This window comes from Undibacterium sp. WLHG33 (genome assembly GCF_049544815.1).
Taxonomy (GTDB): Bacteria; Pseudomonadota; Gammaproteobacteria; order Burkholderiales; family Burkholderiaceae_D; genus Undibacterium.
Window position 1 is genome coordinate 173,015 of sequence record NZ_CP186697.1, and the last position, 57,671, is coordinate 230,685.

Genomic DNA, 57,671 nt, shown 5'->3' on the forward strand with positions numbered 1-57,671 from the left:
AGTGCCTCGTCTTGGGTAAGCTTCTGGATATAGGACATATCAAACTGTATCTTCAAACCTTCCAGTTCTCGACGTTTATCGTCGATTTTTTTCTGCGCATCCGACTCTTTAGCTCGCCATTGCGCCAACTGGGCGGTAACGACTTGTTCAAAAGCCACAATTCCAGCCTTGATGTTTGTTTCAGCATTCGTCAGCGTCGCCTCAAGAACAGCCGCACCTGAGGAAATGGCTTTGAACTCGGCGCTGCCCACCGATAGATTCGCTGGATCTGCAAGCTCACGGATTTCACTGATATTCTCGTGCGAGGAAAGTGTAGTTGACGAACCCCGTTTAGCCTGAGTCAGCAGAGTTGTGATTTGCGTGCGGACTTGCTTTTCCTGAGCAAGCTTGCGCTGGAGTTCGATTAATTCTTTGACGTCAGGTTTTTGGAGAGCCTGTAATTGTTGCTTAGTGACGGCTAGAACTCGTTCCGCTCCTGGGATTTGCTCTACTTTCTGTTCGGCTCCCTCAATTTCGGTTTGCAAATCTAACAGTTGCTGTCGCGCCGCTTCTTCATCCGCTCTGGCCACGGAAATGTCAATAAATCGGTCGAGGTATTCCAATAAAGCGAGCGGATTGGACTGTGCCTGCTGGCTGATACGTTGGGCTTCTCCTTGACCGAAGCAGTCGATTTCAAACGCACATGGTCCCATGTTGGGATCGTCCAGATTTTCTATTCCGCCATCCTTGTGGCGAGCTAGATTATGCAACTGGCCCGACTTGTCGCGCCAAATGAGATAAATTGCGTCTGGCCAGACTTCGGAGTCAACCACTTTACTTGCTGTATCGGTGTCACCAACCAGGCAGCGAACCGCCTCAAAAGTTGTGGATTTACCAGTACCGCGGCCTCCGACGATACAGTTGAGATTCCGACTGAATTGGATCGTCTGACCTGCAAGGAAGCCTCCTTCTGCGTAAAGACCAACCACATGAGGGATGGACGTTGGAACCAGGTCTTCAATACGTACGCGAGAGTCTGCATCCTGCAATGCTACCCGCAGCGCCTGAAAACTCGGCGTATCCATCTTGTATCTGGTGAGCTTACGGGATTGTTCCGCATTGCGTCCAAGTGCCTCAAGCTTGTGTGCATCGGAGTTCAGCACGCGCGCTAAGTATTGTCGAGAGCCCAGCTGTAACGTTTTGATGCGCAGCTCGCCCAGCTGGCTGCGATTTTGGTTCGGATCCGTCAACGAATAGGAAATGTCGGATGCTGCACTCTTGAGCTCGATCCCGAGCAGAGCAGGGTGATTCAGGACATCTGCTTTGTGCGGAGAGGCCCCAGGAACCTCCGTCTCGAAGCCAGAGGGGCCGTCAACGTGTGCCAATATACAAAAACCGCCCTGTTCCTGAGCGAGATTTAGGCATTCAATCATCGCCTGCTGCACGCGAGAATTAGGCAGGCCGCTGTCCATCACTGTCAGTCGGCCATGGAAACGCTTAAGCGCGTCCGACGTTTCAAAATAGCACAGGAGGTGTCCTTGTGGCGTGGAGAGCTCAACTGCAGGTATCACAATTACCGGTTGATCGGCTGCCGCTGCAATGGCTCTATCTACACTGCCAATTTCGTTATGATCAGCAATTGCTATGATGGCAAGATGCTCCCTCGCTGCTGTTGCAACAACAGCTTCCGGTGTCATCGTTATATCCGAAACATCGTGGGAAACCCCATGACAGTGCAGGTGCAAGTCGGCCCGAAAAAATGTTGCTCCGATGGGCTGTGCAGAAATTCTTTGCTGATGGTCCATTCGTCTCCCATATTATTGAGTGGTGTATGTGGCCTAGAACAACAGCTATCATTCTAACAATACATTAATGTCTTGGAAGACATTAATTCGCTGTCGGCTTAACGGGAATAGGATTTCTGAAGTCCTCGATAACTGCTAACAGCTTTATGGATTGATACGTTTTTGTATCAGCGTGGTTGAGAGAGATTGGAGGCCAACACTCAGCTGGCACTTCTTCCAAGTTCACCAACACGAGGTGTTCACTGCCAGTTATACTTGTATTCCAATTAATTTTTTTTAGGATGTGAAGTGCGAGGACGACGCTTCAAAAGCCAAGCTGATATTGACCGTTATATCGCACAAGGATTTGGTCAAGGAGAGGGTGAAAATTATAAGCCTTGGCTCCGCGTACAAGACGTCCCGTCACAGGGCAGGTCACGAAAAGTGTTGGGAATTAAAACCGGCAGGCAACATCACCTTTTATCCGATCTGGAATTCGGATATCTTTTGGTGCTTGAGTTTTCTGAACAAGTGGTTGATATCCGAGAGGGATTCCCCATTTTTCCATCGGAACAAGCCAGAGAGATCAGCGCACAGCTCGGCATTCGATATCCCCGATTCCCCGGTACAAACTTGCTCTATGTGATGAGCACAGATTTTCTTGTAACTCTGCAAGCGCCTGATGGATCACGGAGATTGGCTGCTCGGACCGTCAAATATGAAAGCGCATTTCAGCATTCGAGCGATCTTAAGGGAACTGTAGAGAAACTGGAATTGGAAAAGGCCATCCATTCTGCGCAAGGCATAGAAGACTGGAAGCTAGTGACAGAGGCCACCATTGGATCAATCTTGATGACCAATCTGATTTGGCTCAGAAAAGGAAAATCGGTAGAGCGTCATCTATTGCATCCTACCGTCCAACTACATTTTCTAGACGCTGTGGAATACCACACAAGTTCAGGACGTGCACTGCAGTCAGTCATCCGTGCAGCGGCAAGCTCAACCCATATTCCTTTTGCAGATGGGACCATGCTATTCAAGTATTTGGTTCTTCAGAAGGTAATTAGGTTCGATATCACGGGCCAAGAGCTTTCGCTATCTGGTCCTAGCCCCGCATTTACCTTCGACCGTTCTCTCATTTCAGTGGTTGCATCGCTAAAGGCAGCCTGATATGACTTTCTCCATTTCGGTCCAGGATGTCTTTGAATCCATTCATCAGGTAGCACCGTTTGAGATTCCTGCCAGGGTGCTGTGGATAGACAAACTCCATAACGAAGCCACTTTAATATCCATCCAGTCTGAGCCGCAACGGCCATGGACGATAGCACTCGACGAGCTGCAATCCTTACTTCAAGACCAGGCCATCCGCCGCATCAGCATCAAGGTACCAGCTTTTATGCTCATGCTGGAAGAAGAGCTAAAACCAAGGTCTAAAGAAATTCGTACGACGAGTTGGCAGCGTATCCGCCCTTTGGTGGAAACTAGGATTCCTGGCGAAATATTTCAACCTGACGCATTGGGCCAATTAGTCGCATCGCATGCCGCTGCTATAGGGGTCGAGCGCAAGACCCTATACCGTCTTCTGTATCGATATTGGTTATTCGGCTCTATAGAAAATGCGCTGCTCCCAAACTATTCAGACTCCGGAGGAACCGGGAAGCCGAAAACTTTCACAAACGGAAAAATCAATGGTCGGCCGCCCAAATTTCAAGGCATCGTACTGGATACAAAAGCAAAGATCTTGTCAGACGAAGATAAAGCCATCATAAAAATCGGGTATGCACTCTACAAGAACAATGAAGTGCAGTGCATCACGGATGCGCACGTCAGGACATTAAACAAGTTCTACCGCGCTGAGCAGTCGGTACCAGGCTATGCACGTGATGAGATCATCTTGAAACCGGCACACGAGTTGCCCACATTGACCCAATTCCGGTACTGGGGCAAAAAAGCTTTCGATGAAATAACCGTGCTGCGTGGCAGAAAAGGTCGCCGCAAATGGGAAAAAGATCATCGAGCCCTTGTCGGCAGAGCCAATCAAGGTTTATTCGGGCCGTGCCACCGATTTGAAATCGACGCAACTATCGCCGACGTCTACCTTGTCAGCCGCTTCAATCGCAATTGGATCATCGGCCGCCCCGTCGTCTACGTCGTGGTCGATACCTTTTCTAGAATGATCGTTGGACTATACGTTGGACTTGAGGGGCCAAGCTGGAACGGCGCCCGCGCAGCCCTGTGGAACGCATTCTCGGACAAAGTTGAATACTGCCGGCAATTTGGCATCGACATTAGCAGCGCCGATTGGCCTTGCCATCATTTGCCACAAGAAATATGTGGGGATCGTGGCGAAATGCTGGGAGCCGCAGCTGAAAATCTGGTGACCGGCCTGGGCATCGACCTAGCTATCTTGCCGCCATATCGCCCGGATTGGAAAGCGATCGTGGAAAGCCGTTTTCGAATCCTTAATCGCCTCACTCAAATACAGTGGTCACCTGGAGGAGTTGCAGAACGTGTCAAGGAGAGGGGTGAAAGAGACTATCGTCTGGATGCAACGTTAGATCTGCATGAATTTACCAAGATCATGGTGGCGAGCACTTTGCATTATAACCACCACAATCGCCAGCCGGACTGGCTCAATCAAGACATGATCGCCCAAGACATTGCGCCCACACCGATTAGTATGTGGAACTGGGGCATCGATCATGGTTTTGGAACACCGAATATTCAAGCGCCCGAGCTAGTTTATCTACATCTTCTCCCTAAAGCCAAAGCTAGCATCCAATCCGGCGGCATCTATTTTTCTGGCATGTACTACACTTCCACCGACGACCAGGATTGGAAAAAATTCGCACGCGCGCGCGCCAAAGGTCGTGAATCTATTGATGTGTGGCATGACTCAACCAAACCTGAGCATATTTGGATACGTGGGGAGGGTAATTCATTCGTCCAATATAATTTGCGGGCGTCTGAAAATCGATACCGGGGGCATCGCCTTGAAGAAATTCAAGATATGTTGCAAATCATCAAGAATCCCGCCCCAGAAACCAAATATGCAGAACTTACAAGTAAGGTAAAGCTGGACGATCAAATCCAAAGCGTCATTGACCAGGCTGCCAAGGAGAAAAAGCAAGAGCGTGAAAACCTTTCAGCTGCAGAGCAAGTCGCGAATATTCGAGCCAATCGAGCAATCGAAAAGGCAGCTGAACGAGTTATCGCACAAAATCCCTTTGTTTTGCAAAAAAATGGAGTAGCACTCCCTGCGCCGATGCCGGCGCAGCCATCGATTGGCTCTGAATCCTACGGTCAACGTGGCCGGGAAATCATTGACCTACTGAGCCGCCAGCGCAGAAAAAACAAAAATCCTTCATGAGTACCAGAGCACCAATTTACGCCACGTATAGTCCATCCCCAGTTGCGGAGTACAGCGGCAACCCTTTGATCGAAGCGCTTCCACCTATTCTGTCTGAAGAGGAGGCTGCCAGCGCAATCGCTCATCTTCCTGATGTCTGCGAAGACGAACGTAATCTGCCAAAAGAAGTTCGTTTACACTGTATTGATCGCCTACGCAGCGTAGTGCAACCACTCCCAATCCATTTGGAATTGGAGAGTAGTGTTTCGTCGCTTTTGCGCAGTGGCTATATCAGCCGCAATCCGATGTTGGCAGCGACCTGGCGCCATTTGCACACGCTTTCGGCTGACCGCCAGTCTATGGGCCACTTCCAGTCATCCGCATCTACCTTTAGTCTTGTCGGTTTAAGTGGCATTGGCAAAACCACTTCCCTGAATTCGATTTTGCGCCTATACCCCCAGACCATTGTTCACAAACGCTACAAGGATCGCGAATTCGTTCATACACAAATTGTCTGGCTCAAAATCGAATGTCCTTTCGACGGTTCTCTATCTGGGCTGTGTCACGCCTTTTTCCGAGCGGTTGATCAAGCTTTGGGACAAGAAAAATATGCCAAGCGCTACAAGTCCAAAGGTGGCATTCTTGAAATGATCCAACGTATGGAGCAAATCGCCAGCACCTATTTTATTGGCGCAATCTTTATTGACGAACTGCAGCACTTAAACGCCGCCAAGACAGGAGGCAAAGATAATATGCTGAATTTCTTTGTCAATCTTATCAATGCCATAGGGATTCCTGTTGTTTTTATCGGCAATACGTCAATGATTGAGCTGTTCTCCAATGTTCTTCGGAATGCTCGTCGTGCATGTGGGTTGGGAATCTATGATTTTAAACAGCCAGAAAAAGACGATGAATCCTGGGACTTGCTGTTAGAGACCATTTGGGAATATCAATGGGTCGGCATTCCTACCCCGCTTACTGATGTGCTACGCAGCACTCTCTATGACCTGACCCAAGGCGTTACAGATTTTTTGGTTAAGTTGATGATACTGGGTCAGCGCTATGCCATTCAGTCAAATATCGAAACGCTTACTGAGGATGTGTTCCAGCACGTTGCTGACACAAAAATGAAACTACTCAAGCCTGCGCTGGCGGTTCTCCGTAGCAGAGACCCCTTGAAAATGCGCAAGTTTGAAGATTTGATGCCCACAGATGAGCAAATCGACGACATGATGATTGACGCTGGGGTTATGTCCGCTGAAAGCAGGATATCCTTGTTGCGAAAAGCCAAATCGAAGAAAGATTCCGCTGCAGATTTCGATGCTGCCAACAGCGCTCCCGTCAATCTGGAAATTAAGCCGTTAGCAAAAAAATCTTCACCGACTCCAGTGACGACAATCTCGTCCACCATTGTTGACCAAGCCAATCCGTTGTCCGCCTTGCGAGACGCAAATTGGCTGCAGACTGAGCCGCTGGAGTTTTCTGACAGCTACCGCAAGAGCGCCTAAGCAATGAGAATGCAAAGCCGGTTGACGTTCTTCCCTACTGGTTTTGCAGATGAAACGCTTTTCAGTTTGATTGCGCGATATCACCGGCTGTCAGGCAATATTGATGATAGAGACTCTCTCCATGAGTTGTTTGGCAAACATACTCATGTGGTTACTTCGCACCTTCCCACTCATTTGGATGCACTAGCGTCAGTTTTACCCCAGGGCTTGGATATCACTGTCAATGACTTGATTGAGCGCCATACAGTTTTTCCTTACTTTCGACCATTTTTGACGGAGAGGCAGGTTGTTTTTGGTCTTGCCGCCATGAGGGGAAATTCTGGAGCAGGTCTTAAAACCATGATGGGCATGGTAGCTAGCCAAGTTGGAGGGCACAACAGCTACCGTTACTGTTTATCTTGCGCGGATGCCGATGTCGAAAACGGCGGACAAGCCTATTGGCATCGTAACCATCAGTTACCCGCTGTATTGGTTTGTCCCATCCACGGCACCGTTCTGAAAAGCTTAGAAGCAAGCTGGGTAGCTCAGCATCGCCATCGTTTGTTTCTTCCCTCTGACTCGGAGGTTGTAAAGAATTCGAAGCAAGGTGTATTTTCAGACAAAGAAACATTAAGCTTGCTTTCACTATCCAGATTAAGTCAAAAACTCCTTGAATCAGAGCTTACTCCGATTTCAGCGACACAAATCCAGCAGGTTTATCGTGATTTGGCGGCAAATTTTGGTGCAATAAGCGCAAACGGAAGATTGCGCATTTCCGAATTTTCAGCGCGGATTCTTCAAGAGCTAGAAAATATCCCAAAACGAGAGGAGCTTATTCCTCTTCTAGACTTGCCCGAGACTCCTCCTGCTTGGACGCTGAAATTAATGCGCAAAAGACGATGCTCCATTCATCCGCTCAAGCATTTGCTTCTTTTGCAGGCTCTCAACGGAAAATTCGAGCACCTAGCGAACTGGTCGTCAAGGCCATTTCAATGCATTGAGAAAGTGGATGAGCAATCGGTATCTATTGTGTCTTTGGAGTCGAAACTCAGTCAATCTCTCCACATTATGCTGATACAAAAAAATTATTCTTTGAGGCATTGCGCTCAACACCTTGGCTTATCAGTCACTACGTTGCGCGTCGAGGCAGAAAGGCTAGGTTTTTCTGTTGACAAGCGGCCACAGAAATTAAATGACGCAACAGTTGCAGTGCTGCTCATTGCATTAGAGTCAACATCATTGCTAGAAGACATAGCAAAGAAATATGAGTGCTCAACGGTGAGTTTGTATCGGTTATTGAGGATGCATCCTGACGTCGCCATAAAAAGGCGGTATCTGATATTCGATTACGAGCGCAACGTTAGACGAAATCGATTTTCGGTCGGACACACTCGAGCTCATGCGCGAGATCTACCAGATTATATTTGGCTATATAGGCATGATCGGTTATGGTTATTGCAAGCGATAGGGAATCCACCTCAAAAATCCAATGTTCGCAATTCTAGGATCAACTGGGCGGAACGCGACGCTGTTCTTGCCGAAGCTGTATCTAGACACAGCCAAATGCTCTATGCTCTGGAAAAACCGGTACGAATCACCAAATCATCCATCGGCCGCTCAATTGGCAATCTCGCTGCAATGGAAAAGCATCTGGCCAAGCTACCCTTTACCGCTGCTACGCTCAATTCGCAAATTGAAACAATAGAACAATTCCAATGTCGGCGGTTGCAATGGGCTAAACTGCAACTATCAGCCCGACAAGAGTATGTTCGGCGCTGGCAGTTGATACGTCTGGCAGGACTTAAGCCACCTTTTTCCAAAGTAGTAGCGTGGCTTTTGGACTCTATAGCGAATTAGTTCGTTGCTATTAGGTCGGTGATTGTGACCGTATTGAGAAAAATGGAGATTTAACACTGATACCTGCTGCAAATATAAGACCATATTAGCAATTCTGAACATGGGCGGCATGTTGACCATTTCTTCGCGAAGCGTTTGCGTAGGGTGACACTCACTACTTCGATCTGTTCGTCGGGATCAGGCCAGCTTGCGCAGTCATTTTGATTTTTACATTGGCTGAAACTGGGTGTAATGCGCTCTGCTCGTTAAACCTGCCAGTGCTTCTCGAGACAGGGATCATTGAACCCGATACCTTGAGGTCGGTTATAAACAGTAGAGTCCAACGGTTTAGGCGGCGATCTCCTCTAGGTCGAGTTTTCGGTGTCTAGCCTAGTGGAGTTGCCAGATGCGTCGCCACTTGTGTGCACGAGCTTTCGCTATGCTGTGCTCTAAGCCGAGATTTCAAGAAATTGCATCTTGATTAACTTCACGCCGAGAACACTATCACAATCGAAAATAGAGAGATGCTGAGATGAGTAATTAACAATAAAAATCCAATAGGCACTATTGAATTTGGTACAGAAACCCTCACGTTGTTACTCTGGTGTGAAAATTTTAACAACGGCAACTTTTGCGTGAAAGAGTTTCTGAGGGCGTCTATGACTATATCAACACCGACGACTGTGCCAATTGCAGTCTCAACCTCATCGAAAGTGACCATCGATGACGATACCCTGCACGCATGGTTATCTGATTGTCTGAAGCGATCATTAAGAACTGTACTGGTATATGAGCGCTACCGCTGTGCCCTCTACGTCGAAGACCTCCCATCTAAATTGCTGTTTGCGGATCCTATCGAAGAAGGAGCTAAGCTTCTGCAAAAAATTGCGAAGGCTGGTCTCTTAAAGCGCCTTGAGCATGAAGCTGGCAAGCTTGATTGCGCAACTGAAGCGCATCCTGAATGGCAAGCAATCGCCATTACTGCTACAGCTAATGATGTCAAAGATTGGTTCAAGGCCCGCAAAGCGCTATTTGATTCAGGTAGAGGAAAAGTGCTGTCCGCGAGATCAGTTCAGCGTGTATGGCACGATGCTGCGGGCCGTTGCATGTTCCGCGGTTGCGGTGATGATCTTGGCGTAACTCCGCTTTCAGCACGGTCCGCTGGGGTAGCTTACTTGGCTCATATTGTCGCTGCGGATAAGGATGGGCCACGCGGCGAAAAACATTGGTCCGAAAAATTGGCTGACGAGCCGTCGAATATCATGCTGATGTGTGACAAACACCACCGTCTTATAGACCGTATCGCCGTCGATGAATATAAAACAGACGTTCTGCGCGGCATGCGTGCCGAGCACGTTAACACTGTGCGACAGGTTTTGAACTGCCTGACGTATCCCAAGACGCAGGCAATTGCGCTGCTTGCAAACCTTGGCAATGCGACAACTTGGCCATCTGAGGTTGACATGCAGTTGGCTATGCTTGAGCGAAAATTGGCACCGCTCCCGCAGATTGACTACCAGGTTCCTCGCAATCAGCGAGATGATCGGTCTTTGCCAGGCGCATGGCGACAGATTTTGCACGATCACGAAAATGACTTGCGGACGTTTATTGGGAAATTCGGCAACACACGCTCGGTTGGTGCAACGGCCGACGTTTTATCCATCTTTACCGTCCATCTGGTCCCGTTGCTTGTGCTGTTCGGTCGTATTGTGGGACAAGCACGACGGGTGGAAGTTTACCAATTTGACCGTGATCGAGGAACCTGGAGATGGGAGTCTGGAGCGGTAGGCAAGCCGGCAGGAACGATTTTTCTAGAGCACTCTGTCCAGAATAGCGGCAAGGCAGTGGTTCTCTCAATTGAGCTGTCCGCAGAATTTCCTGAGTCTGCGCTTCCCCCGGAAATCGTCGCCGGTATGCTCGATGAATCGATACAACGTGTGAGAATTCGAACAAAGGCGCCTGGGCAGAATGCGATTGCTCACACGTCGGACATAGAGCAGTTTACACGAATCGCACGAGAGGCAATAAATTTCGTACAGGACCAACTGCATGCCAAACATGTGCATCTGATAGGCGTCGCCCCCGCCAGTGCGTTATTTAATCTCGGACAGCTCCTTCAGGCCGGAAACCACTGTCCGTACACGATTTATGACAGACCCACATGGCAAACCCCCTTCCTTCCGGCAATCACTATCGATGGAAGTCAAGTCAGCGCCATCGTTCCAGCAGGCGAAACATCTTCTATAACGATTTCTTTGAGATAAAGAGAATAATATGTCAAAAACCCATTATGGCACCCTCGCAGAATTGGCTTTCGCCCAAAGAAATCGCATTTTGAATGAGGCGCTTGAGCGGAGGCTGTTTAAATATTCAACTGAGGCGCTTGATAGTGCTGTCGTTAAGGGGAGTGTTGAGCACGATGCTGAATTGAATATTTGGGCGCGTGAGCTCGATATCGTTAACAGGCACATTACTGTCGACGCAAAAATGGTCGCGGAGGCAGCGGACTCTTATCTCGATCTAGGGCAGCACTTAGTCGAGAAATTGAATTGGCCCTCTGACGCAATTAAGGTTCTACCTCAGGGTTCCACGAGTACAAAGACTTTGGTAGCCTCGCCGAGCGCTGAAAAATTTGATATTGATGCTGTTTGCCAAGTCGATATCAGCAAGATTGAGGCTAAGGATCCGATGGCATTCTTCGATGACGTTGGCAAAGCGCTTAAGAGCTTTGAGACTGAACCGATGAAGCGTTGCTGGCGTATCCATTACAACGAAAAGAGCTACTACATTGACTTTACCCCCTCGATCCCGCTATCAACCGTTCCGGAAACCGTGCGCGCCAAGGTCAAATACGGTCCGACGACTCGCTATCATAAAACAGCATTGGCTGTAGTGGATTGCCCGACGAAGGAATGGAAGACATCTAACCCAGAAGGATTTGCAGCCTGGATCAACGATCAGTCCGACCGCCAGGTATTACGTCTACGGAAGTATGCGGTTGAGGCCATGGATTCGGCTAATGTCGCACCAGTACCTGATCAAGAGGTTCCGTTATCAGATACGCTCCGAGTCGCGATTCGACTCTTCAAACGTCACCGTGATATGGCTGTTCGTCGTGGACTGATAACCAACGAAACAAAGCCAATTTCGGTCATCATTGTGACGCTCCTTACTCAAGCCTATGAAGGTTTGGCTGATCTCAATCGGACGTACTCACATCCGATTGAGCTCCTGTGTGACCTCGCCGAGATGCTGCCTAACATGCCAGAGAAACGTGATGGACGCTACGAAATATCCAATCCCACGGTGCATGGCGAGAATTTTGCTGAGAAATGGAATGAAGACGATGGGACAAGAGCGCGCACGTTTTTGCAATGGTGCAAGCTTCTTGCGACCGACATGACCGCAATTCTGGACGCATCTGACCCTGTTGAAATTCGTAAGCGGGTGCATCACGCGTTTGGTACCAATGGAGCTGACCGCAGCTCGGGGGCATCCGGCGGCTCGTTGAGTGGGCTGGCGGCGGCAAAGCCGACTACAGTGACTCTAGTTCAGCCGACTCGAGGACTTGCATGATGCGTAAGGATGCAATTGACAAGCGCTCTTGATGCCTTCCTGACGGCGCACCCAGATCTCGTTCCCGAAACTTCGGTAAGCGGAACTCGCGAACGCGCGTTCCGCTTACGACTGCCGAATATGAGTTCTGAGCGTCATTTTGATGATGCTTGGTTGGTTCTGCCGCATGAGTTTCCTAATGTTCGTGCATGTATTCGTTTGTCGGGCGATGCGATTCTGAAGGTTCCGCACGTTGATAGTGAAGGCATCTTATGTTTTTCGGGTGACGTCGGCCCTGCAAGTGGAGCGTCGCCAGAAGACCGTCTCCAGGACATGCTCTATCACTTCTCGGAGGACTTCCTAAAGCCATGGCAATCGGGTTTTTTGGATGCAGACTTCGAGATTGAAACCCAAAACTATTGGGAGATAAATGTCGGCCGGTATGCATCGAATACGAATCCCGTACGCATGGTATTTACTATCGATGACCGTCCCTGTGACCCGCGCTTGATCGAGGCGACATTGGTACACCCCATGAAAGCAGTCATTTTAGGAAGTGCGCAGGCTCTCGAAGAGCGAGTGCGAACTTCTCTTGGTGGGTGCGCCTCGCGTATAGAGCGAATTGCAGTACTAGACATCCCGGTTGATGTTCCCCTCACTCCGCATACATGGCCGAAGAACATAAGGGAATTGGAGCTTTTGCTCGCAATGCGTATTGATGACAAGATGCTTAAGCAATTCAACTTTGTAAAAAGAAAAATCACACAGCATCGGTTAGTTATTCTACGCTCACCGAGTGGCAGCTACGGCTATCTGCTCCCAGGAGGGCCGCTGCAAGAAATCAAGATGCGCAAGTCTACCCGCACGCAGCGTAACATCCAGCTTTTGCCATTAAGTGTTTATCGTCTTGACCCATCCTGGACCACAGGGCGGGATGAAAACCATCTGGTGCTTAAGCGCCAACTTAGTCGCGTTCTCGTGATGGGTTCCGGGGCCCTAGGTAGCCAGGTTATCGACCAGTTAGCGCGCGCAGGTATCGGGAGTATTACAGTTGTTGATTGCGATTTAATGACTTCGGCGAACGTCGGTCGGCATTTGCTGGGAGTAGAGGCAATCTATAGCAAGAAGGCACTCAGCGTTGCGAAGCATGTCGGTCGCGCAAATCCATCTTGCTGCGTCAGCGCAGCCAATATTCCTGCAGAAGATTGGCTGAGAAAAAATTCACTAAACAGTTTTGCGCTGGTTCTCGATTTAACAGGAGAACCTGACGTTCGTTTCGCATTGAACTCTAAACGACTTACTGAACCAATTCCGATGGTCGTCGGTTGGATGGAACCGTATGTTGCGGCCGCGCACGCGTGCATCTTGGTCGCTGGACAAAACTGGTTTTCCAGCGGAGCTGACCCACTCGAGGAGCTACAATCTGTAGTTTGGCCTGATGATGTCTTTCACAGTGAGCCTGGGTGTAGTAGCCGATTCCAAAGTTACACGTCAGCTGCTGCGGCTTATGCTGTGGGTCTGGTTGTAGAAGCGGCGCTGGATGTAGTGGACAATAACGTTCCGACCTCGATGGTCCGTAGTTGGGTGCGTGGTCAACGCTTTCTAGATTCGCAGCGGAAGGGGTTACGTCATCGAGAGTGGGTTCGGGTACCGATTGAGGCGAATGGCGTGCTTGTTGAGAGGAGGTTTGATGCCTAGCCGAATATTCAATATGCCAGACGGATCCGGATTATTGGTATTCACTGAGACGGTTCTAGAACACATGTATCATTTCGCCCAGGTTGGTTGGCTCCATAGAGAGGCGGGTGGCCAGCTTTTTTGCGCGGAACCACATCTTACCGATATCTTGATTGATGCAGTGACTGGACCGAATTCAAAGGACATGCGCAGGCGGTGCGCTTTTATCCCAAACGTCGCCCAGGCGAACGTTGATCGCCACCATCAATTTGCCGCAGGCCGGCATGCGGTAGGTCTCTGGCACACTCACCCTGAGCGTTTCCCGACTCCATCCCTCCAAGATCTCCAAACGGCTCGCGAGTATTTGGATGCCTTTACGTTGAAGATGGACGGATTTTTGCTTGTTGTATTAGGTAATTATGGGAGCCCGCTCGAAATAGCTGTATGGTTAGTTCATAACAAATACTCCCGGACAGGGGTGCGCTTAACAGAGGTGTGATAGATCAATTTTATGAAACTGATTTGCCACTAATTTTTGAGCGGGATGTTTAGCACTACAACCATCACCTGCGGAGAACCTTTCGAAGAAACCCGGTTAGTTCGTGACGATGACGCTCTGAAACCCTTAAGGTAAAAGTGACGAAAGTCTGCAAGAGACCCGAGGGTATCACTGCCTGTGATGCAAAGAACGCTATGTCGTCGGGAGGCAGTGACTTCGAAGGTGAATCTGCATTATGAAGGTCGACTGCACCAAGTAGGAGCCGTTTTAGGCGATCCCCACCGTTAGTGGGGAAGCAATTCGAACCTCCGGCCTCTTCTACGTCCCGAATGCGCTTTCCCTGCTAAAATCCGTGCCCTAGGTTAAGGGTAATTCATTATAAATCAATGGCTTACGAATGGCGCGTTTTTTGCCATTTGTCCGCCCCTCAAACCAGGAATTGGTAGATGCACAGGTAAGCGGCCGGGTTGGCAAATGCCGTTAGCTACGATTGATAGCGGCGCTTGGTTGCGAAGCGATCAAGGCCGTGGTCGTTGCCGAACAAGTCACTCAAATCCTGTTATCGGCTCTCCGCGAATGCTCTGGCAACACACAGTGGAACGCCGCGAGTCCGAGGCAATCGAGTTCGAGCAAGAATGGTCGTATACTAAAACAATGTTCTTCAAAAAGCGCCTTGAGTTACGCCTGCTGGTAAATCGGGCCGAAAGCTAGCTCAGGATATCTTGTCCTTTTTCCACGTTAACTAGAGATGGCCAACTTCAACCCAGTGACGTTCGAACCTCACTTTCGTGCCCTTGTGGCTGACACCGAATCGGATTTGGAACTGGACGAAATCGACGATGCGCTGCAGCAGGCAACTCCGAAATCCGACGGCGCGAGGGCTTGTGCGTACCTCGCCGCTGAAATCCTCTCAAGCGCAGACCGTCCGTGGTCCCAGGCCTATGCTTTGAACACCGCGGTCGGCGCCAGCTGCATGGCGGGCGATACTGAGCGCGCGCGGCGATACCTTAAACAACTTGTCGATCTGACGATTGAGACTGGCACCGATCTGCCTGCCCTGTCGGCGGTGGAAAACGTGCGTCTTCTGCTACCGGGCAACGCCAAGGCAGACCACGTGCCCAACATCCTGTATGAAGTGGTTCGGTTGTACCGGCACCTTGGAAAGGTGGAAAAGGCCATCGAGAACCTGATCATCGCCGCATACCTCTTCGCCGACTTCGGTGCATTTCAGCCAGCATACGGCGCCCTTGTCGAAGCGGAGAACCTGGCACGCGACAACCAGCTGCTTCAAGAGTACGCGGACGTGGTGTCCACAATTTACGCCATATGCCTCTTAGAGGGTGACCATGCTTACGCCGAAAAGATGTGGCCTACGTTGAAGCAGAAGTACGTCGAGCTTGGGAGGCCGGTTCCGGCGCATCTGGCGGCTAATCGTGCGACGCTGCTGTTTCAAACCGGAGACTACCTAGCTGCTCGAAAGGCGTTCGAGGAATTGCTTGCAGACGTCAAACCAGGTGATGGGCTCGAAGAGGGGCGAACAAAAATTCTCATTAACCTGTCGGCATGCCTGCGCGAGCTTGGTGAGCATGCGCTTTCCGATGTACGCATGGCAGAGGCGCGCCGACTGCTGTCGACACTCGAAAACGTCGATCCCGAACACCAGCTCGAGATGGAGTTGATCGCCGCAAAAAATGCCGTTGTCGAAGGCGACTTGGTCGAGGCATGCTCGTGTCTCAATCGCGCGGCCCAGAGCCTGAACGCCGGCGTTGGTCTGGTTGAGAAGCTCCACTACCGACGCGGATTACGGGAGCGATACGTCCCGCGAGTTGAACGGCTGCTCGCTAGCCTCGCTACGATCGGCCGCGCCGCCGATGTCATTCCGGTAGTCGCTGCGACGCGAGCAAATCGCGTATCCGATTGGCTTTACTTCCTAGAGTGGGCAGAGATGCTTGCCGCGATGCTCTCGCCGGAGGAAAAGGAAGAGCTCGATGGCCTAGTTGATCACCTCGCTCGGCACGGATCGCCGCATCTGTTCGGGTATTTGGAGAAGTACGACGACCCGATGTCTGCTATAAAAATGCCTGACCCGTGGCGCGATATTGCAGAGTACGCTGACAAGATAAATGCGCGCCACGGATTCAGGCGCCCCTTCCAGAACGCAACCTCTGAGAGCATTACGCGGACCATCGTCAAAAGGTTAGACGAGGGGTACGCGATCCTCGTGAACATGGTTGCCGCTGACAACAAGATGCTGTTGCTTATCAGTGATCGTTACGTCTTCTGCGACCTGCCGCAAGCGGAAACCAGGGTGTTCTTCGAGGCATTGCTGCGGCATCGGCTAGAGCCGAATCAAGCCAAGGCAGTTGGCCTAGCCGTCGGCGCGTATCAGGAGGCATTGCTACGCTCACTTGGTCCCGTGTTGAGCGAACTTGCGGTTGAGAGTTGCAAGGGAGTCATCTTCATTCCTGATGGCTCAAACTTGACCCCGATCAACCTGATAATGGTCGGGGATCCGAAGATCCGAGCACGGATGGCTGCCGGCAAGTTTGAGGTTCGCACTTGTATCGCTCCCTATCCCGCGAAGCGCCAGGCCGCTGCTCTCAGTTCTTGCCTAGGCATCATCGAAAACGACTCTCGCCTTCTGTACGACCGGGCCGACGTCAAGGAATTCTTCAAGGGGGTCGGCGCCACTGGGACGGTGCTTGAAGATCCGACGTGGAATGTATTCGCCGAGGCAATGGCGTCTACAGACGCGCTGGTTCTTTCGCACCATGGCGCGTCCATTGGTCTGTTTCGTGACGCGTTCTTCGCCGACATGGCTGGCCCCTATCGGAATAGCGCCATGGATCTTATGAGGCTTCAAGGGGAAGCGTTTCGATGGCCTCATCGCCTCGCGGTTCTGGGCACTTGCCATAGTGGCGACCTCGTCAATCGCAACTACCAGACTCGATTTAGAACGCACGACCTCATGGGTTTTCCGACAGTGTTTTTGCTCAATGGCCGGTCTGAAGTCCTGGCCGCGTCGTGGGCAATTCTCGACCGCTTCAATCTCTTGTTCACTACGCTCTTTGCCCCCGGACTTCAAAAGGCTCACCCCTCGCTGGCTGCCAGTATCGCACTGGCGAAGCTCTTCGAGCTCCCCAAGGAGGAGCTATCCGACCTTGTGCATAGCGCATTTCCCGCCGACGTTCTGAATACCTCAGCCGTGCTGGAGCAGATCGATAACTTGCGGCGGCAGCCGTTCTGCTATGGTGCCTACCAGACCTACACCTTGCTATAGGAGTTGTATCTTCGAATGCCTCAGCTAACGATGGAGATGCAGTTATTCCGAGATTGGGGGCACATTGACGCAGAGTTGATGTGAATATCCAAGGGCTGGTCCCGCAACTGTAGCGGTCATCGACAACATCGAAACGGAGCAACTGTATCTGGCCTGTAGCTGCCTGATCGTAACGAGCTGGGATATACGCTCAGGTTGTGATTGAACAGCCCCATTCCCGCAAGTACCGTTGGCGAGCACGCTTGATCACTTACTTGCGTCGATGCATTGTTTGGGCTCCATTCGCTTTGTTGCGCTCCACCGACATTAACTGCTCAAGGCGTCTGTTAACGGATTGCTCGCAATCTTCTTCGCGGGCGGCACGTAGCAAGCGCTTCTCTCGATGGACGCCATGCTTCGTACTCCATGCAGGAGTGGAGCACGGTATAGTTTGGCGGAAGGGCCATGATTTGCTACCCAATGTACTGGCAGCAAAAAAGTACCGGAAAGGCAGGCACTTATTTTTTGGGGGGCTGGCGATCAAGTGGCTACTGCCACTGATTTGCCACTGACCGTTCCTGGAAACAAAAACGGCGGGTATGTAACCCGCTGTTTTTTTTAAGGAATTTTTGGTCATGGTGAGATGCTTCGAGCCTCCGGCCTCTGCGTCCCGAATAATGAGCGCTAATTTCTACATCCTTTATCTGTGCGGTTCCTAGGCTGTTTTTCCGTTAAGTACTACACTGAGTACTACATTGCTGCGAAGTTGAAAAGCAAAGAAAATCCGATGTGCCGACCAGTGTTTATTTCTCAATATTCCCTCAAATAACCCTCGGCGGCTTACTATTTCTTGATCAATCGAACGCGGCCATCAAGTCCTTCTGCACCGTAGCGACCGCGTGGGATTGCCACGACCCGACCATCGCGACCTTCGCGCGATGTTCCACCCTTTGGAACGCATACGACGCGCCCGTCGTTTCCTTCGCGAGAAGTCGCACCGCGTACGATTGCCACGACCCGCCCGTCCCGACCTTGCCTTGATGTCCCACCCGGAGGCACGGGAACAACACGGCCGTCGGTGCCTTCCCTTGATGTGTAGCCGTGCGGGATTTTTACCTTCTTGCCGTCGCGTCCGGTTCGGAATTGATAAGACATATTACCTCCATTTTTTGGAGGTATTTAGTTGCAATGGGCGCTCGTCGTAAGTACCTGCGGTTGCCCCGTCCCTTCAAGTGTTAAAGCACGCAGTTGCAAATGCCCCGAACGTAGTATTCATGGCTAGGTTTCATGACATATTATTCTTGTGATCACACGTTACCTGACGTTCTCATGTTATATTTCCCCTGGAAAAGAAAAAGTCCGTAAACCACTTCTCGGTGGCACGATTGGGGTCCGAATGCGCGTGTCGAAACGACAAGTGTTAATTGTAGAGCCCTATAATTGATCTACCCATACCAGCGCAGGGTTTCCCGCTCGGAAATGTGAACTAGATTCCTAAAATTTGAGAACGAAGAGATATGAAATTTATTCTAAATGTGAGGAAAATTGAGGAAAGCGATGTTCGTTCGTCGACTCCTTTCGTACCTGATGAAGAAGATTATGAGATGTGCTTGAAAGCTTTCGCTGACGATATTTCTGGAATTTCTGGAATATCCAAGGTTGTGCAAAGTGGATCATCTATTTTTATTGATACTGCCTCTTCGATTGGGCAAGGCGAGTTGAAAGCACTAATAAAGCCAGCGTTTGATACGAATACCATGCAGAATTTACGTTTTGTTTCGCTGGTTGAATCATTGTAGTAATGTCGACAAATAGGATAACGAACTCATGAAAAAATTAAACCTGCTCGCAATTGTTGCCTCAATCGCTCTCCTCGGCGGTTGCCAAAATATGATGAAAACGATGGTGGCACATATTCGGATAGATAGCACTCAAACGGCTTTTATCGCTAAAGGCAATGCGTACGCAAATTTTTGCCTATCGAAAAATATGTTGAACAGACAGGCCGCCTATGAGTTTTCGACCATTGCAGCAGAAATGCTGGACTTGGTTGTTTTTGATAATGATTTCTATAAAACTACATATGAAAATGGTGTCTCTGGGCTTAATGAAAATTACCAGAAAGATCCGTCTGGCGCGGCCCCGGCATGCCAAGAACTTGAGAGAAACTTACCTACCGTTATTGCTAATTTAAGCAATGTGTATAGGAAATATGCTCAAGAGCTGGGCGTTGCAAGGTCAGAAGAAAATCAAAGATTGGCGCAACAAATGAGCAATTTTCGGCTCCCCAATACCCCCATTCCGCAGATGAGTTTTCCAAATGTCAGATATTCACAAGAGCAATCTAAGACGCAAAATTTTCTGGTTAATTCGAATAGCGGGTTAACTCAGTGTCGGGTTACCTCGAACAATTTTGTATTTTGCTTGTAGAGCTTGTCAGACCTATTTGATTTTTACTTGTTTTAGCAAACGCCGATAGAAATTTGCGCGAAAAATTTTGTGTTATTGCGCGCAAATAATCATAATCTTTTCTGCGCTTGAAAATTTTTACAATTTAGAGGATTAGAATGAAGAAGTCGATGTTGTTGCTATTCATGACGGTTGCTCCGGGGCTCGCCTTTTCTCAATCCGTTCCGCAGCTTACGGATGAACGCACAGGCGCAATTGTCGTGGCTGATGTATTCACTACGAAATGTCCGATACTCCTTCCTAGCGCAACTTACGCGAATTATAGAAAAGCGGCATCAAAGCTATTGTCCGTGGCCTCAGTGAATACGGATTTATATAACGAGAAATATCGTAAACTTGTCAACTTCACGAATAATTTGAGCAGTGAGCGCTTAGCCGCGGATTGTGCCGATTTGCTACCTAAGATCGCGAATATGATTCCAGAAATGTACACGGACTACGAAGCCTATCTCGGCCTGCTTGACGGAAGTAGCAGAAGGCAGGCGGATTCCTGGAGTTCCGCATTGGAATTGTTCAGCGCCTTCGCTAATTCGCTAGGGCAGGCCGCGCAATCATACGATTACAGCTTCATCCCCATGCCATCTGGACGCGTCAATTTCGGTCAATCTCAACAAGGTCGCGGTACTAATTACCTAGTCAACACGCCAGGCGGATTAAAGCAATGCCACGTTGCAAGCTCCGGGTACATTCTGTGCAATTAAAATAATACGCCGAGACCACCTCTGGACGAGAATACGGGTTGCAACCAAGTTGCCGATACCTGCCGTTCAGCTTCGGGCCAAAATAGACGCGACGTGCCTGGTGCCGCTTTTTATGATCCGCAGGTAGTAATTTTGCAGGAAAATGTTGACCCGCCAAGTGTCGCTTCAAACGACACTCAGCGCATGGAACTCGGCGGCGGTCGCCGCCACGAGGTACGTCACTTCTTTGTGAAACCAGCGCGCAAGGTGCCGCTAGCAGTATCAATCTGAGCATCCAGCTCACCGGCGGCAACAGCCGTTTTGAGCGTATCGAGCGTAGGAATCAGTTCGGCCATGGTGCCGACTTCGATCGCGCTCTTGCCTTTCGCAAGCTCAAGAATCTTTGCCCCATACTTTACGGTCAGGCAGACTTTGCCGTTGTCTGCTGTGAACCACCACGCCTTAATTCGTTTGGGAGCCTCTACACGGCGAACGTCGCCGGTCGCACGGTCTTTTACGGTCCGGGTATGCAAGGGCGCATAACCCTTACCATCCTGGGCGCCTTTCGCCAGTTCTGTTTGCTCCCAGATTTTGGCAATCAGACGATTGCGACGTTTAACAACAGGCGGGATATCGGCTGGGCGTTTCGCGGCTACCAATTTCAGCGAAGTCAGAGTGTTCATTTGTTTCCTCATCAGTTAGTTTGTAACCCAATGATGCACTCAGGTGGCATGACCATCAACAACTATACGTCACTTTTATAAATCTTCAATTAAATACATGCGGTTGCAGCGAATTAAATATTGACGGCCGCACTGTATCCTGTAACATTGATTGCTCCTCTGTTAAGGCATTCGCGAATCCAGACGGTCACGTAACAAAAAACACTAATAATAAGAAAAAAAATGGATAAGAAATTGCAAAACTCAACTGAGCAAATGATTGGACGATTCGGTTCGTTTGCAACGCATATGCTGACGTTGACAATAAATGATAAAACCAACTGGAATATTTCTGAGATTGCAGTGAAGAAAGCTCTGAAGTATTTTGTTGTAACGCTAAATTTTAAAATGTGGAAGCATGCGTCACGAAAGCCGGATACAAAAGCAAAATGTCAGATTATTGCTATTCCTGTATGCGAGGGAATGAAAAGTCAGAAGCGCGTGCACGTCCACATATTGCTGGGAAATATTCCTGAGCATGAAATTCCGAAGCTTGATGCAACGATATCCGAAATTTGGGCGAAGACGAGTATTGGTCTAGAACGGATGTGCCTCGATCGTCTGCACGACTTAGACGGGGCGGTGTTTTATCTTGCAAAAGAGGTTGGATATATAAATAATGACGCTGTAGATTGGGAAGTGGCTAGCATCCCGTCTGTTCTTTATACGCCACCCAAGCCGCAACTCGGCCAGCGAGTGGTCGGGTAACAGCTCAACTACGCGCAGCATCAGTACCGTATTCGCGGGCACAAACCAATGGTTCGGTGCTCCTCATTAGATTGGAAAGTCGAGCATAAGGCCAAACTTTCGTTTCTAGTTTGAAAATCTATTCCAGAACGTATTTTGCAGTCTTCTAGACTCGCTTAATGGTTTTCTGCAACCTGAACATTTGTATTGAGACCCGATGCAGCAGATCAAATTATAAGAAGATGTGCAGCGATGTCAAACCCGTACACGTCATCATATTCAACGCATCTTTCCATTTGGTTAAGATTAGCAATAGATCAGTGAGGCCAATAGAAACAAAAGAAAATAGCAATTATCTTTTGTTCTCGGCTAAGTGCATGAATCTTCTAGGTTCTTATCTTTGTCAGCCTTGCGTTGATTTTCATAAACAAAGAACGCATCCTTTGGTCCGTGGTTTTCTTATATTTTCAGGAGTGGATGATGGCGCAAGCAAAAACCTTGTCGGAAAAAGAGTTGAAGCGTGTACTCGCGCATATCGCAATCGGCAAGCACGCTGCACGCAACCGGGCGATGTTGTTAATTACACATTGGGCAGGGTTACGAGTCGGAGAAGTTGCTTCGTTGCTGATTGGCGACGTCCTTGCGATGGATGGTTCGATCAAGTCAGAAATTCGATTGTTGCCTGAGCAAACAAAAGGCCGCCACGCTCGCACGGTGTTTGTTGGCGAACGTCTGCGTAAAGAGCTTGCGGCGTACATCGCAACGCTGAAGCATCCGACACCTGACCGGCCACTGTTTTACACCCAGAAGCGGTCAGGATTTACGGCGAATACAATGTGCCAAAACTTCCACTGGCTGTATAAGGAAGCGAATATTGACGGCGCAAGCAGCCATTCGGGGCGGCGCACATTTATTACCAACCTTGCTAATAAGGGCGTCGGGGTGCGCGTGTTGATGGCGTTGGCGGGTCATCGGAATATTTCGACAACTCAGGTGTACATCGATGTCAACGATGAAATGCAACGTGCTGCTGTAGATTTGGTCTGAACGCAAGTGGCGCTTCAACCGAAACTTCGTAATTACTGCTTGCGTGTCGACCGTGCCGTGGAAAATTTACAGGCACGCGCAAAAAAACTTTAAATTGACTCAGAGGCCGCGATTAATGTACTCGCCAAACTTCAGTGCAAGTATAGTCGCATCTAACGCGGAAATTCCCGAAATTACCATAACAAAAATACCTTTCCTTGTTCGCGCCATTCGTCGATATTCGAATTTGGTCGTAATCTCGATTTCCATTTCGCAATTATTTGCATAATTCCATAATTCGAAAAAATTAGTTTGCTCAATAGGAATGGATCCCTCACTGGTGGCAATTAACTTAAATGCACTTGGATTATTGTCGGTACAAGATCCAGTAACTACAAGCTGGTAAACATATTCGTCATGCAATGTTGTCCGATATTCTCTAATAAATTTCATAATTATGTTTAACGCCTTTCAATCCCGCTATATTTATTTAAATATAAAATTGTGGAGCGCATATTGGACGAAAAGGTCAGGTTCACTGCACTGCTGAGGCAATTGGAAGAGCCGCTAAACGATTTAAATTCTAATGCGACACCAAGGTTCGTGTTGGATTATCAGTGTCGGTTTGGCCGACACTGATATTGCACCATTCGCATTAAATTAGATTTTGGATTAACTGTCTGACGAGACTTCGTCACTTACCGATAATTCTTGCTTTTCAGTTTTGGTAGTAGGCGCAGCTTCTTCGCGCGTAATGTCGAACATCCCGTGATGGTGCGTGATTGCGATCTTATAAACTTTTCCATCCGCCAGTTTCATTAGTGCGTCGAGTGCTTCCTGCGGATTAGTATCTTGCACTTGGGCAGCTGTAATCCATCGAAGAAATGGCTTCGGTTTGGAAACCTTTCGACATGTTTCTTCAGATTCGTTTGGCACGCTTCTCAATATTTTTGAAAGCGTGCCGTGTTTTTCAACCCATGATGCAAAAGTTTCTTCCGTAACACCTTCAGCGTGCGCAAATTTCAAGATTTTCGCATCGGACGAGGCTTGGCGTCGCTCAGACTGCCTGAACATTCGGGAAAGCAGATGCCATTCCGTTGTTCGTTTATCCGATTTAATTACAGTCGATTTTCCAAAGTTCGTCCGACATTTCTGAACTAGGATTTGAAAGAGTTTGTCTCTTTCGGCTCCTTCTGTATTGTCGAAATATTCTCGATAGATGCCAAGTATCTTGGCGAGACCGGGGATAGCGGCATTTGAGATCGGCTCGGCAATAGTTGCCTGAAGAGTCGCGATAGCTCTATTGCACTCCATGCCATACGTAAAGATGTCCAGCAACGCTCCATGAAATTGTTTTTTCTTCAACTTGAATTTCGCAGACTCCGGTTTCTTTGTGTTGCGTTTTTCAGAACTGACCAGTTTAGTAGGAGCATCGTCCACACTTGGCGCGTCACCAATAGTCTCGTTATATTCTGCTTGCGGACGCGGTTCGACTTTTGTCGGCTTCATCCAATCCATGTATGCAAAATCGTATCGCATGGCTGAATACGATGGCTTAGCTCTATTAGTTGGTGTATCAGTATGGTTTGCAGTTGTCATCATTGCTTCCTTTACGTTAGCGCGTGGCGTCTTCCACGCAAAAAGTTCGCTTGGCTTTCTGCTCAACGACAGTGCTATGTTAGGTGGGCTAACTGATATAATCTCTAACTACAATCCAGATAGCTATTCTAGTTAGTGTTTTTTAGGCATGAATAAAGACCAAGAACGCGACCGACTGGCTCGCCTGATGTTGTTAAGCCAACAGAAATACGGGATCTCTATTCAGGGAGACTGGCGTCACGAGAATTTTTTTCGGTTTTTACAGATTAGCCCGAGCTATCGTCTCGCGCACTTGGCAGCGACTGGCGGTGTCCAGGATTTGGCAGCGTGTGGGCACGTGCCGCAGGACTATGCTGACGTGGTAAAGATTTACGAGGCCTTCGGTGACGTTTGGCAGACCGATTTCTGGAATTGGTGGGTGAAGCGCGCCCAGTATCAGTTCGGTCTGCGGTGCCCGCCAAGAGTTCATAGGTTTGCAACACTTCAGCCCGGTGCTGACGCGGACCAGCAGAGTTTGGACGACGCGCAAGCTTGCCTCGATCAGTATTTTTCTGCCGACCGACTTGCGGAAGGGAAGCCGGGCAGCCTTGTGATCGCTATTCCCTTGCATGCTGATCGCGCTACGATCATGCGCGAGGTGTCGAAGCTGATGGACGAGGCTGAGCAGTCCTTCGGGCCAGATGCGGATACCGGGCAGTTCAAATTTCTTGTCAACAAAATTCGGCGGCAGACACTCGATGAGGCGCGACGGGTTGCCTGGGCAAGAGCGGCTGCGCCGAAGCAGCCCTTGTATGTGATTGGAAATCGAGTCGGGATCGCGGCTGCGTATGTTACGAAAGAGGGTGTGAGGGCACCAAAAGACAATAGACGTGATCTAATGGTGATCGTCACAAGTCGGCAACTCAAGCGCGCGCTCGTCTTCTCGGAGAATGCGGCGCGCGGACGGTTTCCTTGCTCCGACGAAGTGGATAGCATCGACTTCGATTTTAAGGAGCTTCGATCCTCCATCATTGTTCACCGAAACTGGATAAAGGCGGAACTTGGCCGGCTTAAAGGGCTGTAATCCAAGAAAACGGCAGCTATCGAATCGCCCAGATGACACGTGCTGGGACTACAGCAGAGACTGTCTGTGGGGTCTTAGAGCGGCCGCCACGCGACGTTTGATTCCGTTTTGAGCGTGGGGTTTGCTTTTGCGCTGGCGTCGCCAAAACACCGGAAATAATTTTGGGCGGGGTCGTCCAGTGTCGGTTGCGCACGACATTGCCCGGTTCGGAGCAAGCGGCGCATGCCTGCGTTGGGCCAGTCCGTTCGCCGTTGCACCTATACGGTCTTGCGTGTTGCTGTGCGCGGCGTCGGAAGCGTCGGCACCGCTTTGGTCTTCTTTGCAGGCGCTTTCGCAACTTGCAAGTTGCCGTCAACGATGCCGAGCGCAGGTGCTGTGGCATCTGATTCTTTCAAGTTCAATGTTGGGAGGTGCGCCTTGACTTTAGGGTTGCGTCGGTCGGACTGGATCATGTCAATGTTTTGCTCGCCGGTCAATTTGCTTGCGTAGAACCGCTCGATCATTTCCACCGATGTACGGGCGTTGCGCGCCAGCGTAAGCAGGTCGATTTTGTCGCCGTCGAGCAGCCGGAACATGATGCTAGTATGCCGCAAGCTGTAGATCGTTCGTGCCTCGCCTTGCGGGCCGGTCTTGAAGTCCAGGTCGTCCAGCAGATAGTTGAACTGATGTTGAAGCTCCCGCAATGCTGTATCTCGATTTGGATACTGGGGCATGAAGACGTAGTCGTCTGGCCCAGCGAGACCTTCAGTGGCGTAGTGGGTTTTCAGTTGCTCATAGACCGTGACCGCTTCTTCCATTGTGACGATTGGTGCGTCTTTGTCCTTGCTCTTTGGCAGTGATAAGCGCAAGTAGACCTGTTCGGAGCGCATAATCTCAACATGCTTGTGTTGCATATTTTTCAAGTCGGTTGGTCGAACAAAGCTGTTGACCATGAACTGAATCATCTTCGGCAAGTCGGCAGTGAATTTCAAGGTGCGCGGTGGGCCTGCTTCTGTCGTCTGCACTTTCGCTGATGTTCCGACGAGATCGGTTGCTTTCGCGATGAGTGCCTGATATTGGACATCAGGAAACCATCCTCGCGGCTCGTCTTTTTTCTTGATTGTCGGGAAGTTCGGAATTGCGAGGAGCAGTTGGCGATGCAGCGCATACTCCATGACCTTGTGGACGATGCCCAAATGCCGTTGAATCGAGGACGGTGCCAGGTCGGGCCCGATCTTGCCCACGAAGTCTTGCAGTGTCGCGAACGAAATACTTGCAAGCTCCATGGTCCCGAACTCAGGGAGGATTCGCTTTTTGAGCATGTAGATATCGTTGTCGTGGGACATTTTGGAGAATTCTCCGCGCTCAACGCGTGAGTTTTGCGCTTCGAGCATTTTGTTGGAGCAGATATCAAACCGCGTGCCTTTTGTGAGCGCCTTGCCCGTCGCTTGCGCGTGGAGTATCCGGTTGTAGGTCGCCTTGGCGAACTCGACTGCTTCCTGCTTGTCAGTCGTTTTTGTGCTCAGCTTAATTGTCTTGCCGCTTTCAAAGCACCTGACTTGCCAGAACGGGCTTGCTTCGATTCGGTAGATTTTGAGCTTGTCTGGATACCCGCGCACCGAAGTAAGGCTGGCAGGTATCGGCACAGTACGTGTTGATTTGCTGGGCGTCGCTGGGCTTGGAAGGATTGGGTTTGTAGCTGAGTTTGTCACTGTCGCGTTTCCGAAAATACCAGGCCCGCTGCACCGATACCAAAGGAAACCGGAAGTGAGAACCTAATTAAAGTACTACACAGTATACTGTAGTACTTTTGGCAAAGCAACAACTGCGTAAGCTGTTGTTTTGAAAGAAATTTATGGTCGGGGAGGCCGGATTTGAACCGACGACTTCTGCGTCCCGAACGTAGTGAACTTATCTTAGGTATATTTTTTAACATAGCCACGCCCAGCTCTTGTCCCCAATTTGCCATCGGAAGGGCCACGCCACGTACGTGTTATGCCAGCCTTTGCCAGCAAATGCCTGACGTCGATCTTGGATTTGCTGAGTTTCTCAGCATCCCAATCGCAAAATCTTAGGATATCTTCCACGCCAGAATGGATTACTCCTGACCGCAATATGATATGGGAAATGGTAATCGTCTCCTCAAAGCGATCCAGCTCGCCGAGTGCCCATAGAACCTTGCGAGCACTGAAGCACCAGGAAGACTCCTTACAAAGGTCTAGTGTCGCGAACAATTGCGGGAAGCGGTCGCGACTGACACTACTCGCCGAGACTGTCTTTGGGAGACACGCAAGCATTTTGCCAATCGTGACTTTCTGCGGTTTTCCAGCTTGCTCAAATAGTTTGCGAGAGTGCTCTTCTACCATTCGCGCGTAGTCGAGATCCAGCGCTTCATCTATTTGCGCTTGCGATGTTGCCATTGATGCGATCTTTTTGTTGTCTGGAGACATCGTATTATTCAACCACGCGCGATCATGCTCAAAAAGCCACGCAACCACTTTAATCTTTTTTTTCCATAACTTTTCCATCGTCAAATCAGGATTCTTCTTCAACTCCGCAATAATTTTGCGGCGATGCTCGTTACGCTGCGTATCCCTATCAGCGTCAGTCGTTCTCGATTGCTTCGATGATACAAGGTTGCTAGGTACAAGCGTGTGAACATCTGTACTGAAACGGTTGGCGGTGCCGAACAAATGTAGTCCCAACAAGAGGTGACGTGTAATTGGCAAATCCAGAGCAGATTCGATATATGACAGCCGTAGCCAGGACATAGTTCGCTGGGCCGAAAATGCAGGATCTACACTTCGGATAAATGGCTCCCCCAAGCTCTCAATCATAGAGTCTTGAAAGTCTTTTAGATTAATTAGCGAACCACGTGAAAAGCCCCTTTGGCGGATTTTTTCTCGGTAAGTATTCATTAATAAATCAGGGTGTATGGGCGGCATGTTTTCTTGCAATAGATTGTGCGAGTAGACTGCGTAGCTATGTTCCAATTGCCCTGCAACAGTTGAATCCTTATCAGAAGAGAACAGTTCTGAGCAGCGACACGCCATCCAAGGAACAGAGAGCAATTTATTCTTGTGTTGAAATGGGAAGCGGCAATTGAAACAACTGCTAACAAGTGTTTCTCTATGCTTCCAGCAAACCGAAACTCCAGGGATTTGATGCGATCGATGATAGTACGGCGCCCCATACAATTCTAGATCCTCACGTGTACAGCTTCTACAAAGTTTCGCGTCACCGTTCATGCCTACGACATGTCGTGGCAAATGGGTGATTTCCTGGCTTTTACCATTATTAGATGGAATTGGTTTCCCTAAAAACGGTCTAAATGCTGGCAGTAAAGTATTATGCTGTGTAAGTTCTGCTAGATTGTCATTAGCATCTCCAGGTAACCTGGAAGCAAGTATTTCCATGCGAAAGGGAACGACGCCTCCCAAAGCCATCGGCTTACAATCGAATAATTCGTTGAACGTTAGTTCGTCTGTTCTGTTTCCTGACATTAAGTGGTAGCGTGAAACTCTTGAGTAGAGAGTTTCATCTGGAAGCGAGGGCGGAAAAAAAGGAAGCTGAGCAGACATATTAAGTGGAACAAATCGATTGATTCAATCAATTGAATGTTGTGTCAAACTTTTTTATCGCAAGATTTTTGAGTGATTTATTTTTAGCGAATTTGTGTCAAACATTTTTTTAAGTGTTGATATCAATTTTTGCTGTAAGTCATTGATTTATTTATTCTGATTGTGTCAGACTTTTTTATTTGTCGACAACTTGTTCCCGACAATGAAAGTCGTAAACTAGCTATTAAAGTCATAAACTAAAAATCCAAAAAAATGCCCAAACCTGGAATATCAGGCTTGGGCATTTTTGTATCTGAATTCGACTACGATGGGACTCTTGATTTATCGCAGACCTTCTGCTGTGACACCAACTGTTTGAAGCCACCGGATAGGCAGATGCTGTTTAATTTTGATAAAGATCAGAGCATTTCTTGGGGGCGGACTGACGCAGCATAATAATGGTCTTGTCGGCATTGCCTTGCATTGGATAGATATCTATCCGGCGCCCTCATGATTCTTGCGCCACTCACTCGGTGAACTCCCCGTTTGTGTACGAAATGCGCGTGATAAGGCTGCCTCGCTGGAGTAGCCAACGTTGTAGGCAATCTGACGCATTGAATGTCCCTCTGACAGTAGTTTTTGTACCAGGCCGACGCGCCAATTTTGCAGATATTGTACCGGCGTTATGCCGACGATATCGCGGAAAGTATTGGCGAACGAAGTCCTTGACATCCCGGCCTCGGCTGCTAAATCAGGCAAAGACCAGTCGCGTTTTGGCTGGTCATGCATAGCGACCAAAGCCCGGCGTAAACGCGGATGTCCCATCCCGGCCAGCATGCCGGATTGAACAAGGTGGTGTTCCATGAGTTCGCGGAGAATTTGTATCAGTAGCACTTCAAACAGACTGTCGAGCATCTTTTGACGTCCACAGTTAGTGCCTGCCGCTTCGGCAAAAAGTAAATCCAGCACGGGCTTACTATCGCGCAAACCTGATAAGGGCAAGCAGACAAAAGCAGGTAGTGCGGCCATTACAGGATTGGCCTTCCCACCTTTGAAACTGAGGTCAGCACAGACGAACTCTGCCCCTTTTGCTTTATCGGTCAAAAAACGTCGGGCGAGCGGTTGCGCATACAGCAGCAGACTGGGCTCATTGATGTGAGCAACGAGTTCAGTGCCATGCATGACCTTGACTTCACCTTGCCGGATCAAGTGCAACTGGCCCAGCCCGTCACTACCGGTCAATGAGTTGATGCCGCATAAGGCACCGGCATGAAAGGTTTTGGCGCTGATACTGAAATGCGCGAATAGTGAAGCCAGACGATCTGTCATATTTGAACTATTTGATAAATAATGTGTACTTATTGGTGCATATAATACATTAAACACAGGCAAACTTTGTTCTGCCGATTGGCAAACAAACTTGCAGATTAGAAAGTCACCATCATGAAAGCCTTCAAAAATATTTTCCTCGCCTCAAGCATTGCAGCAGCCAGCCTGACTGCAATATCCGCTCCTCACACCGCCATTGCGGCACCAACTGTGAGTCAGCCGTCGTCCATGTTCATTACGGCCAAAGACGGCACGCCGCTGTATTACAAAGACTGGGGCCCGAAGGATGGCAAAGTCGTTGTCTTCAGCCATGGATGGCCGCTGAACTCTGATAGCTGGGAAGCCCAAATGCTGTTCCTGGCAGAGAAAGGCTACCGGGTGATTGCACATGACCGCCGCGGCCATGGTCGCTCGGGACAATCATGGAATGGTAACAATATGGACCAGTATGCGGATGACCTGGGCGTCGTACTGGAGACTTTAAATGTGAAAGACGTGACACTGGTGGGCTTCTCAACTGGAGGCGGCGAGGTGGCACGCTATGTCGGTCGTCACGGTAGCAAGCGCGTCAGTAAAATTGTTCTGGTGAGCGCAGTGACGCCGTTGATGCTGAAAACTGAGACGAACCCCGATGGCGTTCCGCTGGAGGTGTTTGATGGCCTGCGTAAAGGATCGATCACGAATCGCTCACAACTCTACAAAGACGTGGCCAGTGGTCCGTTTTTCGGCTTCAATCGCCCCGGCGCGAGTCCCTCCGCTGGTTTGATCGACGCGTTCTGGCTGCAAGGAATGACCGCTTCACACAAAGGGACTTTTGACTCGATCAAGGCGTTCTCCGAGACCAATTTTGTAGAAGACTTGAAACGCATTGATGTGCCGACCCTGGTCATTCATGGTGACGACGACCAAATCGTGCCGATTCAAACCTCAGGACGAGCGACCGTTAAATTAGTCAAAGGCGCAAAACTCATCGAGTATCCAGGTGCGCCTCACGGTATCACAGACACGCACAAAGACCGCTTGAATCAGGATTTGTTGGACTTTATCAGTCAGTAAGATGACTGTCAGAACCCGGTTGGTGTCGGATCTGACGAAAAAAAAGGGCAGTCATCATGACTGCCCTTCTTAATCACATTTACCTTTTTCCTCCGCTCGCAGAGTCAGGACCTTAACGCCATTTCGGGTAACTGCTACGGTATGTTCAAATTGCGCCGATAACTGGCCGTCTTGCGTCATCACCGACCAGCCATCTTGTGCAGTAAAAACCGCAGATCGCCCTTGGTTTATCATCGGCTCTATGGTGAATACCATGCCTTCTCTTAAAACCATGCCGGTTTTTGGCCTTCCCCAGTGCAATACTTGCGGCTCTTCATGCATTTCCCTGCCTATGCCATGGCCACAATATTCTTTAACAACCGAATAACCATTTCTAGTTGCATGGCGCTCAATAGCATGACCGACATCACCAAGCCGGGCGCCCGGGCGAACAGCATTGATTCCCTTCCACATCGCTTCATAAGCAACTTGAACAAGCCGTTTTGCCAATGGTGATACCTCGCCGACAAGGTAGGTTTTACTAGAGTCCGCCATATAACCATTTTTCTCCAGGGTGATATCAAAATTGACGATATCGCCACTTTGTAAAATTTCATTGCTGGATGGAACGCCGTGACATACAACGTTGTTTCGTGAGGCGTTCAGCGAATAGCAATAACCATACTGTCCTTTACTTGCCGGTCGCGCCTTGAGGTGATTAACGATGTAGTTATCCACCATATCGTTAATTTGCATGGTGGACATGTTGATGAGATTTAATTGATTCAGATGAGCAAATACTGCGGCCAGTAATTTGCCGGATTCCGACATCAGGGCGATTTCCTCGGGTCGTTTGATCATGTATCCATCTCGCTGAAACTGTGTTTCATGTCCGTTTCACACAATATGCCAGCTTTGATCCAAAACGTTGTCTGAGCATGTATGAGGTGAGGTAGAACTGTGCTCGCCTGACGAAGTTGATCGTGAAGGTGGTCACTCAAATTTTCGATAATCATTATATGATTCGTATATGAATAATATACGAATCATATCAATATTTTTTTCAAGCAGCAACACTTGATCAGATCCAGATTGTCAATCCGGAATCCTGATACGGAGCCACCCGGTAATTTTTTACATCACAACTCAAGGGAAGATCAAAATGTCTCTGATCTGAAGCCGCGGGCTTAAGCCTGCGAGCTGCATTGCATGCGAGATTGACGCTGGCTCAGTTCAGCTGCGTGCAGCTGGTTGGCGACGTCACGTTTCTGGTCCGGGAGGCACTAATACAGCGGAGAATTCGGGAGCAGATTGACAGCTTGAATAACCGGAAATACGCTTGTTGTGGATGCATATAAAGCTTGGAAAACCGGACCTTTTTTTTACTTCAGTAAGTTGTGCAAGCCTTCGTAAGCCAGATAGAAACCGACTAATAAAATCAGGATGCCGGAAAAATACGGTGCTTTGCGGGCAAATGTGCCGAAGCCGCTCCAGCGTTTCGAGATGTGTCTGATACTCAATGCCGCCAACACGCCGGACATGACCATGGTCAGTGCCAGACCAATGCTGAAACTCAGTACCAGTGTCGCCCCCAGTGCGATTTTTTTCAGTTGCAGGCAGAGCAGCAAGACCGTGATCGACGCCGGGCAGGGAATCAGGCCGCCGGTTAAACCGAACATGACAATTTGTCCGGTCGTCACTTCGCGGTTGGTGAAGCGACGGCGTATGTCGTTCGCATGGGCAAGTTCATGTGCATCCTGATACTCGTCACCGGCCACGTTCAGGCTGTCCGACTCCGCATGATGATGTTCATGCTCTGTGAAATGCACGACATATTCATGCGAGTGGCTACCATGACCTAAGAGCAAATGGGCAGAGAATTCGTGTGGCTCAGGAATCGTCTGTTCCGATTCTATGAAGCCATCCCGTTGCACAAACCTGAACGTTTGGCGCTCTTTCTGATGGCGTACGGTTTCCAGCGTCAGCTGTTCTGCTGTCCAGACGTGATTGTGCTGTTTGTCCTGATTGTCTTGATAGAGCCGGAACCGTGGTGGTACGCCGTCTTCAAATATCTCCAGCCGCACAATGCCATGCCCGGTATCAATCTCTTGCATATCGTCATGATGATGGTGGTGAGCATGATGCTGATCGTGCCAGGTACGCCACATCATCCAGATGGCGATACTGATAATCAAAATTGCTGACACCACCTGTAAGTAAGGTTCACTGGCTTCAGCATTCCATTGCTGACCGAAATACATACCGGCCAGTGCGATGATCCAGACGATCACGGTATGCGACAGGGTCGCCGACAGCCCCAGCAAAACGGCCTGCGTCAGTGTTCCCCGCACGGCGATAATAAATGCCGCCATCATGGTTTTTGAATGGCCGGGTTCCAGTCCGTGTAAAGCACCAAGCAGGATGGCGCTGGGAATAAACAGCCACGCATTCGTTGCGCCTTGTTGCAGCAGAGTTGAGAATTCAATCATATTAAGCGCTTTATTTTAAGTAACTTTTCACCACGTCAATCAGCTGTTCGCGTGCATCGGTGTGGTCTTCATCGTGTTCAGCACCATCATGCGGTGCGTCGATCAGATGCGTGCGTATATGATCTTCCAGCACCGTCGCCAGCAGGCCATTCATCGCGCCGCGGCAACTGGTGATCTGGTGCAGTATGTCCATGCAGCCTTTTTCGTCCTCCAGCGCCCGCTCTATGCTGTCGAGCTGGCCACGGATACGACGTACCCGGTTCAGCAACTTTTGCTTATCTTTAATTGTGTGACTCATATTAAATAAAATAGGGTAGGGGGGTATACTATATACCAAGAAGAAAATAGCGATGAAATTTCGTTTTCCCTCTGACTTGAACTATTTTTCAGCTGCACAAATGGCAGCGGATTAAGGGTGTCGCAGGCGGGTCTGCACTTATCCTGAAAGCACTGACGATTCCGGATAATCAGGAAAGCGGTATCTGCGTGAGCGCGGCAGGAAGAGACATCGGAGTCGGCGACACCGGACATGATCATCAACGCTGGTAAGCGAAATAAAATTGCTGAGGTGCGGAATGATGTTTAAAGGTGAACAAACGATGTCAACAAACAATCGCGGCATCAGTGCAATTCAGTTCTCTTGCAACTTGCGGTACAAGGTTTGCCGGCTGATGCCTAATTCGCGTGCCGCCGCAGAGACGTTGCCATTCGCGTTGGTGAGTGCCTGCCGTATCGCCTGCATAGAACGCGCATGCAGACTGCGTTCTCTTGGTTCTACGGTGTCGCCGCCGGCTGAGGTCGTGATGGTTTCAGTACCAGTCTGAGATCGCAACTCTGCGGCCAAATCGTCTGCCAGGTGTTCCCAGCTGATACAGTGCTGATCATCTTCCCGTAAAGCGACCGCGGCACGTAGTACATGGCTGAGTTGACGCAGATTGCCGGGCCAGTGATAAGTTTTCATTGCTGCCAGCAGATCAGGTTCAATGTGAAGATCGCTGTCCGGCGCAAATTCCTGCAATAGTCGTCCGCATAAAAAGGCGAAATCCGTCCGCATCCGTAACGCAGGCAGGCAGACGGTCAAGCCATTGATGCGGTAATACAGATCTTCGCGGAAACGGCCGGCAACAATGCTGTTTTTTAAATTCTGGTGCGTAGCGCAAATCAGATTGAAATCGACGTTAACCGGCGTGCTGCTGCCCAGTGGCGTAACCTGACGTTCCTGCAAAACCCGCAGTAATCTTGTTTGTAAACTTAAAGGCATATCGCCAATTTCATCCAGAAATAAGGTGCCGCCGTGGGCTTCGCGCAGACGTCCCTGCGCTCCTTGCTTAGACGCACCTGTAAAAGCGCCGGCGACGTAACCGAATAATTCTGCTTCGATCAGATGTTCTGGAATTGCGGCACAATTCACCGCCACGAAGGGCTTATTCCTGCGCAGGGAAGCGCGGTGCGTCGCCTGCGCAAATAATTCTTTACCAACGCCGGATTCACCCGTTACCAGCAAAGGAATCGCCTTGTCGATGACCTTGCGCGCTCTCTCACTGGCGGCCAGCCACAGGCTGTCTTCATTTGCTGTTGCTGATGTCAACGTTGCAGGGGCAGATTTCGTCTGTACGCTCAGGGCCTGACGTGCCAGGCTATGACTATGCACCTGTGCAAATAAAACGCTGCCATCCCTGGTTCGCAGTACGTCAGGTCGCATGACTGTGCGCTGCTGAAATGACAGTATGTGCTGAAATTCTTTATCAAATAAATCTGACCAGCAGGTCGCAGCTATATCGCTGTACTGCAATTTCATTAGTGCCAGGCCCTTGCGGTTGGCGCCTGTCAGCCAGCCGTCTTCTGAGAACACCAGTACCCCTTGTGCCACTGAGCCCAGGCCTTCGGCACGCGGATGTAATTGCACAATAATCTGATGCTGGCTGGCGCTCAGCACCATGCTGTTTTCTATGATTTGTGCGGCAGTGGATACCAGCCCCAGTGTATGCGGATGACGGCTGCGATGGTCGCCGGAGATATCGAGTATGCCCATCAGCTTACCCTGTGCGGACAAGATAGGCGCGGCAGCACAGGTCAGAAATTCATGATGCTCGAGATAATGTTCTGCACCATGTATCTCTATCTCGTTTGCCTCCGCCACGGCTGTGCCTATTGCATTTGTTCCGCGCTGGCTTTCCGCCCATGTGGCACCGCATTTCAATGCAACACGATCTGCTTTGTCCAGAAAATCCAGATCACCCAGCGTATGCATCAGTACACCTTGCGCATCCGCCAGTATCACCATGCTATGGCTATGTCGCACTTGTTCAAACAGATATTCGATCACCGGTTCTGAATGGCTGATCAGCTCATGATTGAAATGACGCGCATGTTGTAAGTTGCTGCTGCTGAGATTGTCTTCACATTCGACCCTGCCAACGGGTGAGAGTCCGGCCGACAGGCTGCGCTGCCAAGATTGCGCAATACGATCATCGATCCCAGGGCTTGGGCTTATGCCATATTCGACCAGCTGTAAGCGGGCCTGCTTCAGATGTGATGAGGGCAGAATGGCGTGGTTACGCATGAACTTGTCTCCTGTGGCGTTTGGATTTGCCTACGTTTTATTGATCTGCCTGCTGAGTTCTTTGTTTAATTTTTTTATTTTCAGCAATGGCGTCAATCTGTCTCATTTTGTGTCAGGTGTCACAGACATCTGCGGACAGTTGCCAACTATCTTAGCAGGATTCTGTCTGCAAAAGTGCATGTACGGCGTTGCCAGCTGCTCTGATATTTGCCATCTCAGACGGAAATACAGACTGGTTCATTTGCTGTTCCGAGGTTGGCATGGCTTTTGCAGAAAGTACGACTGACCAGCGCAAAACAGCTTTGTGTCTGTCGATAAATAATATATAACCGAAGGAGACAACCTTGATCTACGAAGCCCCTGGTGCTGCAGGCGCCAAAATCCAATACAAATCCCGTTACGACAATTTTATCGGCGGCAAATGGACTGCCCCGGTGAAAGGCGAGTACTTTGATGTCGTCACCCCGATTACCGGCAAGGTGTACACACAGGCAGCGCGCTCGACCGCAGAAGATATTGAGCTGGCGCTGGATGCCGCTCATGCAGCAGCTGATGCATGGGGTAAGACCGATGCTGCGACGCGTTCGAATATCCTGCTGAAAATTGCTGACCGTGTTGAGGCGAACCTGGAATTGCTGGCCTATGCCGAAACCGTGGATAACGGTAAAGCGATCCGCGAGACGCTGAATGCCGATATTCCACTGACCGCCGATCACTTCCGTTATTTTGCCGGTTGCGTGCGTGCGCAGGAAGGCGCCTTGTCGAATATCGATGAAACCACCGTCGCCTATCATATTCAGGAACCGCTCGGCGTCGTCGGGCAAATCATTCCGTGGAATTTCCCGATTCTGATGGCTGCATGGAAACTGGCTCCGGCGCTGGGCGCAGGTAATTGCGTCGTGCTGAAACCAGCAGAATCCACACCGATCTCGATTCTGATTCTGATGGATCTGATTGCCGATCTGTTGCCACCTGGCGTGCTCAATATCGTTAACGGTTTCGGCCGCGAAGCCGGTATGCCACTGGCGACCAGCAAACGTATCGCCAAGATTGCGTTCACTGGTTCGACCAGCACTGGCCGCGTGATCGCGCAGGCAGCAGCCAACAACCTGATTCCGGCCACGCTGGAACTGGGCGGTAAATCGCCAAACGTCTTCTTTGCCGACATCATGGACAAAGACGACGAATTCCTCGATAAAGCCATCGAAGGTCTGGTCTTGTTCGCCTTCAACCAGGGTGAAGTCTGCACCTGCCCATCGCGCGCGCTGATACAGGAATCGATTTACGACAAATTCATGGAACGCGTATTGAAACGCGTTGCCGCGATTCAGCATAAAAATCCGCTGGATACCGACAGCATGATGGGAGCGCAGGCCTCCAAAGAACAACTGACAAAAATCCTCTCTTATCTGGATCTCGGCAAACAAGAAGGAGCCGAAGTGCTGGCGGGTGGTGGTCAGGCGCATCTGGGTGGCGATCTGGAAGGCGGCTACTATGTGCAGCCGACGCTGTTTAAAGGCCACAACAAGATGCGTATCTTCCAGGAAGAAATTTTTGGTCCTGTGCTGGCGGTGACCACTTTCAAAGATGAAGCCGAAGCCCTCGCAATTGCTAACGATACCTTGTACGGACTCGGCGCCGGTGTATGGAGCCGCAATGGTAACGTCGCCTATCGCATGGGGCGCGCGATCAAAGCGGGTCGCGTCTGGACTAACTGCTACCACGCCTATCCGGCACATGCGGCATTCGGTGGTTATAAAGAATCCGGCATCGGACGTGAAACGCACAAAATGATGCTTGATCATTACCAGCAAACCAAAAATCTGCTGGTCAGTTATAGTGAAAATAAACTCGGCTTCTTCTGATCCTCGCTGTATCTGTAACCTAGATAAAAAGGGGCAGAATGATCTGCCCTTTTTTATGCGGACGAGTCACATATCAAGGAGGCCCACATGGTAGAGCGCGTCATCGCCACACCTGCAGCGCTGGAACTCATACAGCAGTTGCAGGCAGAACACGGCAGCATTATGTTTCACCAGTCCGGCGGCTGCTGTGATAACAGCGCTGCGAATTGTTATCTGCCCACCGATCTGACGATAGGCCCTTACGACATCAAGCTAGGTGAAGTTGGCGGCGTGCCGTTTTATATCGGCAAGCTGCAATACGATTACTGGAAACACACCCAGCTGATTCTGGATGTGATCGACGGCCACGGCGGTACTTTTTCACTCGAAGGCGCAAGCGGCAAGGCATTTCATACCCGTTCCCGTTTATTCACCGACGAGGAATGGGCGCAGATCGCAGACCAGGTCGCTCAGGATCTGGCCTGAGTTTGAGCACATTTTTTGTAAGGCGATCAGGCAGCCGTGACTTGATGTTTGGGTGTTCAAGAAGCAGATTTCAAATAATTCATTTGTCAGAAATGCGGAATTCCATTTTAATCAGCGCATGAATACTTCCGCATTGTTTCCTGTTCAGCATCCAAAACGCCTTGCCATCCTCATCGCTCTTGCCGCCATGCTGTCTTTAGCGCTGGCGATGGGTATCGGTCGCTTTGCATTCACGCCTCTGTTTCCCTTGATGCTGCGGGATGGTATGTTGCGCAGCGATGCCGGTGCGTGGCTTGCCGCCAGTAATTATCTGGGCTATCTGATCGGCGCGCTGTGCGCCAGCCAGGTGCGCTTGCCGCCCGCCAAATTGTTGACGCTCAGCCTGATTTGTATCGTGATCGTCACCGCAGCGATAGGTCTTACCTCGTCTGAGTGGATTTGGTTGATCTTGCGTTTTCTGGCGGGCCTGTGCAGTGCATGGGCTTTGATTGCCACCAGCGCGTGGGGCTTGGGCTGGATGGCTAATCTGGCCAGGCCCAGCCTGGCGGGTCTTATCTATGCAGGCGTTGGGCTGGGTATCGTCGCGGCGGGTATTTTTTGTTTGTGGGCGGCAGCAACAATGCCCGCCCGTATGATGTGGATAGTCTTAGCTTGTCTGGCGGCGTTGCTTGCCCTATTGCCACTGATCGTCAGCTTTTATTTTCCTTTACCGCCAGTTGCAAACAGCGTCGCTGCACCTGTGAATGCCGCGCAAGTGTCAGCATCAGCATCAACTTCAGCATCCGGTGTGACGGGGCTGATAGTCTGTTACGGCATGTTTGGCTTCGGCTACATCCTGCCGGCGACGTATCTGCCCGCACAGGCTAGACAATTACTGGATGACCCGCAAATATTCGGCTGGGCATGGCCCGTATTTGGTATGGCAGCTGCCGCATCGACCCTGATCGTTGCAGGCATGCTCGGCAAATGCAATCGCCTGCATGTGTGGGCAACGTCCCATGCGCTGATGGCCGTTGGCGTGATCTTGCCCTGCATCTGGCTTCCCATGACCAGCATCGTGCTGGCCGCTTTGTTCGTCGGTGGCAATTTCATGGTCATCACCATGCTGGGAATGCAGGAAGCACGCGCCCGCGCCGCCGCCAACCCGACCGCCGTTCTGGCACGCATGACCGCCAGCTTCGCGTTTGGTCAATTGCTCGGCCCCGTCGTCGTGGCCTTGATGAATACATTTGCCGCCGATCACGCAAGCGCACTCCGCTACGCATTGCAACTCGCAACCGCCTGCCTGGTGGCAAGCGCCATTTACTTATGGTGCAAAGCCGAATCGGCGCAAGGTTATTGACGGTAATACGGTTCGATAACACTGGAAAATTGCCTGACCCCGCAAAATAGCCAGCGACTTGCAGGTAAAAGTTAGAATGAAAGCGAATAAACTGCGAACGGCATTCGCGCGCCACTTATTTGCATTTACTGATGCAGATGGCGCTGCGCATCGCATCTCTGAAGATATCACCGCAACGAGAAAAAAATGGTCATTTTAAGAAAACCAGAATTCAGTGATATTGCTGAAGTCAAAAAATTGTACGAACAAAGCACTTCTTTTCATCAGCCGTGGACTTATGCGCCGCGCGATTATGAGGTCTATATCAGCCAGGAAAACCGGTATTTTGTTTGCTCAGCGACGAACGGCAATATTCTCGGCACCTTTCACATTTCCGGCATCGTGCGCGGCTATTTTCAATCGGCGTATTTAGGCTACGAAGTTTTTCACCCTCATCAGGGGAAAGGCTACATGCGCAAGGGCATGGCACTGCTCCTGAAAGAAGCGTTCGAAGAATTGCATCTGCATCGGCTCGAAGCCAACATACAACCGGAAAATCTGGCATCCATCCGCCTCGTGTCAAACGCCGGTTTTGTGAAAGAAGGATTTTCTAAAAACTATTTGAGAATCGGCGGGCTGGAGTGGAAAGACCATGAACGCTGGGCGATCATCAACGCCATGTGGACAGAGAAAAATTCCTGACAAGCCGGGTTCACACAAATCACACCTGTTGCCAGGCGCACTCAGAGCGTACCAATCTGCTCAATTTTAGCCTGTGGAAGGGCTAAATATACTGGGGGGTGTATATTTAAAGCCCCTTGTTTTATGCTGAGAATAAGGTGTTTTTGGCTGATACTCCCCGATTTTCACCAAAATCAGCATTTGAAGACCGCGATTTGTGTGCAGCGTTATTGTTGACGAGTTAGACCAGATTTTCATGCCTTCACGGCATTTAGAAAAATTGTCTTTTTTAACACTCTGGGTTAAGCTGTGTTTCTGTCAAATTAAATCAGGTCAGGCTTTTTAGCAGGAGTATCTATGGACGAATTAGGCGTTGAATACGCCGGATTTTGGGTGCGCGTAGTTGCTACCATCATCGATACTTTGCTGTTAATGATCATCTCATATCCAATTCTTATTTCAATATACGGTTGGGCGTATCTTCGTTCTGAGAAGATTGTGGCGGGACCGGCAGACCTCTTGATTACTTGGATTCTTCCGGTTGTTGCAGCCATTTGGTTTTGGTCACAAAAGCAAGCGACTCCGGGAAAAGCGGCCCTATCTTTGCGTGTTCTGGATGCCGACTCCGGCAAGAGCCTTTCAATTGGTCAAGGCCTGGGACGTTACCTGGGATATTTTATTTCGGTTATTCCACTGGGGCTTGGTTTGATCTGGGTCGGTTTGGATAGAAAAAAACAAGGATGGCATGATAAGTTGGCACGCACCGTTGTGGTCAGAGCAAAAAAACGTGGCCCGGAGCCGGTTCGATTTCCTCAAGCCTAATTCCTCATTCATGCGGAGCTGTGCAAAGTGTCGCCTAGTCAGTGTGATTCAAATGTTAAATGATCTCAGGAGTAATAATGAAGTATTTGTTCTGCAACACCGGTTGGATGGAGTCATACCAAGGCAACAGTACAGCGGATCAAATCTCTGGCGGCGGCTCCTACGTGACAGAAGAAGGTACGGGACACGAAGTTTGTAATTTCCATAGCTATAAAGGCAATGTCTATGGGTATGTCCAGCCTTCCCATGGGCAGCGTTCTGCCGGCGTTGGGATTATCAAGCTCGAGAATATCGTCAATAGTAATGCATCCGAAGACGATGAATTCGTTGACGGAGTGTTAGTCATTTGGACTGCTAAACGTCCCGAAGGTGGTACGTTCGTCGTTGGTTGGTACCGGAATGCTACCGTGTTTCGTGAGTATCAGAATTTCACCTCAACGCCAGCACTGCATAAAAAAACGGCATTAATGGATACCGTATTTATGCCCGCTCTGAGAATGTAAGGCTGCTTCCTGTTGATGAACGAACAAATCAGGTTCCTAGAGGAAAGCCGGGCAGTATTGGCCAGTCAAACGTTTGGTACGGGGATTCTGCAATCGGCAGAAGAATTGCGCTTGAAATAGATGCTTTGTCAAAAGGTAATCGGACAGCGCGCAAATCTACGATGAAGCGTATTACAGATCCAGAGCACAACGCCAAAGTAGAGAAGGCCGCTGTCAAATTGGTCTGGAATTACTATGAAGAACTTGGCTACAGCCTCACAAGTGTAGAGAAAGACAATTTTGGCTGGGATCTGGAAGCGTCTCTGAACAAAACAAAATTACGAATTGAGGTCAAAGGCTTATCAGGTTCCATTCCCAACGTTGAGTTATCTCCGAACGAATTCAAAGCATGGTCAGAAGAACATCCTATGTACCGTTTGGCGGTAGTAACCGGGGCGCTGATTTCGCCTGAACTGCATATCTGTCGTTATAGCAGAGAGCATGGTTCGTGGCAGGTTTCCAGCCATGGAGATGCGTCCGTAGATGTCGTTGAGAAAGTTGCTGCCCAAGTGAAGCTTTGCATCTGACATTTATACATGTCGGGTCGCCATTAAGATAAAAAACTAAACGTATTTTGCCTTCCGAATAAGCCCGTAATAAGCTTTCCGTTATCTGATATCGAAGCAATGGTGTTTGTAACGTCAGAATTCCAATTTTCGTATTCAACACTTCGCTCGCATTTAGTATCGCCATGACGGATGACGATACAGATGATGTTTTCTCATTTGTACGCGTTCAGCGCTGATGCCCGGATGCTACACTTCAGTACGCAACACACTTATAAGGAGGCACCATGTCCGTCGAAAAGAAATACTGGTTCCCCGCAAAGCGTTACGGCTGGGGCTGGGGTATTCCCAACGTGTGGCAAGGCTGGCTGGTGTTGTTCGTGTTTCTTTTACTGGTCGTCGCTGGTGCTGTCGTCTTGCTGCCAACGCAGGGGCAATTGATATTTAATCTCTACCTCGGAATCATCTGCGCCGCGCTGATCGCAGTTTGTCTGCTCAAAGGTGAGCCGCCGCGCTGGCGCTGGGGTGAACGTTAACACTTTCGTGCAGTATTTGTGCCGTCAGGCGGGCATCTTCAGCGATGCATACCAACAAGGCGGCATGGTCCTCATTTATCACTAGAATTTTTCATGAAGCAATTTTTAAGCGCAAGCGAATACATCGATTTTGACCATCCCGCGGTCAGGCAAAAAGCGCAGGAACTCGCGGCATCTGCTGGCACGACCAACACGCACGAACTGATACGCCACATCTTTCATTTTGTGCGTGACCAGATCAGACACAGCTCCGATTACAAGCTCAACCCCGTGACTTGCAAAGCGTCAGACGTGCTGCTGCACGGCACCGGTTACTGCTACGCCAAAAGCCACCTGCTCGCTGCGCTGCTGCGCGCGAACGGCATTCCGACCGGGCTGTGCTACCAACGCTTATCCGTCACCGGCGACGGCGCGCCGTATTGCCTGCACGGCCTCAACGCCGTTTATCTGCCGGAACATGGCTGGTACCGGATCGATGCGCGCGGCAACAAACCCGGTGTAGCAGCAGAGTTTCATCCGCCGCAGGAAGCGCTCGCATTTCCCGTCATCGCACCGCATGAACGCGATCTGCCCGAAGTCTGGAGCGAACCTTTACCCGTCATCGTCACCGCGCTGAGCAGCTACGACACTTACGATCAGGTACTGGCAAATCTGCCCGATGTTCAGCTATACGCCTGACCCACCGCAAAGCGCATGACGCTGATGGCGTCAGCTGCGCCAACCGCGTCGTTTGCCGCAAATTTTGCCTGTTGAAGGACTAAATATACTGGGGGGAGTATTTTTAAACGTCCTTGTTTTATGCTGAGAATAAGGTGTTTTGGGCACATACTCCCCGATTTTTGCCAAAATGATCGTTTCAAAGCGGCGATTTATGTGCTGTTGTCAGCGCAGCAGAAAATACAAATCCGCAGCACCATCTCAACCCTCGCTCCCGCCATTCAAGCCGTTCTTATTTACGGTAGTTGACGCAGACCATAGCAAAGCAGATCAATCCGTCCTCAACGCAATTACCATTTTTCATTGACGAGGACGTCATACTGGCACAGCAATCTATGCCGGACTTCATCGAGGAATTGAGGGGGCACGGTCATGGCAGGTTCCTGTTGTTATACTGTATTTTTTATCAGTATAACGAAAAAAAGCTATACCAGATAAGGGCTTGCGAGGCATTGGAGATTGTTGCTTATTTTTCATTCATCTGTTATTTTGCCATTTTGCACTTTAAAACAAGTTACCCATTAGGAGTACCCATGTTTTTCGGCAAATCCAAAGATGTGCCCCTTAAATCAAAAGAGCCATCTGGCACTCCCGCGATCTTTTGGGGCGCGAGTGATCGAATGATCTGCTGCAAAGGCATAGCCGGTGAAGGCAATGAATTCAACGTTACAAGCCATCCTAAGCTTCAGGACGGAGGTTACGTCGCGACCCTTGAAATCTCCGCTCCCGGTGAAGAGCAAGGGGTTTTTATTCATGCTTTTTACAGCGGGCACTGGTCATTTGCGGTGTGCCCGTCAAGCGAAGAGTCCGACAACTTGCCTGATTGGAGCGTCGTGCGAGAGTGGGGAACGATCAATTCGCACTCCGAAACGCTGAAAGTCTTCTGCCCAACTGGTTCAATCGTTAAAGTCATTGATCGCATTGAGGCAAATGGCTAACCAGTCCGTCAACGGGACGCCAAAATGCGTAGCATTTTGGTTCCCTCCGCTGCGCTCCGGCGCCCGTTACGTCCAACGTTAGGCAGCAAAAGCCATGTCGTTGCCATTCTTAGTTTCCTGCTCTATGCCAGAACCGTTGCTATTCGAGTGCAGCGACGGACGCTTTCAGCTCGTGGACCAAATGCCGTTGTCTCCGTTCATGTCTGGGTATGGTTATTTGTTAGTCGAGAAGAAGCTCGCAGCCTTCCTCAAGCAGGTCAAAGTCGAGCGCGTGAGCTTTTCGCCGGCAATCGTATTCTCGGCAGCCACGGGAGAAGAGTTCACCACTCACGTCCGCATCCGAGTGAGTCAATTCTTTCGCGGGAACGAATTGCTCGATCTCGATGCAAGCGGCTACCGCATGCTTACTCTCAGCGATCAGTACTACTTTGTGAGCCAGGAACTCAAAGCGGCTCTGCAATCCAGCGCGTTTCGCTATCTTCAGTTTAGTGAGGGTCTCAGTGGCTTCGCAGCAGTTGCCGCCTATCCCCTCATTCAACGGGACGCCTTGCGGCGCCCGTAAATTCGAACGCTATGCGGCTAGGCAATGTTCCCTCAGAAGCCGATGTTGATAACCGGTTGCACCAAGCAGCCGAGCTTGGAGACCTTGCCGCAGCCAAGGCTCTCTTATCGCAAGCTTGTGCGATCACTGTGATAGATATTTGCGGGCGAACGCCATTGCATTTTGCTGCGGCGAATAATCAACTTGAGATGGTTGAGTATCTGGTCAGCGCAGGTGCTGATGTCAATGGGCAAGCGAGTGGTGATGGTTGGCAAGATCATGCGCCATTGGGACATGCCGTAGAGACGTGTTCCACCGATCGATCCAAATCTTGCATTCTTCAACATCACTCCTCTGATCTGCTCCGTAGCACACTGGCACCGTCACTACCATTGGTGAGGCTGCAACCGATGGCGGCACAGAATCTATGCAAATTCAAAGCAAGATAAGCGAACGCCATCGTTGAAACTTCAATAGAATACAGTGGCTGTATTTTCTGGTTATGCGAGTACAGGTTGCGCTGATAACCGACTGATCAATCATCACACTGAAATTTCTTCCATGAAGCTGTATACCTATTTCCGCAGCTCGGCTGCTTATCGTGTCCGCATTGCGCTGAATCTGAAACAACTGCCGTATGAGGCCGTGGCTGTGCATTTGCTGCGCGATGGTGGTCAGCAGAAACAGGCAGATTACAAACAGAAAAGCCCCTTAGGCATCGTCCCTGCGCTGGAGACTGAGCACGCGGTGCTTACGCAGTCGCTGGCGATTATCGAATGGCTGGATGAAACTTATCCACAGGTCGCTTTGTTGCCGGAAGATGCCGACGGACGCGCCCGCGTCAGGGCGATTGCACAGACGATCGCCTGTGATATTCATCCTCTGAATAATTTGCGGGTACTGGCTTACCTGACAAAAAACATGGGCATGACAGAAGAACAGAAAAATGACTGGTACCGGCATTGGGTCAATGAAGGGCTGGCAGCGGTTGAGCAATTGCTGGCCAACGACCCGCGTACCGGCATTTTCTGCCATGGCGATACGCCGGGACTGGCGGATTGCTGCCTGATCCCGCAGGTATTCAATGCCCGCCGTTTTCAATGTCCGCTGGACGACTTACCCGTGATCAGCCGCATCGTTGCTGCGTGTGAATCGCTGGAAACATTTCAACTGGCTTCACCGGCGCAGCAATTTGATGCGGAATAGTTGGCAGGTCCTCGCTCAGGGCTAGAGAAGGCGCCGGGCGGCAACGCTGGCAGCGCTTTATGGTAATATATGAATTGTTTATGTTTCATATATAAGAAAAAGCCATGGGCATCGTAAAAATTTCCGAACAAATGCATGAGAATCTGCGTGTTGCCAGCAACGCGCTCTCCCGTTCTATCAACGCGCAGGCTGAACACTGGATGCGTATCGGCATGCTGGCCGAAATCTACCCAGATCTGGATCACCGCGATATCTGTCAGTTGCTGATTCGTGCCGAACAGGCAGGGAGCTTCGACCTGGCAACCTTGTCGTCTGTCCGTACAGCCGGGCCGGGTACAGGCACCGCGGTCGGAGGTGTGCAATGAGAGGCGCTAAAATAAAAATTAACACGCCGGAAGAAATCGCCATGTCTCGCGCTGCTGGCAAACTGGCGGCAGCGGTACTCGATATGATCACACCGCATGTCAAACCCGGTGTCAGTACCGAAGACCTGGATAAGCTCTGCCACGATTACATCGTCAATGAGTTGCAGGCGATTCCGGCCAATATCGGTTATCACGGTTTCCCGAAAACGATTTGTGCTTCGGTGAATCATGTGGTTTGTCATGGCATACCATCGCCGTCAAAAATTCTGAAAAAAGGCGACATCGTTAACATCGACGTGGCTGTAATTAAAGACGGCTGGTTCGGTGATACCAGCCGTATGTATTTTGCCGGAGAGCCGAGCCAGCAGGCGCGCCGTCTGGTGAATACAACCTATGAGGCCTTACGGGCGGGGATCATGCAGGTGCGACCGGGGGCGACACTGGGCGATGTCGGCCATGCGATACAAAGCATTGCGCATCGCGATGGTTTCAGCGTGGTGCGAGAATACTGCGGTCACGGTATCGGCAAAATTTATCATGACGAACCGCAGGTGCTGCATTATGGCAAACGCGGCGAAGGTCTGCGCCTCGAAGAAGGCATGATTTTCACGATAGAACCGATGATCAATGCCGGTAAGCGCGGCGTCAAAGAATTGGCTGATGGCTGGACTGTGGTGACCCAGGATCATTCCTTGTCGGCGCAGTGGGAACACATGGTAGCGGTAACGGCTAACGGTTTTGAAGTGCTGACACCGTGGCCAGACGGCACCGGTACTTATCCAGCGATAGGCTGATTGCTTTTACTGCAAAGTCCCTGTGCACAGAAGGTGCACGGGGATCAATCAATCACTCATTGATTCTCTTCCCACTGATGCGCTATCCGGTGCAATCAAAGGATTGCTGTCAAACAGCACTATGATCCGGTCAGCAAACCGTTTCGTCCTTCGTGTCTGTCACCATTCTCCATGCCGTACCGGGCCAGAATAGACAGAAACATCCTCTTTCCATGGATTCAGACATATTCCCCCAGACCTCCGGTTTGTTCAGGAGAATCAAGCCGTATTGCCTGCACGCCGTCTGAACTGCAAAATTTTTGTCATTCACACACAAAGCCGTTTGCAGCTAAATTGGTACAACTTAATTTCGCCTTAAGTTTTCCTGCACATACTCTGACCCGCAGTCTGATCAGGGCTCTTCCGATCTGCTGTATCCGTCACCATCGTCAACGTCAGCTCAAAGGACAATAGTTATGATCAGATCTTCCGCCTTCATCAGCCAATGGCAATCCAGAATTCAACTCATCACGTCCGGTGTCGGTGCACTGCTGGTACTGACCGCTTGCGGTGGTGGCGGCAGCGGCACATCGGTATCGGCGCCGCCTCAGGTGATTGTCACTCCTTCTGCTGGAGTGACGACCTATGCCGGCCCCGTCGCCGGACTGGGTTCAATTATTGTCAATGGTGTCCGCTTTGAAACCGTTGGTGCATTTGTGCATGACGGTGATGACCCTTATGGTTCGGCCAGGTATCAATCTATGATAGGTCTTGGTACGACGGTCGCAGTGGCCGGCAGTGTCGATGAAAAAAATGCTGCGGGCAGTGCCACTGACATTCGTATTGTCGGTGGTTTGCGTGGAAAAATTACTGCGATTGATCTGCAGCTCGGTACTTTACGTGTCAACGGTCAACTGGTGAAAATCACGAATACGACGGTGTTCGACGGTAATACAACGACACTCGCTGGTTTAGCAGTAAATAACCTGGTTGAAGTGTACGGCTTACCTCAGTCCGATGGCAGTTTTGTGGCGACGAGAATTGAATCCTACCGCGATCTGTATGGTGCTGTCAGTGCCGTGGCATTGCGTGGAATCGTGTCATCGATCAGCCTGACTGATGGCAGCTTTACTTTCGCCAATGGCGTCAGCGTATCGTACAGTGGTGATAAAGTTGTGCCAAAAGGCGCGCAGATTCGTGTCGGCGCTGATGTCCGGGTTCTGTCTGATTCCGTTCCTGCCAACGGGAAGCTGGTGGCAACGAAAGTACTGGTATTGAACGCAGCTGAGCTGACTTCCGGCAGTTCAACATTTGCCAGCGGCAGTATCGTCAAAATAAAAGGCATCGTTGATTCTGTCAGCGGCACCAGCATGGTTGTCTCCGGCACTAAAGTTGATCTCGGTAACTTAACCGCACCTGCGATTGGCGCAGTGGTTGAGGTCAAGGGCAGTTTGTCGGCCGCAGGTACTATCGTTGCCAGCCAGATTGAACTCGAGGGGAATGGCCGTAGTGTTGACGTGCTGGGAGTCAATGGTCAGGTTGTTTACACTGGCAACTATAAGCAGGAACTGTACGGCATCGTCGGAAATTATGTATCACTTTCCAGCTTTACTGTGCAAGGCGTGCAGGTGGATGCGAGTAAAGCCCGTTTTGAGTACGGCGTCAGCAGTCTGGCGAACAATAGTTATGTCGAGATAAAAGGTAATCTGGTCAACGGCATACTGGTGGCGACGAAGGTGGAGCTGAAAGGGGCGACGACAGGTATTTCAACCGGAACCGGCAATAGCAGTGATTTGTCGAGTGGCAATCGTAACTTTGAAATCTATGCAACTCTGAACTGTACGAGTTATCCTTCGAATTGCACATTGAGCGGCAGCTCTGTATTAAATGCAAATTTGTCGGCAGCACGATGGGAAGATGGCGGCCAGTATGTGAATGGTATGTATGTCGAGGCAAAAGGTTATCTTGATACGAAAGGTGTGTTTCAGGTCATCAAGATTGAAGCTAAGAAAAAACGCTGAAGTAATACTGTTACATCGTCTGTTTTAAAACTGGTTTCATAATGAAAGCAGATCGTCCGGAGATATAGCGGACGATCTGCTTTTTTTTTAATGAGAATGTACCTGCGTAGCGACCGGGGCCGGAGCAAAGCGGTCAAGAACATGACTGGTCATGCCCTTGGCCAGTTCTTCCTCACCAAAGAACACGGAACCGATGCCTTCGTTGTGCAACAGCACAGATTCTTCTTCGTTATGGGTACGCAGAATAATCTCGATCTCCGGATTGAGTGCGCGTGCTGTTTCTGCCATCTGACGAACGTTGATCGTATCCGGTGTCGCCACCACCAGCATGGCGGCATTTGCAATGTGCGCCTGAATCAGCACGGATGGATCACCTGCATTGCCAGATACCGCGGCACGGCCGTTTTTACGTAAATCCTCGACCACTTCACGATTCTGTTCTGCGACAACGTAAGGTATACCGCGTTCATCCAGCGCTTTGGCAATCCGTCTGCCAACCCGACCATAGCCGACCAGCACGACTTGTCCTTCCAGATATTTGCGCTCAGTAGTCATAGGCAGTTCAGCGTAGGGATCGAGATTGACTTCCAGACGGCGCGCGAGCGCTGAACGATCGAGTATCCAGCGGCGGAAAGGAGAGATCGCAGTAAACACAAACGAGTTGAGCGCGATAGAAATCAGTGCACCAGCCAGAATCAGATTGACACCTTCGGCCGGTAACAAACCGATCGATTTTCCAAGGCCAGCCAGAATGAAGGAGAATTCACCGATCTGGGCAAGACTGGCGGCGATCGTCAGTGCAGTATTGAGTGGATATTTGAAAAACAGCACCAGTGTTGCGGCAGGCAAAGAGTTGCCGAGCAGGATAATTGCAACCACGCCCAGTACATGCACAGGCTGATCAACCAGTACCGATGGGTCAAACAACATACCGACCGAGACAAAAAACAGGACGGAAAAAGCGTCACGCAAAGGCAGGGATTCTTCCGCTGCACGATGGCTGAATTCGGATTCGCGCATGACTGAACCCGCAAAAAAAGCACCGAGGGCGAAAGACACTTTAAACAATTCTGCCGCACCGTACGCAATACCAATTGCTGTTGCAATCACAGACAGGGTGAACAATTCACGTGAACCGGTGCGTGCAACCTGCCACAGCATCCAAGGCAGCAGGCGTCGTCCGACGACCAGCATCAGCGCTATAAAAGCACTGACCTGCAGCAGCGTCTGACCTATGGTTGACCATAAAGAATGGCTGCTCTCTACGGCAGCGGTCTGACTTCCGAGTATTCCTGCCAGTGCTGGCAGCAACACCAATACCATCACCGTGACCAGATCCTGCACGACCAGCCAGCCGACTGCGATTTTGCCATTCATGGTATCGAGCAGATTACGTGCCTCTAATGACTTCAGCAGTACAACGGTACTTGCACATGACAGTGACAAACCGAACACCAGCGCCGCACCAAACGACCACCCCCACCATGACGCCAACCCGATACCGAGCAAGGCAGCAGTACCCATCTGCAGCATCGCACCGGGCACGGCCAGACGTTTTACGGCAAGCAGGTCGGCGGGTGAGAAATGCAGACCTACGCCAAACATCAGCAGCATGATGCCGATTTCAGAGAGTTGTGAGGCGATATTGACATCGGCAACAAAGCCGGGCGATGCCGGGCCGATAATAATTCCAGCGATCAGATAACCGACTAAGGCGGGTACTTTTATCCTCTCAGCGATGAAGCCAAGAATGAGTGCGACGCCAAAAGCGGCCGCGACAGTGGTGATCAGAGATACGCCGTGATCCATTCAATCCCTTTCTTCAGACAGCCCGGTGAGCATGACTGACAATGTTACTGAGGTGATACCAGTGCGGGCACTGGCGGAGAAACTTTCCGGGTCTTCGCCGTGAATGGCAAGACGATACGCAGTATGTGCGCGGAAAGAGAGTGTATCGCAGTGCGTGTGGTTACCATTCGATCAAGCTCAATGGTGGTGCCTGCGGGTGAATTTATTTCTATGATACTTTGCTATGTCAATATCAGACAAGCAATAAGGCTGTCACTTATCAGATTCCACTCATCGCAACTTGTCGCCGCATCTCACAGACAAATGAAAAACTTCGTTAAATAGGGTTAATTTATATTAAAAAAATCTAATTTGACATCACCTGAAATTGCAACTGAGGCTAATCTTCGGGCTGAAAACAGTCAACTCTCAGAGATTCTTATGGCCAACACAAGCAAATACTACATAGACACCATTTTTGCGAGGGCGGACAAAGTTATTTTGGCCGTGTTGGGCGGAATGCAGATATTTTCATTTGCGCTCGCCGACTGGTATGGAACATAGATACTCTCTTTTCTGATCGGTCTGCCTGTACTATTGATTTCGATCGCTCTTGTCTATGCAAAACCGGGGCAGTTGCTGACCCGTCTGTTCAATGGATGCGCAGTGATGATTTATTGCGCTTTGCATATCCATCAATCAATGGGGATGACAGAAATTCACTTTGGTATTTTTGCATTCCTGGCGTTTTTGGTGATTTATGGTGACTGGCGCGTGATATTGGCGTCCGCAGTCGTGGTGGCAGCGCATCATTTCAGTTTTAATTATCTGCAGGAATTAGGCGTCGGTGTTTTCTGCTTTACCAAACCAAGCTGGCTGATTCTGCTCACGCATGCTGCTTATGTGGTGGTGGAGGCCGCGGTTTTGTCCTATATCTCGCTGATGATCTATAAAGGGCGATTACAGGAAGGTGAGTTGATGGACTATACGAAGGCGCTGAATGGAGAACAGGGCAGGGTCAACTTACGTGATCACAATACACATCCGGCCAGCGAATCCGGCATTGTGTTGCAGCAAGTGATTACGACTTTGCATGACGCTGTGCGTAACGTCAAAGAAGGGGTCGATTCTATCGTGGTCGCTTCATCTGAAATCGCCACCGGCAATTCTGACCTTTCCCGCCGTACTGAAGCGCAGGCAAGTTCCTTGCAGGAAGCAGCCAGTTCCATGACTCAGCTGACGCACTCCGTGAAGATGAATGCGGATAATGCTTACCACGCAAATGAGCTGGTCATTACCGCCTCTGATATTGCGAGTAAGGGGAACGACATGGTAGGGCAGGTTGTCACGACCATGGGTTCAATCAAAGACAGCTCAAGAAAAATCGTCGATATCATCAGCGTTATTGACGGTATCGCATTCCAGACCAATATCCTCGCTCTGAATGCAGCGGTGGAAGCCGCGCGTGCCGGCGAACAGGGGCGGGGTTTTGCCGTTGTTGCCAGCGAGGTTCGTAATCTTGCTCAGCGCAGTGCGGGTGCTGCCAAAGAGATCAAGGCGCTGATTGATGATTCGGTGGATAAAGTCGAACAGGGCAGCCAGCTTGTTGATAAAGCAGGTCAGACCATGGAAGACATTATGCTCAGTGTGAAGAAAGTAGCTGACATCATGCACGAAATCGCGCAGGCGAGTCAGGAACAGCGCGGTGGAATTGAACAGATCAGCCTGGCCGTCAGCGATATGGATGAGATGACGCAGCAGAATGCGGCATTAGTTGAGGAAGCGGCGGCAGCAGCTGAAAGTATGCGTGAACAGGCTGAGAAGCTGGAGGGCGTGGTTCGTTTGTTTGTGATCGCTGAAGGCAACACGAATAATTTCCATCAGCAGCAGAGTCAGTACGCGCAAACGAAAATACAAAGAACACCAGCCACGCCGGTTGCCCGACTCAGATAATCGCTGAACCTGACGTGAGCTGTGGTTGATTCCGAAAACGCCGGATCATCTGTTCGTCTTTTTCCCGTCAGACCGTTGTCGTTGATTCGGCGTGATCTCTGTCGGGACGCTTCCATGGGTCGATGTGTGTCATCAGGTTGAGTACCCGGTGTCGCATCATCACGCGTTGCCGGGCTTCGACGGCGATGTCGTGTCCTGCTTCCACCGTGATTGTCGCATCGACTTCAATATGCGCATCAACCACGATCATGTCACCCATTTTACGGGTATGCACATCGTGGACGTCGATCACACCCGGGGTCTCCAGCAGCGTCTGGCGTATTGCCTGTACTTCCTGATCATCGGCGGCGCGGTCCATCAGATCGTGCAGCGCTTCCCAGCCGAATTCCCAGCCCATTTTTGTCACCATAAAGCCGACGATCAGCGCAGCAATCGGGTCAAGAATAGGGTAGCCAGCCAGATTGCCGATAATACCCACTGCGACCACTAATGAAGAAGCCGCGTCTGAGCGTGCGTGCCAGGCATTCGCAACGAGCATGCTGGATTTGACTTTCTGCGCAATCGCCAGCATGTAGCGGAACAGGAGTTCTTTGGAAATGAGTGCACTGCCGGCGACCCACAAAGCGATGCTGTGGACCTGAGGGACGCTTTCCGGAGATTCCAGCTTTCTGAATGCTGACCACAACATGCCTATGCCAACCGCTAACAACAGCAGGCCAAGAATCAGCGAGGCTGCTGTCTCGAAGCGTTGATGTCCGTAAGGGTGATCCTCGTCCGCATCTTTTTTACTGTGATGGCTGGCAAACAGAACGACGAAATCGGCGACCAGATCGGACAACGAATGTATACCGTCGGCGATCAGTGCCTGTGATTTACCGAATATCCCGACGCCGATCTGCAGCGTGGTCAGGGCGAGATTAACGACAACGCTGGTCCAGGTGCTGCGTCCGGCTGCTGCATTCCGCTCCGCGACAGTCTGATAATCATCTTCTGTGTCGTCATGCTTGTCATCGTGCATATCGTTGTGCATCATAATAAATGTAGTCTGAAATTTGTCGGGATTGCCGCCATCATGGTGACGAAACTCTGAATCAAATGTCGTCCTGTGAACAGCTGTTTTTCATAGCATAAACGATCCGGGTGCCGCGTAAAAATTGCCGCTACGGACATTCTGCCGTCTCAGGCTTCAGATCACAGATGATCAGGCAAAGGCAGTGCAAAATTTTCCTCTCTGAACATACGCAGACAAACGGAAACAAATTCAGCATCCAATTGTGTACCTGCTAGCCGTTCAATTTCATTCAGTGCTTTTTCTATACCCAGAGCCGGCCGGTAAGGACGATAGGACGCCATTGCTTCGACGATATCGGCGATTGCCAGTACGCGTGCTTCTGGCAGAATCTCATCGCCACGTAAGCCCCGCGGATAGCCTGAACCATCCATTTTTTCGTGATGCTGATAAACGATTTCAGCAACAGGCCACGGGAAAGGAATATCTTTCAGTATCGTGTAGCCGGTATATGGATGCTCATTCATCAGTAAAAACTCAGCACTGCTCAGGCGTTTCGGTTTGGTCAGAATTTCAATAGGGATCGCAATTTTTCCTATGTCATGCACGACCGCCGCCATTTGCAGTGCATGCAGGCGATCTGTACTCCAGCCCAAGCGCTGAGCGATACCGCAGGCAATCACTGACACCCTGTCCTGATGACCTGAAGTGTAAGGATCGCGATTTTCCATGGTTTTGGCCATTGCACGTATCGCCGCACCCAGCGCATTCGACAGGTTCAGCTGTGCTGCTTCGCGTTGCTGACGTTCGCTGTCGATAACGGCATTCTGAGCAAACTTATTCAGGCCATGCGCAATTTCTCCTGCCAGATGCTCAAATAATTCGAGCATGGTTTTGCCGAAGGTCTGAGGTTCTGATGAGTAGACCATCAATGCGCCACGCTGATCATGCAGACATTGGAAGGGAACTGCGACGCTGGCACGTATATTTTCCTGTTTTGCTCTTTCACTCCAGGGTATAAAGCCCGGATTGGTTTCCGTATCTTTGATCATCTGGGTGAGACCACTGCGTATTGCCAGGCCAGTCGGGCCTTGTCCCCAGGGGCTGTCTTCTGCCCAGCTGACGGTTAAATCCGTCAGATAGTTTTTGCTGCAACCGGATCCGGCGGCAATACGTACGTGCTTATCGGCATCGTTTTCCGCAAGACCAACCCAGGCAAGCACATAGCGGTGTTCGTGCGTCAATGCTTCACATACCAGTTGCATTAATTCTTCTGCTGAACTCGCCTGAGACGACGCCAGTGCGGCAGCGGCATAGGCAGATAATTCCCATTTTTTTGCCGCCAGTTCATATTCTGTATCAGCGATGGTTTGCAGTTTTCTGAAACTGCCTATGAGCTGGCAACTGCCTTGGTTTTCAAACATCGTCGCCAGTCCGACTTCCACCGGGATCAGTTGCTTTGTTTTTGTCAGTATATACAGGTCTTTCAGAACAGCCGGTGTCGATATAGTTAGCAGCGTCGTACGCAGGGAATTGCGCTCGTTTTCCGGAAACAGCAAATCATATGACATGCTTGTCAGCTCTGCCCGGTCATATCCTGTCAGTAATTCTGTTGCGCGGTTCACATCGAGCAACTGACCGGAAGCCATTTCAATTGCAAACAGGGGAAACATTGAGTGATTCCAGGCCATCGTATGTAAGTCTTCATTACTTGCCGTTTTATTTATATCGGCTACAGGGATGTCCATATTTGAATAATCACTAAATTTATTATTGAATAACATGCGTGGTTTGGTGGCCGATATCCGCGGTCCGAGCTCAAACGCAGAGGGATATAACAAGTCACACAGGAAGTGTGCGCATTGTAATAGATATGGCTGTAATTATCTTGATCCGCTGGATGACAATTATTGTTAACTGCGATTCTGCGGCAGGAGGTGTTGACCGGAAAGAGTGACGGCAGTGGTTACCTTTAATCAGAAAATAAATGAGCGGATACAAATAAAAAAAGCCCGCAGTCAAAAGAGTGCGGGCTGTTCTTATTAATGCTGAGTTCTTCGTATCGAATCTACATGTCGCGGCAACAGATTCGGGTCTTCATAGATCAGATTTCGTGGTTTGTCACTCATCGTATCTTTGCGGACAATTTCTTTTACCTGCTGCATTGTTGGTAATACAGCGCCGGAATTCACACCCTGGAAAGTGCGCGCTAATGGCAACACCAGGTTATCCCAGTCGTTGTAATCCTTCAGCACCCCGAGAGTTACCGTCGTATCGGGATTGTGGATGTTGAACGCAACTGTGCCGCTGGTCAGGGAATTACTGTTATCCCAGTCTGCGTAAGCGCCTGCAACTGCGCCACGCCCGATATTCAACGATTCATTCAGATTATTTTCGTCCAGATTGATACTGCTGCCGTTCGAATAATCCATGATGAAGCTGTTGCCGCAAGGCGAATTATCGATATTACAGATAGTGAGACCACTTGCCTTGGCATAGCTTTTGTTTGTCAGGTAAAAGCGGTTAGCTGCCTGCGTGCCACTCGGATTTGCGCTTAAGCCAGGGAAACTATACATGTAGTTCATGATGCTGTAGTAGTTGGGCTTGTAATTATTACTTTCAAAACCACCATGTAAAAGCCCCAGATTGTGACCAAATTCATGCATCAGTGTCGCTGCCTGGGCATTGATCAGATAGGTGACTTGCGTACCGGCAGTCGTTTTGAAACCGCAGTTACCGAGAGTAATAATAAAGTCGTTGCCATTCACTTCACCCAGACCACTGGAACCACAGCTACCGTCCACTTGTTGAGAGTTTCCCATGATGACGTAGTGGAAAATCAGCTTACGGCGCACATCAAGATTGGTTCGTTTTACATCGTACAAATTGGTGCAGCCGGATGTCGTTACCTTATCGTATTCCATTACCAGACAAGGTGTGTATGGTACGGATTTTCCACCACCGAGGTTAAATGCTCCCGGGTTGATGGTCGGAGA

The 57,671-nt window shown here is 50.0% G+C and carries 50 protein-coding genes (2 of these 50 running past the window's edge); 33 read left to right on the top strand and 17 right to left on the bottom strand.

Annotated elements, in window-relative coordinates:
* Positions 1 to 1,784: the 5' portion of a TrlF family AAA-like ATPase gene (locus tag ACOTSW_RS00770; RefSeq protein WP_423680472.1), read on the bottom strand. 913 nt of this gene lie to the left of the window's left edge; the window shows 1,784 of its 2,697 coding nt (coding positions 1-1,784); it begins with the start codon at positions 1,782 to 1,784; its stop codon lies off the left edge, out of view.
* A 288-nt stretch (positions 1,785 to 2,072) separates the two neighbouring features.
* On the opposite strand from ACOTSW_RS00770, the gene ACOTSW_RS00775 reads away from it, so the two are divergent.
* The 9 genes from ACOTSW_RS00775 (at position 2,073) to ACOTSW_RS00815 (ending at position 17,446) form a co-directional block, all read left to right on the top strand.
* Positions 2,073 to 2,933 carry a TnsA endonuclease N-terminal domain-containing protein gene (locus ACOTSW_RS00775; RefSeq protein ID WP_423680473.1) on the top strand — a complete coding sequence of 287 codons (861 nt, stop codon included), beginning with the start codon at positions 2,073 to 2,075 and terminating at the stop codon, positions 2,931 to 2,933.
* Position 2,934: 1 nt separating this feature from the next.
* Positions 2,935 to 5,133, top strand: a complete 2,199-nt coding sequence (locus ACOTSW_RS00780; protein ID WP_423680474.1) for a transposase — start codon at positions 2,935 to 2,937, stop codon at positions 5,131 to 5,133.
* Positions 5,130 to 6,620 (top strand): ATP-binding protein, encoded by a 1,491-nt coding sequence (locus ACOTSW_RS00785; protein ID WP_423680475.1) that lies wholly within the window; start codon positions 5,130 to 5,132, stop codon positions 6,618 to 6,620. Before ACOTSW_RS00780 ends, ACOTSW_RS00785 begins: the two co-directional genes overlap by 4 nt.
* 9 nt (positions 6,621 to 6,629) lie before the next feature.
* On the top strand, positions 6,630 to 8,456 hold the full coding sequence (locus ACOTSW_RS00790) for a TnsD family Tn7-like transposition protein (protein WP_423680476.1): 1,827 nt from the start codon (positions 6,630 to 6,632) through the stop codon (positions 8,454 to 8,456).
* A 638-nt stretch (positions 8,457 to 9,094) separates the two neighbouring features.
* Positions 9,095 to 10,699 carry an SAVED domain-containing protein gene (locus tag ACOTSW_RS00795; RefSeq protein WP_423680477.1) on the top strand — a complete coding sequence of 535 codons (1,605 nt, stop codon included), beginning with the start codon at positions 9,095 to 9,097 and terminating at the stop codon, positions 10,697 to 10,699.
* Between the two features lie 10 nt (positions 10,700 to 10,709).
* Positions 10,710 to 12,011: a nucleotidyltransferase domain-containing protein gene (locus tag ACOTSW_RS00800; protein WP_423680478.1), complete on the top strand. Its 1,302-nt coding sequence runs from the start codon at positions 10,710 to 10,712 to the stop codon at positions 12,009 to 12,011.
* Positions 12,012 to 12,020: 9 nt separating this feature from the next.
* Complete coding sequence (locus tag ACOTSW_RS00805; RefSeq protein WP_423680479.1) at positions 12,021 to 13,688, top strand: ThiF family adenylyltransferase; 1,668 nt, start codon at positions 12,021 to 12,023, stop codon at positions 13,686 to 13,688.
* Positions 13,681 to 14,166, top strand: coding sequence for a Mov34/MPN/PAD-1 family protein (locus ACOTSW_RS00810; RefSeq protein WP_423680480.1), 486 nt, complete (start codon positions 13,681 to 13,683; stop codon positions 14,164 to 14,166). The genes ACOTSW_RS00805 and ACOTSW_RS00810 overlap by 8 nt, the downstream gene beginning before the upstream one ends.
* Before the next feature lie 748 nt (positions 14,167 to 14,914).
* Positions 14,915 to 17,446, top strand: a complete 2,532-nt coding sequence (locus ACOTSW_RS00815) for a tetratricopeptide repeat protein (protein WP_423680481.1) — start codon at positions 14,915 to 14,917, stop codon at positions 17,444 to 17,446.
* Positions 17,447 to 18,268: 822 nt separating this feature from the next.
* Here ACOTSW_RS00815 and ACOTSW_RS00820 read toward each other — a convergent pair.
* Positions 18,269 to 18,439 (bottom strand): hypothetical protein, encoded by a 171-nt coding sequence (locus tag ACOTSW_RS00820; RefSeq protein ID WP_423680482.1) that lies wholly within the window; start codon positions 18,437 to 18,439, stop codon positions 18,269 to 18,271.
* Positions 18,440 to 18,942: 503 nt separating this feature from the next.
* Here ACOTSW_RS00820 and ACOTSW_RS00825 point away from each other — a divergent pair.
* The 3 genes from ACOTSW_RS00825 (at position 18,943) to ACOTSW_RS00835 (ending at position 20,595) form a co-directional block, all read left to right on the top strand.
* Positions 18,943 to 19,224: a hypothetical protein gene (locus ACOTSW_RS00825; RefSeq protein WP_423680483.1), complete on the top strand. Its 282-nt coding sequence runs from the start codon at positions 18,943 to 18,945 to the stop codon at positions 19,222 to 19,224.
* A 28-nt stretch (positions 19,225 to 19,252) separates the two neighbouring features.
* Complete coding sequence (locus ACOTSW_RS00830) at positions 19,253 to 19,855, top strand: hypothetical protein (RefSeq protein WP_423680484.1); 603 nt, start codon at positions 19,253 to 19,255, stop codon at positions 19,853 to 19,855.
* 137 nt (positions 19,856 to 19,992) lie between these two features.
* The gene (locus ACOTSW_RS00835; protein WP_423680485.1) at positions 19,993 to 20,595 is read left to right on the top strand and encodes a hypothetical protein; all 603 of its coding nucleotides are present in this window, start codon (positions 19,993 to 19,995) and stop codon (positions 20,593 to 20,595) included.
* Between the two features lie 218 nt (positions 20,596 to 20,813).
* Here ACOTSW_RS00835 and ACOTSW_RS00840 read toward each other — a convergent pair whose 3' ends face one another.
* Complete coding sequence (locus tag ACOTSW_RS00840) at positions 20,814 to 21,257, bottom strand: DUF6641 family protein (RefSeq protein WP_423680486.1); 444 nt, start codon at positions 21,255 to 21,257, stop codon at positions 20,814 to 20,816.
* A gap of 222 nt (positions 21,258 to 21,479) precedes the next feature.
* Between ACOTSW_RS00840 and ACOTSW_RS00845 the strand changes: the two genes are divergently transcribed.
* Together ACOTSW_RS00845 and ACOTSW_RS00850 are read left to right on the top strand one after the other, a co-directional pair.
* Entirely contained in the window at positions 21,480 to 22,004 is a 525-nt protein-coding gene (locus tag ACOTSW_RS00845) for a hypothetical protein (protein WP_423680487.1), read from the top strand.
* Between the two features lie 459 nt (positions 22,005 to 22,463).
* Positions 22,464 to 23,030 (top strand): tyrosine-type recombinase/integrase, encoded by a 567-nt coding sequence (locus ACOTSW_RS00850; RefSeq protein ID WP_423680488.1) that lies wholly within the window; start codon positions 22,464 to 22,466, stop codon positions 23,028 to 23,030.
* Positions 23,031 to 23,129: 99 nt separating this feature from the next.
* On the opposite strand, the gene ACOTSW_RS00855 is transcribed toward ACOTSW_RS00850, so the two are convergent.
* Both ACOTSW_RS00855 and ACOTSW_RS00860 read right to left on the bottom strand, forming a co-directional pair.
* Positions 23,130 to 23,462, bottom strand: a complete 333-nt coding sequence (locus ACOTSW_RS00855) for a hypothetical protein (protein ID WP_423680489.1) — start codon at positions 23,460 to 23,462, stop codon at positions 23,130 to 23,132.
* A gap of 219 nt (positions 23,463 to 23,681) precedes the next feature.
* Positions 23,682 to 24,608, bottom strand: a complete 927-nt coding sequence (locus ACOTSW_RS00860) for a hypothetical protein (protein WP_423680490.1) — start codon at positions 24,606 to 24,608, stop codon at positions 23,682 to 23,684.
* 148 nt (positions 24,609 to 24,756) lie between these two features.
* Between ACOTSW_RS00860 and ACOTSW_RS00865 the strand changes: the two genes are divergently transcribed.
* Positions 24,757 to 25,671 carry a hypothetical protein gene (locus ACOTSW_RS00865; protein WP_423680491.1) on the top strand — a complete coding sequence of 305 codons (915 nt, stop codon included), beginning with the start codon at positions 24,757 to 24,759 and terminating at the stop codon, positions 25,669 to 25,671.
* A gap of 257 nt (positions 25,672 to 25,928) precedes the next feature.
* On the opposite strand, the gene ACOTSW_RS00870 is transcribed toward ACOTSW_RS00865, so the two are convergent.
* The 3 genes from ACOTSW_RS00870 to ACOTSW_RS00880 all read right to left on the bottom strand — a co-directional run bounded on the left by ACOTSW_RS00870 (position 25,929) and on the right by ACOTSW_RS00880 (position 30,539).
* Positions 25,929 to 27,296, bottom strand: coding sequence for a hypothetical protein (locus ACOTSW_RS00870; protein WP_423680492.1), 1,368 nt, complete (start codon positions 27,294 to 27,296; stop codon positions 25,929 to 25,931).
* 270 nt (positions 27,297 to 27,566) lie between these two features.
* Positions 27,567 to 29,231 (bottom strand): TnsD family Tn7-like transposition protein, encoded by a 1,665-nt coding sequence (locus ACOTSW_RS00875; RefSeq protein ID WP_423680493.1) that lies wholly within the window; start codon positions 29,229 to 29,231, stop codon positions 27,567 to 27,569.
* Between the two features lie 474 nt (positions 29,232 to 29,705).
* Entirely contained in the window at positions 29,706 to 30,539 is an 834-nt protein-coding gene (locus ACOTSW_RS00880) for a cupin domain-containing protein (RefSeq protein ID WP_423680494.1), read from the bottom strand.
* Positions 30,540 to 30,653: 114 nt separating this feature from the next.
* On the opposite strand from ACOTSW_RS00880, the gene ACOTSW_RS00885 reads away from it, so the two are divergent.
* Positions 30,654 to 31,595 (top strand): alpha/beta fold hydrolase, encoded by a 942-nt coding sequence (locus tag ACOTSW_RS00885; RefSeq protein ID WP_423680495.1) that lies wholly within the window; start codon positions 30,654 to 30,656, stop codon positions 31,593 to 31,595.
* 69 nt (positions 31,596 to 31,664) lie between these two features.
* Here the strand turns inward: ACOTSW_RS00885 and map (ACOTSW_RS00890) are convergent, their stop codons facing one another.
* From map (ACOTSW_RS00890) to ACOTSW_RS00910, 5 genes are all read right to left on the bottom strand, one after another.
* Positions 31,665 to 32,435: a type I methionyl aminopeptidase gene (gene map, locus ACOTSW_RS00890; RefSeq protein ID WP_423680496.1), complete on the bottom strand. Its 771-nt coding sequence runs from the start codon at positions 32,433 to 32,435 to the stop codon at positions 31,665 to 31,667.
* Positions 32,432 to 32,590: a TA system antitoxin ParD family protein gene (locus ACOTSW_RS00895; RefSeq protein ID WP_423680497.1), complete on the bottom strand. Its 159-nt coding sequence runs from the start codon at positions 32,588 to 32,590 to the stop codon at positions 32,432 to 32,434. Before ACOTSW_RS00895 ends, map (ACOTSW_RS00890) begins: the two co-directional genes overlap by 4 nt.
* A 366-nt stretch (positions 32,591 to 32,956) precedes the next feature.
* Positions 32,957 to 34,063 carry a nickel/cobalt efflux transporter gene (locus ACOTSW_RS00900; RefSeq protein ID WP_423680498.1) on the bottom strand — a complete coding sequence of 369 codons (1,107 nt, stop codon included), beginning with the start codon at positions 34,061 to 34,063 and terminating at the stop codon, positions 32,957 to 32,959.
* Positions 34,064 to 34,073: 10 nt separating this feature from the next.
* Entirely contained in the window at positions 34,074 to 34,361 is a 288-nt protein-coding gene (locus tag ACOTSW_RS00905; protein ID WP_423680499.1) for a metal/formaldehyde-sensitive transcriptional repressor, read from the bottom strand.
* Between the two features lie 333 nt (positions 34,362 to 34,694).
* The gene (locus ACOTSW_RS00910) at positions 34,695 to 36,626 is read right to left on the bottom strand and encodes a sigma-54-dependent Fis family transcriptional regulator (RefSeq protein ID WP_423680500.1); all 1,932 of its coding nucleotides are present in this window, start codon (positions 36,624 to 36,626) and stop codon (positions 34,695 to 34,697) included.
* A gap of 344 nt (positions 36,627 to 36,970) precedes the next feature.
* Here ACOTSW_RS00910 and ACOTSW_RS00915 point away from each other — a divergent pair, with 344 nt between their 5' ends.
* The 16 genes from ACOTSW_RS00915 to ACOTSW_RS00990 all read left to right on the top strand — a co-directional run bounded on the left by ACOTSW_RS00915 (position 36,971) and on the right by ACOTSW_RS00990 (position 49,925).
* Positions 36,971 to 38,491, top strand: coding sequence for an aldehyde dehydrogenase family protein (locus ACOTSW_RS00915; protein WP_423680501.1), 1,521 nt, complete (start codon positions 36,971 to 36,973; stop codon positions 38,489 to 38,491).
* Positions 38,492 to 38,578: 87 nt separating this feature from the next.
* Positions 38,579 to 38,956, top strand: a complete 378-nt coding sequence (locus ACOTSW_RS00920; protein WP_423680502.1) for a DUF779 domain-containing protein — start codon at positions 38,579 to 38,581, stop codon at positions 38,954 to 38,956.
* Between the two features lie 118 nt (positions 38,957 to 39,074).
* The gene (locus tag ACOTSW_RS00925) at positions 39,075 to 40,298 is read left to right on the top strand and encodes a YbfB/YjiJ family MFS transporter (RefSeq protein WP_423680503.1); all 1,224 of its coding nucleotides are present in this window, start codon (positions 39,075 to 39,077) and stop codon (positions 40,296 to 40,298) included.
* Positions 40,299 to 40,484: 186 nt separating this feature from the next.
* A complete protein-coding gene (locus ACOTSW_RS00930) occupies positions 40,485 to 40,979 on the top strand; it encodes a GNAT family N-acetyltransferase (protein WP_423680504.1) in 495 nt (164 codons plus the stop codon).
* A 336-nt stretch (positions 40,980 to 41,315) separates the two neighbouring features.
* Positions 41,316 to 41,780: an RDD family protein gene (locus ACOTSW_RS00935; RefSeq protein WP_423680506.1), complete on the top strand. Its 465-nt coding sequence runs from the start codon at positions 41,316 to 41,318 to the stop codon at positions 41,778 to 41,780.
* A gap of 77 nt (positions 41,781 to 41,857) precedes the next feature.
* Positions 41,858 to 42,283, top strand: coding sequence for a hypothetical protein (locus tag ACOTSW_RS00940; RefSeq protein ID WP_423680508.1), 426 nt, complete (start codon positions 41,858 to 41,860; stop codon positions 42,281 to 42,283).
* A 161-nt stretch (positions 42,284 to 42,444) separates the two neighbouring features.
* Positions 42,445 to 42,849, top strand: a complete 405-nt coding sequence (locus ACOTSW_RS00945) for a protein NO VEIN domain-containing protein (protein ID WP_423680509.1) — start codon at positions 42,445 to 42,447, stop codon at positions 42,847 to 42,849.
* 266 nt (positions 42,850 to 43,115) lie between these two features.
* A complete protein-coding gene (locus ACOTSW_RS00950; protein ID WP_423680510.1) occupies positions 43,116 to 43,364 on the top strand; it encodes a hypothetical protein in 249 nt (82 codons plus the stop codon).
* Between the two features lie 93 nt (positions 43,365 to 43,457).
* The gene (locus tag ACOTSW_RS00955; protein WP_423680511.1) at positions 43,458 to 44,042 is read left to right on the top strand and encodes a transglutaminase-like domain-containing protein; all 585 of its coding nucleotides are present in this window, start codon (positions 43,458 to 43,460) and stop codon (positions 44,040 to 44,042) included.
* Positions 44,043 to 44,416: 374 nt separating this feature from the next.
* Positions 44,417 to 45,019 (top strand): hypothetical protein, encoded by a 603-nt coding sequence (locus ACOTSW_RS00960; RefSeq protein WP_423680512.1) that lies wholly within the window; start codon positions 44,417 to 44,419, stop codon positions 45,017 to 45,019.
* Between the two features lie 94 nt (positions 45,020 to 45,113).
* Positions 45,114 to 45,581: a hypothetical protein gene (locus ACOTSW_RS00965; protein WP_423680513.1), complete on the top strand. Its 468-nt coding sequence runs from the start codon at positions 45,114 to 45,116 to the stop codon at positions 45,579 to 45,581.
* Between the two features lie 11 nt (positions 45,582 to 45,592).
* Positions 45,593 to 46,009, top strand: coding sequence for an ankyrin repeat domain-containing protein (locus ACOTSW_RS00970; protein WP_423680514.1), 417 nt, complete (start codon positions 45,593 to 45,595; stop codon positions 46,007 to 46,009).
* A gap of 112 nt (positions 46,010 to 46,121) precedes the next feature.
* Complete coding sequence (maiA, locus tag ACOTSW_RS00975) at positions 46,122 to 46,766, top strand: maleylacetoacetate isomerase (RefSeq protein WP_423682374.1); 645 nt, start codon at positions 46,122 to 46,124, stop codon at positions 46,764 to 46,766.
* A gap of 104 nt (positions 46,767 to 46,870) precedes the next feature.
* The gene (locus ACOTSW_RS00980) at positions 46,871 to 47,131 is read left to right on the top strand and encodes a ParD-like family protein (protein ID WP_423680515.1); all 261 of its coding nucleotides are present in this window, start codon (positions 46,871 to 46,873) and stop codon (positions 47,129 to 47,131) included.
* On the top strand, positions 47,128 to 47,925 hold the full coding sequence (map, locus tag ACOTSW_RS00985) for a type I methionyl aminopeptidase (protein ID WP_423680516.1): 798 nt from the start codon (positions 47,128 to 47,130) through the stop codon (positions 47,923 to 47,925). The genes ACOTSW_RS00980 and map (ACOTSW_RS00985) overlap by 4 nt, the downstream gene beginning before the upstream one ends.
* 455 nt (positions 47,926 to 48,380) lie before the next feature.
* Entirely contained in the window at positions 48,381 to 49,925 is a 1,545-nt protein-coding gene (locus tag ACOTSW_RS00990) for a DUF5666 domain-containing protein (protein ID WP_423680518.1), read from the top strand.
* An 87-nt stretch (positions 49,926 to 50,012) separates the two neighbouring features.
* On the opposite strand, the gene ybaL is transcribed toward ACOTSW_RS00990, so the two are convergent.
* Complete coding sequence (gene ybaL, locus ACOTSW_RS00995; protein WP_423680519.1) at positions 50,013 to 51,734, bottom strand: YbaL family putative K(+) efflux transporter; 1,722 nt, start codon at positions 51,732 to 51,734, stop codon at positions 50,013 to 50,015.
* A 648-nt stretch (positions 51,735 to 52,382) separates the two neighbouring features.
* Here ybaL and ACOTSW_RS01000 point away from each other — a divergent pair.
* Entirely contained in the window at positions 52,383 to 53,666 is a 1,284-nt protein-coding gene (locus tag ACOTSW_RS01000) for a methyl-accepting chemotaxis protein (protein WP_423682376.1), read from the top strand.
* Between the two features lie 67 nt (positions 53,667 to 53,733).
* Here the strand turns inward: ACOTSW_RS01000 and ACOTSW_RS01005 are convergent, their stop codons facing one another.
* From ACOTSW_RS01005 to ACOTSW_RS01015, 3 genes are all read right to left on the bottom strand, one after another.
* Entirely contained in the window at positions 53,734 to 54,699 is a 966-nt protein-coding gene (locus ACOTSW_RS01005) for a cation diffusion facilitator family transporter (RefSeq protein ID WP_423680520.1), read from the bottom strand.
* A gap of 158 nt (positions 54,700 to 54,857) precedes the next feature.
* Complete coding sequence (locus ACOTSW_RS01010; protein WP_423680521.1) at positions 54,858 to 56,348, bottom strand: HD domain-containing phosphohydrolase; 1,491 nt, start codon at positions 56,346 to 56,348, stop codon at positions 54,858 to 54,860.
* Positions 56,349 to 56,717: 369 nt separating this feature from the next.
* A protein-coding gene (locus ACOTSW_RS01015; protein WP_423680522.1) for a hypothetical protein crosses the window boundary here: on the bottom strand, positions 56,718 to 57,671 show its 3' end. 1,698 nt of this gene lie beyond the right edge of the window; the window shows 954 of its 2,652 coding nt (coding positions 1,699-2,652); its start codon lies off the right edge, out of view — the gene reads right to left on this strand; it ends in the stop codon at positions 56,718 to 56,720.

Coding starts and splice junctions, on each gene's coding strand:
- ACOTSW_RS00920 (WP_423680502.1), top strand. CDS start 38,579: ATGGTAGAGCGCGTCATCGCCACACCTGCAGCGCTGGAACTCATACAG.
- ACOTSW_RS00905 (WP_423680499.1), bottom strand. CDS start 34,361: ATGAGTCACACAATTAAAGATAAGCAAAAGTTGCTGAACCGGGTACGT.
- ACOTSW_RS00875 (WP_423680493.1), bottom strand. CDS start 29,231: ATGTCTGCTCAGCTTCCTTTTTTTCCGCCCTCGCTTCCAGATGAAACT.
- ACOTSW_RS00980 (WP_423680515.1), top strand. CDS start 46,871: ATGGGCATCGTAAAAATTTCCGAACAAATGCATGAGAATCTGCGTGTT.
- ACOTSW_RS01000 (WP_423682376.1), top strand. CDS start 52,383: ATGATTTATTGCGCTTTGCATATCCATCAATCAATGGGGATGACAGAA.
- ACOTSW_RS00855 (WP_423680489.1), bottom strand. CDS start 23,462: ATGAAATTTATTAGAGAATATCGGACAACATTGCATGACGAATATGTT.
- ACOTSW_RS00810 (WP_423680480.1), top strand. CDS start 13,681: ATGCCTAGCCGAATATTCAATATGCCAGACGGATCCGGATTATTGGTA.
- ACOTSW_RS00990 (WP_423680518.1), top strand. CDS start 48,381: ATGATCAGATCTTCCGCCTTCATCAGCCAATGGCAATCCAGAATTCAA.
- ACOTSW_RS00900 (WP_423680498.1), bottom strand. CDS start 34,063: ATGATTGAATTCTCAACTCTGCTGCAACAAGGCGCAACGAATGCGTGG.
- ACOTSW_RS00835 (WP_423680485.1), top strand. CDS start 19,993: ATGAAGAAGTCGATGTTGTTGCTATTCATGACGGTTGCTCCGGGGCTC.
- ACOTSW_RS00860 (WP_423680490.1), bottom strand. CDS start 24,608: ATGACAACTGCAAACCATACTGATACACCAACTAATAGAGCTAAGCCA.
- ACOTSW_RS00895 (WP_423680497.1), bottom strand. CDS start 32,590: ATGATTATCGAAAATTTGAGTGACCACCTTCACGATCAACTTCGTCAG.
- ACOTSW_RS00840 (WP_423680486.1), bottom strand. CDS start 21,257: ATGAACACTCTGACTTCGCTGAAATTGGTAGCCGCGAAACGCCCAGCC.
- ACOTSW_RS00825 (WP_423680483.1), top strand. CDS start 18,943: ATGAAATTTATTCTAAATGTGAGGAAAATTGAGGAAAGCGATGTTCGT.
- ACOTSW_RS01010 (WP_423680521.1), bottom strand. CDS start 56,348: ATGTTTCCCCTGTTTGCAATTGAAATGGCTTCCGGTCAGTTGCTCGAT.
- ACOTSW_RS00800 (WP_423680478.1), top strand. CDS start 10,710: ATGTCAAAAACCCATTATGGCACCCTCGCAGAATTGGCTTTCGCCCAA.
- ACOTSW_RS00945 (WP_423680509.1), top strand. CDS start 42,445: ATGAAGCGTATTACAGATCCAGAGCACAACGCCAAAGTAGAGAAGGCC.
- ACOTSW_RS00785 (WP_423680475.1), top strand. CDS start 5,130: ATGAGTACCAGAGCACCAATTTACGCCACGTATAGTCCATCCCCAGTT.
- map (WP_423680516.1), top strand. CDS start 47,128: ATGAGAGGCGCTAAAATAAAAATTAACACGCCGGAAGAAATCGCCATG.
- ACOTSW_RS00885 (WP_423680495.1), top strand. CDS start 30,654: ATGAAAGCCTTCAAAAATATTTTCCTCGCCTCAAGCATTGCAGCAGCC.
- ACOTSW_RS00790 (WP_423680476.1), top strand. CDS start 6,630: ATGCAAAGCCGGTTGACGTTCTTCCCTACTGGTTTTGCAGATGAAACG.
- ACOTSW_RS00955 (WP_423680511.1), top strand. CDS start 43,458: ATGAAGCAATTTTTAAGCGCAAGCGAATACATCGATTTTGACCATCCC.
- ACOTSW_RS00910 (WP_423680500.1), bottom strand. CDS start 36,626: ATGCGTAACCACGCCATTCTGCCCTCATCACATCTGAAGCAGGCCCGC.
- ACOTSW_RS00795 (WP_423680477.1), top strand. CDS start 9,095: ATGACTATATCAACACCGACGACTGTGCCAATTGCAGTCTCAACCTCA.
- ACOTSW_RS00925 (WP_423680503.1), top strand. CDS start 39,075: ATGAATACTTCCGCATTGTTTCCTGTTCAGCATCCAAAACGCCTTGCC.
- ACOTSW_RS00850 (WP_423680488.1), top strand. CDS start 22,464: ATGGCGCAAGCAAAAACCTTGTCGGAAAAAGAGTTGAAGCGTGTACTC.
- ACOTSW_RS00940 (WP_423680508.1), top strand. CDS start 41,858: ATGAAGTATTTGTTCTGCAACACCGGTTGGATGGAGTCATACCAAGGC.
- ACOTSW_RS00950 (WP_423680510.1), top strand. CDS start 43,116: ATGTCCGTCGAAAAGAAATACTGGTTCCCCGCAAAGCGTTACGGCTGG.
- ACOTSW_RS00830 (WP_423680484.1), top strand. CDS start 19,253: ATGAAAAAATTAAACCTGCTCGCAATTGTTGCCTCAATCGCTCTCCTC.
- ACOTSW_RS00845 (WP_423680487.1), top strand. CDS start 21,480: ATGGATAAGAAATTGCAAAACTCAACTGAGCAAATGATTGGACGATTC.
- ACOTSW_RS00880 (WP_423680494.1), bottom strand. CDS start 30,539: ATGACAGATCGTCTGGCTTCACTATTCGCGCATTTCAGTATCAGCGCC.
- ACOTSW_RS00815 (WP_423680481.1), top strand. CDS start 14,915: ATGGCCAACTTCAACCCAGTGACGTTCGAACCTCACTTTCGTGCCCTT.
- ACOTSW_RS00935 (WP_423680506.1), top strand. CDS start 41,316: ATGGACGAATTAGGCGTTGAATACGCCGGATTTTGGGTGCGCGTAGTT.
- ACOTSW_RS00930 (WP_423680504.1), top strand. CDS start 40,485: ATGGTCATTTTAAGAAAACCAGAATTCAGTGATATTGCTGAAGTCAAA.
- ACOTSW_RS01005 (WP_423680520.1), bottom strand. CDS start 54,699: ATGATGCACAACGATATGCACGATGACAAGCATGACGACACAGAAGAT.
- map (WP_423680496.1), bottom strand. CDS start 32,435: ATGATCAAACGACCCGAGGAAATCGCCCTGATGTCGGAATCCGGCAAA.
- ACOTSW_RS00970 (WP_423680514.1), top strand. CDS start 45,593: ATGCGGCTAGGCAATGTTCCCTCAGAAGCCGATGTTGATAACCGGTTG.
- ACOTSW_RS00960 (WP_423680512.1), top strand. CDS start 44,417: ATGCCGGACTTCATCGAGGAATTGAGGGGGCACGGTCATGGCAGGTTC.
- ACOTSW_RS00780 (WP_423680474.1), top strand. CDS start 2,935: ATGACTTTCTCCATTTCGGTCCAGGATGTCTTTGAATCCATTCATCAG.
- maiA (WP_423682374.1), top strand. CDS start 46,122: ATGAAGCTGTATACCTATTTCCGCAGCTCGGCTGCTTATCGTGTCCGC.
- ACOTSW_RS00865 (WP_423680491.1), top strand. CDS start 24,757: ATGAATAAAGACCAAGAACGCGACCGACTGGCTCGCCTGATGTTGTTA.
- ACOTSW_RS00805 (WP_423680479.1), top strand. CDS start 12,021: ATGCAATTGACAAGCGCTCTTGATGCCTTCCTGACGGCGCACCCAGAT.
- ybaL (WP_423680519.1), bottom strand. CDS start 51,734: ATGGATCACGGCGTATCTCTGATCACCACTGTCGCGGCCGCTTTTGGC.
- ACOTSW_RS00965 (WP_423680513.1), top strand. CDS start 45,114: ATGTCGTTGCCATTCTTAGTTTCCTGCTCTATGCCAGAACCGTTGCTA.